Genomic DNA, 54,694 nt, shown 5'->3' on the forward strand with positions numbered 1-54,694 from the left:
CCACCGAGCCGCGGGCTGCGACCACGACGGTCAGCACGCCGACGACCATCATCGCGAACGGCAGGCGGGCGATGAAGGCGATGACGAAGTAGGACAGCCCGACCCTGCGGAACAGGCTGGGAACGGCGGGGACGGGCGAGGTGCGCGAAGAGGTCATTGCGGAACAGGTCTCTGGCGTCGCCGCACGAGGGGGACGCAGTCAGGTGCCGCCGCTTTCCGCCGGAAGAGCCGGCGGCCGGTAATGCACAACGGTGATCGGCCCAGTGTATCGGGAGCGCCATCGTTCGGCGCAGAGCGCATCTCCACGGAGCGCGCCGCTTCTCCTCCCGCCGCGGATGCGCTGGTTAGACTCGGTCGCATGCGCAACTACCTCTTCGCGAGCGGCCTGTTCAGCGCGATCACCGGTGGGATCGCGCTGCTGCGCGGCACCCGGGACGCGCCGATCACCTGGCGCGCCGTCCTGGCGTGGCTGAGCTGGGGAATCACGATCGCCCTCGCGGTCGGAGCCATCGTGGACTTCCGCCGCGACGAGCGCGGTGAGTCCGTGTCTTACGACTCCCCCGTTGCGCCGGTGCAGTACAAGCGCGCGAAGAAGGAGCTGAAGGCCGAGCTCAAGGCGCAGCGCAAGGCCGACAAGGCCTGACCCGGCGCATACTCGCGCCGGCTCGGACGAGCCGCTGCGTCAGACCAGATCGATCTGGTAGTGGATGAAGCCGCTGCGCTCGGCGACGCGGTCGTAGAGGCGCCGTGCCGTGGTGTTGCTCTCCGCGGTGAGCCAGTAGAGCTTGTCGCTTCCGGCGGCCCGCGCCGCCTCGGTCACGTGAGCGATCAGGGCGCGGCCGACTCCTCCGCCACGGACGGAGGGATCCACGAAGAGGTCCTCGAGGTACGTGTAGCCGGTCTTCGACCAGGTGGCCGGGTGCGCGAACCAGTGCACGATCCCGACCGCGCGGCCGTCGTCGTCGCGCGCGATCGCCCCGTGGATCTCGCCGGACGGATCCGTGATCCGGGCGAAGGTCGATGCGGTGACGTCATCGGCGAGCGCGGACTCGTAGAACGTCAGATACGCCTGCCAGAGCGGCAGCCAGTCGTCGCGGTCCGCCGCCGTCAGAGCCTGGATCGTGGTCATGCGCCGATCCTACGGGGCGGCGCTCCGGCCGCAGGACCGGGCGCCGCCGCGTCGTCTCAGCGCGTGAGGATGAGCGCCTCGCCCTGACCGCCGCCGCCGCACAGCGCCACCACCGCGGTGCCGGAGCCGCGGCGCACGAGCTCGTGCGCCATGTGCACGGCCAGCCGGTTGCCGCTCGCTCCGATCGGGTGTCCGATCGCGATGCCGCCGCCGTGCACGTTGACGATCGCCGGATCCAGGCCGAGCACAGCCTCGGAGCGGGCGACCACGGCCCCGAACGCCTCGTTGATCTCGACCAGATCCAGGTCTGCGGCGGTGATGCCCTGCTTCTGCAGCGCCTTCTGGATGGCGTTCGCCGGCTGCTCCTGGAGGGAGTTGTCGGGACCCGCGGTCTGTCCGCTGGCACCGACTGTGACGAGCACAGGCCATCCCTGGGCCTCGGCGTTGGCGCGCGTGGTGACGACGACCGCGGAGGCACCGTCGGAGATCTGCGAGGAGTTGCCCGCCGTGATGGACCCGCCCTCGGCGAACGCCGGCCGCAGCCCCGCGAGCGTCTCCACGGTCGTCTCGGGCCGGATGCCCTCGTCCGCCGTCAGCACCACCGGCTCACCGCGCCGCTGGGGCACGCTGACCGACACGATCTCGCCCTCGAACACGCCGCCGTCCCTGGCGGCGGCAGCGCGCTGGTGCGACCGGGCCGCGACCTCGTCCTGCGCCTCGCGGGTGAGCCCGAAGCGCGGGTTGTGCCGCTCGGTCGACGCCCCCATGCTCTCCTTGTCGTAGGCGTCGGTGAGGCCGTCGTACGCCATGTGGTCGAGCACCTCGACGGATCCGTAGGTCCAGCCGTCGCGGGAGCCCATCAGCAGGTGGGGCGCCCGCGTCATCGACTCCATGCCGGCGGCGACCACCGTGAGCGCGTCACCGGTGCGGATCATCCGCGCCGCGTCGATGATCGCCGTGAGCCCCGACAGGCATACCTTGTTCACGGAGTGCGCAGGCACGTCCCATCCGATGCCCGCCCCGATCGCGGCCTGCCGCGCGGCGTTCTGCCCCGATCCGGCGGCGAGCACCTGCCCGACGATGACTGCGTCGATCTCGGCCGGATCCACGCCGCCCTGCTCGAGCGCGCCGCGGATCGCGAACGACCCCAGCTGCGGCGCCGTGAACGGGGCCAGCTGACCCTTCAGACGCCCCTGCGGCGTGCGCGCCGCCGCGACGATGACGATGTCGGCTGCACTCATGGTCACTCCAGTCCTTCCGCGACCAGCAGCGTCGGCTGGGTCGCATCCTTCACATCCTGCACGCTCACGCCGGGCGCGAGCTCGACGAGCCGCAGTCCCTCGGGCGTGACGTCGATCACGGCCAGATCCGTGATGATCCGATGCACCACCGCGCGGCCGGTGAGCGGCAGCGAGCATTCGTCGACGATCTTCGCGGAGCCGTCGCGGGCGACGTGCTCCATCAGCACGATCACGCGCCCTGCGCCATGCACCAGGTCCATCGCGCCGCCGGGACCCTTGACCATCTTCCCGGGGATCATCCAGTTCGCCAGATCCCCCGTCGCGCTCACCTGCATCGCGCCGAGGATCGCGGCGTCGATCTTGCCGCCGCGGATCATCCCGAAGCTGAGCCCCGAGTCGAAGAACGCGGCTCCGGGCAGCGTGGTGACGGTCTCCTTGCCGGCGTTGATGAGGTCGGGGTCGACCGCGTCCTCCGCGGGATACGGGCCGACGCCGAGGATGCCGTTCTCGGACTGCAGCACGAGGGTCACGCCCTCGGGAACGTAGTTGGGCACGAGCGTAGGGAGCCCGATACCGAGGTTCACGTAGGAGCCGTCGGACAGCTCGCGGGCGGCGCGCGCCGCCATCTCGTCGCGGGTCAGAGCCATGTCAGGCCTCCCTTGTTCCGGCGGAGGCCGAGGGCCGCACGGTGCGCCGCTCGATCCGCTTCTCGATGTCGGATCCGACCTCGACGACGCGGTGCACGAACACGCCGGGCAGGTGGACGTGATCGGGGTCCAGCTCCCCCGGCTCGACGAGCCGCTCGACCTGCGCGATGCAGATGCGGCCCGCCATCGCGGCGAGCGGGTTGAAGTTGCGCGCGGCCTTGTTGAAGATCAGGTTGCCGTGCCGGTCTCCCAGGGCCGCGTGCACAAGCGCGAAGTCGGTGGTGATCGCCTCTTCGAGCACGAAGTCGCGCGGCTGCCCGTGCATCTCGAAGGTGCGCACGTCCTTGGCGGGCGACGCGATCGCGATCGACCCGTCGCCGGCGTAGCACCGCGGCAGACCGCCCTCCGCGACCTGGGTGCCGACACCGGTCTGCGTGTAGAAGGCGGCGATGCCGGAGCCCCCGGCGCGGAGCTTCTCCGCCAGAGTTCCCTGCGGCGTCAGCTCGAGCTCCAGCTCGCCGGACAGGAACTGGCGCTCGAACTCCTTGTTCTCCCCCACGTATGACGAGGTCATCTTGCGGATCCGCTGCGCGCCGAGCAGCAGACCCAGCCCCCAGTCGTCGACGCCGCAGTTGTTGCTCACCACGCTGAGCCCCGAAGTGCCCTGCACCAGCAGAGCCTGGATGAGCGCGCTCGGGTTGCCGGAGAGCCCGAACCCGCCGACGGCGAGCGAGGCCCCGTCCGGGATGTCGGCCACCGCGTCCGCCGCGGAGGCCCATTGCTTGTCGATCACTCGCCACTCCTTCGTGTGGGATACGACTTCCACTCTGCGCCGGTGCGCCGGGGCGTTCAAGCCCGCGCTTGCGATGTGGTCACCCACGTCAGTAGCGTCCACATCATGGAACAAGCGTCGCCCGCAAAGCGCTCGGTACCCGGCGCCCAGGCGATCGCGCGCGCCGCGGAGCTGCTCCGCCTCGTCACGGCCGCACCCGACGGCGCCGCGCTGCAGCGGCTCGCCGCGACCTCGGGACTCAGCCGCTCGACCGTGCATCGGCTGCTGTCGGCACTGCGCGCGGAGGGCCTCGTGGACCAGGATCCGCAGACCGCTCTCTGGATGCCCGGACCGGAGCTCTATCTCATGGGAACAGTGGCCGCGGCGCGCTACGACATCACCGAGCTCGCCCGCGACATCGTGCGCTCCCTGGCGGTGAAGACGGAGGAGAGCGCGTTCCTCTCGGTACGGAGAGCGGATGAGACCGTGTGCCTTCTGCGCGAGGAGGGCGCATTCCCCATCCGCTCCTTCGTGCTCAGCGAGGGGGTGCGCTTCCCGCTCGGCGTCGCCAGCGCCGGGCTCGCGATCCTGTCCTTCCTGCCCGACCACGATGTGGATGCCTATCTCGGGCGGCACCCCGAGCTCGGCGAGCGATGGGGACGCACGCACACCGAGACACCGCTGCGCCGTCGCCTGGCCGAGACCAAGGCGTGCGGGTACGCGGTGAACCCCGGGCTCATCGTCGAGGGCAGCTGGGGCATGGGGGCCGCGGTGTTCGACCGCGACGGTCGTCCGGAGTGGGCCCTGAGTCTCACCGGAGTCGAGTTCCGCTTCGGCCCCGATCGCCTGCCCGCGCTCGGACGGACGCTGCTCGCGCACGCGCATCAACTCTCCGCCCGGATCGCCGGCCGCGCCGCGCGCTGACCGCCGGGGCCACCGGCCGAGCGCGTCGACGCCCCGGCATGGTCGCTCCGTTCACTGGTCGCGTAATGCGGTTCTGATTGCGCCAGAACCGCAATCTGCGACCAGTGAGCGTGCGAACCCTTGCCATATGCATACCATTGGATATATACTTCAGGTATGAATCACGGCGAGATCCTGCAGTCGATCGTGTTCTCGACGCACACGCTCACCCGCATCGCCGCTCAGGAGGCCGGAAACGACGCTCCTGCCGCGCAGTGGCGGGCACTGAGCCTGCTCGACGGGCAGGACGGGCAACGCGTCGGAGAGCTCGCGAAGGCGAGCCGCACCACGCAGCCCGGGATGACCCGGATGCTCGGCCAGTTGGAGCACGAGGGGCTTGTACTGCGCTCCCCCGACCCCGAGGACTCCCGGGCGACGGTCGTGACGATCACGGCCGACGGGCGTCGCGCCCTTCAGGCATGGCGCGAAGAGTTGCAGCAGATCCTCGCGCCGCGATTCAGCGACCTCGACGACACGGACTGGCAGCACCTGGCCCGCGCCGCGGAGATCCTGCGCACGCATTCGCTTCTGGAAAGGACAGCACGTTGAGTACCACCGGTTCCTCGGTATCGATCTGGAGACAGCCCGCACAGGTGTGGGCGGTCGCCTTCGCCTGCGTCGTGGCGTTCATGGGCATCGGATTGGTCGACCCGATCCTCCCCGCCATCGCCAAGTCCCTCGAGGCGACGCCCGTTCAGACCGAGCTGCTGTTCACCAGCTACCTGCTCGTCACCGGTGTGGCGATGCTGTTCACGAGCTGGATCTCCAGCCGCATCGGGGCCAAGGCCACCCTGCTGATCGGCCTCGCGCTCATCGTGGCCTTCGCGCTGTTCTGCGCGCTGAGCGGCAGCGTCGACGCGATCATCGGCTTCCGCGCCGGCTGGGGCCTCGGCAACGCGCTGTTCATCTCCACGGCGCTCGCGACGATCGTCGGCGCCGCCAGCGGCGGCTCCAGCGCCGCGATCATCCTCTATGAGGCCGCCCTCGGTCTCGGCATCGCGATCGGACCGCTGCTCGGCGGGCTCCTCGGCGAGGTCGCCTGGCAGGGACCGTTCTTCGGCGTCGTGGCACTCATGGCCATCGGCTTCATCGCGGTGCTCACACTGCTGCGCGGACCGTTCGAGAAGCGCGAGCCGGTGCCGTTCTCCGCGCCGTTCAAGGCTCTCGGCCGTCCGGCCCTGAGCGTGCTGGCCGTCGCCGCCCTGTTCTACAACATCGGCTTCTTCGTGCTGCTGGCGTTCTCGCCGTTCCCCCTCGGGTTCAGCGCTATCGGCATCGGCCTGACCTTCTTCGGCTGGGGCATCGCGCTGGCGGTCACGAGCGTCTGGGTGGCGCCGATCCTGCTGCGCCGGATGCCGATCACCCGGATCATCCTGTTCGTGCTGCCGCTGCTGGCGATCGACCTGATCGTCGCCGGAGTCCTGGTGGCGACCCCGATCGCGCTGGTGATCTGCATCATCGTCGGCGGTCTGCTGCTCGGCATCATGAACACCGTGCTCACCGAGGCCGTCATGGAGGCGACGGATCTGCCGCGCTCGGTCGCATCATCGGCCTACTCCGCGGTGCGATTCATCGGCGGCGCCGTCGCTCCTCCCCTCGCCGCGCTCCTGTCCCACCTGTGGGGTGACACCGTGCCCTACCTGTTCGCGGGGGTCTCCGTGCTCATCGCCGCACTGGTGGTGCTCTTCGGGCGCCGTGCGCTCGCGCACATCGACCGTGGCTCGCACGATGCCGCAGAGGATGCGGAGGCGATCCTCATCGGCGACGCCGCCTGAGGATCCGCACCCGACCCGAACGGGTGCCGCGAACGGCCCGTCCCGCACAACGCTGCGCGGGACGGGCTTCGTCGTCGGTGCCGGGCTCTACGCTGGAACCATGCTGATCGGTGTCATCCGCCCTGTCGAATCCAAGACCCACACCGTGCAGGCCGAGGAGCTGGACGAGATCCAGGATCTGCTCGCCGCCGAGACCCCGAAGGGATGGCAGCTCGCCTCGGCCCCCGTCGCGATGGCCAAGAAGGACACCGTGCTGACCGCGGAGGGGACCATCGTGCGCCGTGACGGCGTGCAGGAGATCGAGGCAGACGACATGCCGGCGCTCGAGGCGAAGGTGCCGAGCGGCTATCAACTGCTCTCGGTGCGGGTCGTCTGAGCGCCGGAGCCGATCGTGACCGACCTCGAGGCGATCGCGGCCGACCTGTACGCGGGTCCGCCCGGCGACTTCGTGTCCGCGCGGAACGCCCGCGCGAAGGAGGCGGAGGACGCAGCCGTCGCCGATCGGATCCGGGCCCTGCGAAAGCCGAGCGTCGCCGCGTGGGTCGTGAACGTCTTCGCCCGCGAACGAGCGCAGCAGCTCGACCAGTCCCTCCGGCTGGCCGACGAGCTGCGGGAGGCGCAGGCTGACATCGACGCGGTGACGCTCGCCGAGCTCACCCGCCAACGCCGTGCGCTGACCGAACAGCTCGCCGCCGAAGCCGCCGCCCTGGCGACAGCGCGCGGCGAACGCATCACCACGGCAACCCGCGACGCCGTCCGCCAGACGATCACGGCTGCATTCTTCGATCCCGCCGCCGCCGCGGCCGTCGCATCCGGCCGGCTCGTGCACGAGCTCGAGCCGTCGGCCGAGTTCCCCCTCGACTTCGACACGATCCTGGGCGGCGGCGCACCGTCCGGCCGCCCTACCCCGCCCGAGCCCGTGGACGAGGTCAAAGCCCGGCGGGAGCTGCGGAAGGCCCAGGCCGCATTGCACGATGCCGAGCAGGCTCATGTGCGCGCCACGCGGGAGCTCGGCGCGGCCGACCGCGATGTGCGGGACGCCTCGGGGCGTGCGGCGCAGCTGGACACGCGGATCGCCGACCTCGAGGCCGACCTGGTCCGCGCGCACGCCGCCGCGGTAGCCGCGCGCACCGAGGCCACCGCTGCTGCAGACCGCCGGACTCAGGCCGACGACCGTGCGACGGCGACCGAGAAGGCTGTCGAGGCCGCACAGCGCGCCGTCGATGCGCTGAACGCCGAAGCCTGAGCCGGCCCGGCCTGAGGCGCCTCACCGACGCTTAGCGGCCCAAGGGGCGACTCGTCAACCCCACCCCTTCACCGCCGGATCTGTGGGACTCTAGAGGAGTTCCCCACATGCGATCACTCGGATCGCGCCTCTTGGCACGGGTTTCCGTGGCGACGAACAGGCGAAACGGGTGACCCCTCATGGGCGTACTTTTCTACGGCAGTGCCGAGCACGCGATCGAGATCGACGACGTCGCTCTCGCACACCTCAAGGTCGTGATCGCGACCAAGCTCCGACGGAACGAGAGCTTCACGCTGTCGTGGATGCACGACAGCGGCCAGCCCCTCGGCCGGTCCACGATCTGGCTGCATCCGTCCATCGAGCTGCGGTTCGCGTTCGAAGAACCGACTCCCCCGCCGCTCGATCCGGCGAGGATCCAGGCATACGCGAACTCCGCGAACACGTCCGGCGGCATCCTCGTCCCGGAAGAACACATTCTCGGATCGAGCCGCGGTGTCGTACTCACGGCCTGAGCTCGCCGGCAACCCGCAGGAGTGATCAGCCTGCTCCGTCCCGGTGCGGGCCTCGAGCTCCCTGGAGCGCAGAAAAGCCCCGGTAGATGGCGAGATCTAATCGGGGCTTATCCGTGCACCCCCTCGGACTTGAACCGAGAACCCACTGATTAAGAGTCAGTTGCTCTGCCGATTGAGCTAGAGGTGCGTATCTGGCCGGTTCCCCGGCCGAGGAATCACATTACCAGCGGATCCGACGGAAGCGAAATCGGGGCCGGGTCCGCGTGCATCCCTGGCGTGTCGTCCGCCCGGAGTGCGCTCTGGGCCGCGTTCGCCCAGGGTTCCTCCGCTCGCCGCCGGTATCCTGAAGACGTGTCTGAGACCCGCGCCGAAGCCGATTTCCAGAGCGACCTCGACCTCGCTCTCCGCCTTGCCGATGCCGCCGACGCGCAGTCGCTGCCGCGCTTCGACGCCGCAGATCTGAACGTGTCGCTCAAGGCCGATCGCTCCCACGTCACGGATGCGGATCTGGCGACGGAGCGCGCGATCCGGGAGATCCTGCAGGCCGAGCGCCCGGAGGACGGGATCCTCGGTGAGGAGTACGGCACCTCGGGCGACACGCACCGGCAGTGGATCGTCGACCCGATCGACGGCACCGCGAACTTCCTTCGCGGCGTGCCCCTGTGGGGAACGATGATCAGCCTCGCCGTCGACGGTGTGGCCCGGGTCGGTGTCGTCAGCATGCCGGCGCTCGGCCGACGCTGGTGGGCCGCCCCCGGCCTGGGCGCCTGGGCTTCGACCGATGCGGAGCCGCGCCGGATCCGGGTGTCGGAGGTCGCGGACCTGGATGACGCGAGTGTGAGCTTCCAGAGCATCTCCCAGTGGGACGAGGCCGGGCATCTCGACACGCTCATCGCCCTGAGCCGGCGCGTGTGGCGCGACCGCGCCTACGGCGACGTGTTCTCGTACATGATGCTCGCCGAGGGCCGCATCGACATGGTCGCGGAGTTCGGCGTCAAGGAGTACGACATCGCGGCGGCTTTCGCGATCGTCGCCGAGGCGGGCGGCACGGCCACGGCGTTCGACGGCGCGCCCACGCTCTCCGGGCGCTCGGCGCTCGCCACGAACGGCGTCTTGCACCCGGCGTTCCTGGAGCAGTTGTGCACGTCGGTGGCGCAGCCCGACCCGGCGGGACTGCAGAGCCCGGCCGCTCCCTGATGCGCCTCCTCGCACGCGTGGTGCTGCCGCTGGGGCTCGCTGTCGGCGTGCTCACGGCAGCCACCGCGTGCGGCGGCGGCGCCTCCCCCGGCGTCACGGCCAAGCCCACGCCGGACGCGACCAGCACCGTCCCCGAACCGGCGGCGCAGCCGTCGACGGATGCGCCGGCGACCCCTCCCGCCGCGCTGAGCTGCGAGACCCTGATCCCGTCCGACACCGTCGCCGCCCTGCACAAGCAGGGGTGGGCCGCGATGAAGCGCGACTTCGCCTTCGGGCCGGATGCGCTGCCCGGCGGCATCGAGTGCCTGTGGTCGGATCCGGCCACCGCCTCCGACCACGGTCTGCTGTACGGGTGGGCGCCGATCTCCTCCGCCGAGGCGAAAGCCCGCCAGGAGCAGCTCATCGCATCGGGCTGGACCCGTGAGGACAGCGACCGGGGTGTGTACATCACGGCCGATCCGCGCGCCTCGCTCAGCAAGGACGAAGACGGTTACGGCATGACCTACCTCTTCGGCCCGGGCTGGGTGACCGTATCCGATACGAAGCAGGGCCTGGTCCTGATCGAACCCCGGGGATGATCGCGAGTTGCCCGCCACCCCGCGGCCTTCTACTGTCGAGAGCGTGATGGCAGATGCGCTCCAGTCCGCGTGGTCCGACGTCGCGAGCCAGGATCCGGTGCGCATCGCCCAGGCCCTCGACGCCTTCCGCGGACTGCTCCCCCAAGCGCTGATGACCGAAGGCGAAGGCGGCGATGCGCACCGCAGCGCGCTGCGCGGACTGGCCTACGGCCTGGACGAACTCGGCCGCGAGGACGACGCCCGAGAGCTGTACCGCACGCTCGCAGAGGTCTGCGAGACCGCTCTCGCGGATCAGGCGATTCTGAAGGAGCACCGCCAGCAGCTCTTCGACGACCGCCTCTACGCCCGCGCCGCCGAGCAGATGGTCGGGCAGACGTCGGCCTCCGCCGCCGTCGTGGCGGCGCTGGACGCCCTCATCGCCGAGGGCGAGCATGAGCTCGGCGGCGCGCACGGCCGCGTGCTGTGGCTGCTGGACCGGCGCGCCCAGCTGCTCACCCGGATGAACCCGGCGGAGGGTCTGCATGCCTACGACCTGCTCATCGCCCGCGCCGCGGCCGCGGACGAGCAGAGCGAGAACCACTTGACGGCGCTCGCAGCGAAGGCCACGGAGCTCTCCCGGCTGGACGAGGACGAGCAGTCCGCCCTGCTCTGGGGACAGGTGCTGGACGGGCGCCGTGCGTTGCTGGGAATGGACGCGCCTGCCACGCTCGACGCCTGGTGGTGGCGCGCGAGGACCCGCTACTGGTCGGGCGACGCGTCCGGAGCCGATGCCGACCTCTCGCTGCTGATCCCGGCGCTGCAGCGGCAACGCGGTGAGGACGACGCGCTCACCCTGGACGCGATGAAGTTCCGCACCACCACACTGCGAGTGCTCGCCCACGACGGAGCGATCGCCGAGGATCCGCTGCCACTGGTGCGCCGGATCGCCGTGCTGGAGACCGCGCGCTTCGGCCCGGGCGCCGACCAGGTGCTCACCTCCCGGATGATGGCGGTCGAGGTGCAACTCGATCGCGCGGACAGCCCAGGAGGGTGGCCCGGGCTGATCGCGGAGGCCCGTGAGATCGTCGACGACACGGCGGATCGCCCGCCGGGCTCCTCGCTCGCGCTGCGCTCGCGCGACCTCCTCGCCCGCGTGCTGCGCGACGCCCGCGAGCAGGAGCCGTCGCCTGCGCTCATCGAGACCGCGCTCGCCACGGCCGTCGCCCGATGCGCGCATCTCGACCGTGCTGTCGAGGGGCTGCCGCGCGCCCGCGTCGCGGCGGAAGCCGATCCGGGGTCAGACACGGATCCGACGGCCGACGCGGATCCGGATCCGTCCCTCGCCACGCCGCAGCAGCTCGCGAATGACATCGCACACGCATGGACCGATCTGTCCCGATGGCACGAACCGCACTCCCCCGAAGCCCTGGACGCGCTTCGGGCAGGCGCCGACCGACTCCGCGGGTTCGGCGCTGCCGGGCGCCGGAGCGAGATCGACGTGCGGGACGACCTCGGCTCAGCCCTCCGCGATGCCGGCCGTGGATCCGACGCTCTCGCCGAGTTCGAGCGGTCGCTGGAACTGGAGCTGAGTCTCGCCGCGGAGGCGTCGACCGCCGAGGACCGGCACACCGCCGCGACCAGGCTCGCGCAGTCCCGGTACGCGCTCGGCGCCACGCTGCGCGGTATCGGACGCAACGCGGAGGGCGAGGCGCTGCTCGCCGACGCCATCGAGATCGCGCAGCACGATGGCGCGGCCCCGCGGATCATCTCCGAGCTCCGGGACACCCGAGCGCTCGCCCTGCAGGATCTGGGACGCAGCGACGAGGCCGCCGCCGAGATGCGTGCGCTCTACGAGGCCTCGGGGGATGTCGGCCACGCGATCGACCTCGCCGCGGTGTATCTGCGCAGCGACCGCGCCGCCGAGGCGGAGGCGCTGCTGCGGCCCGTCCTGGCCGAGTTGGAGGCGGAGGGATCCGCCGAGACCGCCCAGGCCTCCCGCGTCATCGGCAATCTCGCCCTCGCCGCGTGCCAGCTCGGCCGCGATGCCGAAGCCGCGGCGACCTACGACCGGCTGTACGGGCTGCAGTCGCGCATCCTCGGCACGGAACACCGCGACACTCTCATCACTCTGCACAACCGTGCGCAGGAGGAACGGCACCTCGGCCGCTTCGGCGAGGCGGTCCGTCGCTTCGAATCGGTCCTCGCACGGCGCACGGCCGCTCTCGGCGCCCGCGATCCGCACACTCTCAGCACGCTCTCCGCCCTCGCCGGCACGGTCGCCGATGCCGGCGACCTGCCCCGCGCCAGGGAGCTGACCGAGCGCGTCGTCGCAGAGACGCGAGAGGTCCTCGGCGAGACGGATCCGCAGACGCTGCACCGCATCCGCGATCTGGACGGGATCCTCGCCCGTCTCGGTGATGCGCAGGAGGACAGGGATGCCCTCGCCGCTCAGGTCAGGGCCGGGTTCGCCTCCGCAGGTGGCGCCTCGGACGATGACGGCGCGTCGCCCGGGCTCGCGGCGCTGCGCTACGCCGACCACCTCGCCCGGCAGAGTCGCTACGGCGATGCCCTCGTCGAATACAGCCGCGCCCGCGACGCGCTGAGCGCGAGCGCCGGCATCGACTGGCTGCGGGCCGAACGCGGCGCCGCCGAGTGCTCGAAGCGGCTCGGCGCATACCGTGAGGCCGCCGACGCCTACGCGCGCATCGTGCCGCAGCTCGAGCGGCTGCTGCCCGGCGACCGGTGGGCCCTGGCAGACGCACTGAACGACCGCAGCCTCGCTCTGTCGCATCTGGGACACGTCGACGAGATGGCCGACGTGCAGCGGCGGGCGATCCAGGTCGCCGACGGCGCCGGCTCCGACCCCGGTCGGGCTGTGCAGCTGCGCATCTGGCTCGGTCGACGCCTGGCCGAGGCCCAGCGCTTCCCGGAAGCGCTCGCGGCGTACGACGATGCCGCCGAGACCGGCACCCGAACGGTCGGCGCGGAGCACGCGATCACGCTCGACGCCACCGACGATCGTGCCGAGACGCTGATCTCGCTCGGACGGCATCGCGAGGCGCTGCGGATCTACCGCACCAACATCCCCGCCATGGAGCGCGTGCTCGGCGCCGACTCCGCGGCTGTGCGACGCGCTCGCGGCAAGCAGAAGGCGTCCGCCCAGCAGACCTCGAAGACCCGCTCGGCGATCGTCGGCGGAGTGATCGTGGCCGCGATCCTCGTCTACGTCATCGTGTCGCGGATGACCTGAGTGACAGGCTACTGAGCGCCGGCGCCCTCTACGATCGGCTGCATGACCGTTGTGATCGTCGAGTACGCCGCCCTCCCTCCGCGCTCGTGGAAGAACGGCCGCGGTGTCACCCGGATCCTGTTCGACGACGCCGACGCCACGGACGCATGGACCTGGCGGATCAGTATCGCCGAAATCACCGGCACGCAGCCGTACAGCGCCTACCCCGGAGTGCACCGAGGGCAGGTCGCACTCGGTCCCGGTGCCGTCGACCTGGTGATCAACGGCCGGAACACGGTGCTGGCGGTCGATGAGGTGATCGAGTTCGACGGCGAGGACGAGGTCACCGCGACACCGCGCGAGGCCGGATTCCTCGACCTGAACGTCATGACCCTCCGGGACACCTGGGATTCGACCGTGCAGGTCACCGACGCCCCGACGTTGAGTGCCGGGCCCGGAGGTCCGACGGCGCTGATCGCCCTCGACGACAGCAGCACGCTCGATGACCGACCGCTCGCGCGCCTCGACGCCGCCCTGCTCGGGCCAGGCACGACCTGCGCGCTGCGCGGCCGTTTCGTGGCGGCGCGACTGCGCCGGAACTGAGGCGCGCGCGAAGAAGCCCCTGCGGTCCGTGGCGAAGACACGGGTCCCAGAGGCTTCTCGCAGTGACAGCGGCTTGGTTCTGACGAGCGGAGCTCGTGGTGGAGCTGGGGGGAATCGAACCCCCGTCCAACGCTGAGTCTCCACGCCTTCTCCGGGCGCAGTCTGTGCAGACGTTCTGCTCGGCTCCGACCTTTGTCACAGACACCTAAGTCGACAAGCCCAGCCTGGGAAGAGTCCCACGTGACGTCCAGACGCCGTCACGCAGCAAGATTCCTAGATGACGCCAGGATCCGTATCGGAATCACATACGGCCTGACGGACTATCGGGCTCGCTTACGCAGCGAGGGCGAAGTCAGTGCGCTTTGCATTGGCACTTATTGTTTTGCAGGGAGCGTTCACGAGATAACCCTGCATCCTCGGCCCGCTTCTCGTGGATTCACAGGCGCTGTCGAAACCGATCAGCCCCGTGGTCCTTCTTGCGAAGGAGCCGCTGTCACTCTGTGGAATTACCATCGGGCACGTGAAGCACCCGAGCATCACAGGCTACAACGATTGAGACGCTCGCGCCATTCCGAGCGTCGCGCAAGGCGGCACCCCGAGCCCCTTCCCGGGGTACCGCCACTGATCAGCGACGACAGCGTCGCGCGATCAGTGCCCGCCGCTGCCGTTGCACGCCACCCCCGGTGACGGCACGAACTCCTTCAGGCCGGCTTTCACGAACGACCCGTAGGACTGCACGCCGTGATACCTGTCGACGCCGCCAGGGCTCTGATTGCCCCGCACCGCGATGGCGTCGTCGTCGAAGCCCGGAGGGTTGTTCTCCACCGAGTCCATCCTGTCGAGCCCTGAGTAGGCGCATTCGGACGCGGCGTGGGACGGTCCGGATGTCGGATCTCCGTTCCCGTTGGTCTCGCCTGCATATGCCGCGCTGGATCCCGCTGCAACGAGCCCCAGCGCGATCGCACAGGCGATCGCCAGTCGTTTCATCTGGTCTTCCTCCTTCACGCAGTTCTCTTCGCCGTGGCGCGGAACTGCGCCGCGGTGGCCGAAGTCTACGCGCGCACCGAGGTGGCGTGAAGGGCGGGCGGGCATCACACCCGCCACGGGGGGGGCGTCGTCGTGGTGGTCTCTCCAAGACGGCGAGATGGGGCCGTGCCGTAGAGTCGCGGCATGAGCGAGGTCGTCATCACCGTCCGCGGCGAGCACGAGGTGCGGATCGCGCCCGAGCGCGCCATCGTCACCCTGTCCGTCGCACTGGACGGGCCCGACCGCGAGGCGGTCGTCTCCCGGACTCTGGCACTGGCCGACCCGGTCCGTGCGAGCATCGTCGCGCGCGAGGGATCCGGCGCCGTCGAGTCGTGGTCGAGCCGCCGGCTCGCCGTGCGCTCGGAGCGCCCCTGGAGCAATGACGGCACGCGGCTCGCGCTCGTGCACCACGCCTCGGTCGACTTCGCGGCCACCTTCACCGACTTCGCCGAGCTCTCCACCTGGGTGGCCGAGGTGTCCGGCTGGGACGGCGTCTCCGTGTCCGGAACCTCCTGGATCCTCACTCCTGAGACGCGAGCACGCGTCGAGCAGGAGGTCGCCGCCGAGGCAGTGCGAACGGCGGTCACGCGGGCCGGCGCCTATGCGATCGCGCTGGGCCTGACGAGGGTCGAGCCGATCGAGATCGCGGATGCCGGCCTGATCACCGACCACACCGCCGCGGACATGGCCCCGAAGGCGATGCGCGCGTTCGCCGCTCCCCCGTCGGGCGCCGGGCTCGAGCTACAGGGCGACGACCTCACCGTCTCCGCGACCGTCGAGGCGCGGTTCGTCGCGGCCTGAGCGGCGACGGACCGCGCCTCGCGGGCGGTCTCGGACTCAGGCCCGCCTGCGACGTGCGACGATCACGGTGATCGCCCCGGCCAGCAGCAGCACGAGCGCCGCACCGAGCGCGGGGAACGGATCCGCTCCGGTCGCCGGCAGCGCCCCCGCCCCTGTGCCGCCCGGGACCGTCGTCGGCGCGGGCGCCGGCGTGATGCTCGGGGACGGCGTGGGGGTCGGTGTGACCGCCACCGGCGTCAAGACGAAGTCCTGGCCCTCGATGAGCTCCCCGGCATCCGTGAGCGTGACGGAGCGGCTGACCGGCGTGGCGCCGGTGTACCCGTCGGGCACGGTGACCGCGATCGTATAGTCCCCCGGCAGAAGGTCGCCGAGGACGTAACCGCCGTCGCCGTCCGTCGTGACCGTGACGGCACCGTCGGGCCCGGTCACCGTGACGGTGGCGTTCGCGATCGCACCGCCGTCCTGCGCGGTGACCGCACCCGCGACGGATCCGAGACGGGCGAGTGCGAAGTCGACGTCGGTGACGTCCAGCGCCCCGACCGTCTCCGCGCGGGACGCGTCGCCCGAGACGGCATAGCCCTGGGGCGCCTGAACGGCGACCGTGTAGTCGCCGGAGGGAAGCCGTGGGAAGGAGTAGGTGCCATCGGCGGCGGTCACGGTCTGCGCCGTGCCGCCCGGACCGTCCGCCGTGACGACCACTCCGCCGACTCCGTGACCTGCTGCGGTCACGGTGCCCGACAGCGTCGGCAGCTCCTGCAGGACGAAGTCCTTCCCGGTGATCGGCGTCTCGTCGTTGCCCGGCACGGTGAACGGGCTCGGCGAGGAGATCACCGAATAGCCGTCGGGTGCGGTGATGGTGACCGCGTGGATCCCCACGGGGACGTCGTCGAGCAGATAGGTGCCGTCGGCGGCTGTGACGACCGTGCGTCCGCCGTCGAGCGTCACCGTCGCACCGGCGACCGGATTGCCGTGCTGGTCGCGCGCGGTTCCCGACACCGGAACCGGAACGATGTCACGCACCGAGAAGTCGGCCGTCCCGTCAGCGTTCGAGACGTCGACCGTACGGGAGGGGTCGTCGGAGATCTTGCCCGTCGGCGGCGTGATCTGCACGCGATAGCCGTCGGTGGCCAGCACATCGGGGAACGAATAGGTGCCATCGGTCGAGGTCGTGGCCTCACCCAGAACGGACCCGTCGGATCCGATCAGACGCACGACGGTGCCGTCCGAGGGCCCACCGGCGCTCGTGTCTGTCACGGTGCCCGAGATCGTGCGCGTGATGGCCGCGAACCACGTCTGGTAGACCGGGAACCCGGCGCGGCGGGTGAACGCGAACGTCAGGGAGGCGATCGGCGCGTTCGGTTCGAACCAGGCGGACGCCCCGCTCGTGTCCGTGGCGGTCGGGTTGCCGGTGAGCGTCGTCGTGGCGGGGTCCCAGCTCGGCACGTCCGCGGCATCGCCCGTGCAGGACGGCTTGCCGGCGAGGCCGGGGGCGCAGTAGTTGAACCCGCCGCGGAAACCGAGCTGTGCGCCGGTGAGCGTCTGCCCGTCAGGACCGAGAGCCGTGATCCGCACCTTGTCGGCGTCGATGTCGCCCAGCACGAACGTCCAGTTGACGGTCGGCGTCGGTCGAGTGAAGGTGTAGGTGGTCTCGGAGGGAGACGTGGCGTTGTCGGCGCGCGGGCGCAGGTTCAGGTACTGCTGGTCGCGGCTGCTGCCGTACTTCGCCCCGACGTCGGTCGATGCGGCCAGCCAGACGCTGGCACCGGAGATCACACCGACGGATCCGCCGCGCGAATCGCTGGTGTAGTCGGCCTGCAGCTGCGGCGAGGCGATCTGCACGTGCCCCGAGTACGCGCCGCTGGCCCCCTGCATATCACCCCAGTCGGCCCAGGGCGTGCCGGTCGCGGCGGAGGCGGGCGCGCCGAAGGCGAGGGCGGTGAGCGCTGTCAGAGCGGCGGCGGCGAACGCGACGGTACGTCTCATACCGATATGTTGGCAGAGATCCGCGCCCGCCGCCGCCCAAGGCGCCCTCCGACGAGAAGACCTCGATCGCCCGGAAGCGCTCGCGGCCGCCGCCCTCAGACCGCGAACGGCGCGAGTTCCGCCGCGAGCCGCTCGTTGACGTGCGCATGGATGCGGGTCCCCGCCTCCTCGTGCGCGACGTCGATCAGCAGGCCGGTCTCGTGCACCGCCGCGACGAGATCGCCGCGGTCGTACGGCACGACGGCACGGATCTCGACGGCCGGCTTCGGCAGCACCTCGTCGATCGCGGCGCGCAGCTCGGCGATGCCCTCGCCGCTGCGGGACGACACGAAGTGGGCCCCGGGGACGAGCCCGCGCAGCACCATCCGCTCATCGTCGCTCAGCAGATCGGCCTTGTTGAACACGATGATCTCGGGGATGCTGCGCGCTCCCACGTCGCCCATCACGTCGCGCACCGTCTTGATCTGCCCGGCCGGATCCGGGTGGGATCCATCGACGACGTGAACGATGACGTCCGCGTCGGCGACCTCTTCGAGGGTCGAGCGGAACGCCTCCACGAGCTGGTGCGGCAGGTTGCGCACGAAGCCGACGGTGTCGGTGAGCGTGTAGACGCGGCCGTCCGTCGTCTCCGAGCGGCGCACGGTGGCGTCCAGCGTCGCGAACAGGGCGTTCTCGACGAGCACGCCCGCGCTGGTGAGAGCGTTGAGCAGGCTGGACTTGCCGGCGTTCGTGTACCCCGCGATCGCCACGGAGGGGATCGTGTGGCGCTTGCGCTCAGCGCGCTTGGCCTCGCGGGCGGGCTTGAAGTCACGGATCTGCTTGCGCAGCATGGCCATGCGGGTGCGGATGCGACGGCGGTCGAGTTCGATCTTCGTCTCACCGGGTCCGCGCGAGCCCATGCCCGCACCGCCGGCGCCGACCTGGCCACCGGCCTGACGGCTCATCGACTCGCCCCAGCCGCGCAGCCGGGGCAGGAGGTACTCGAGCTGCGCGAGTTCGACCTGCGCGCGCCCTTCGCGGCTCTTGGCGTGCTGGCTGAAGATATCGAGGATCACGGTGGTGCGGTCGATGACCTTCACCTTGACGACGTCCTCGAGGGCACGCCGCTGGGAGGACGCGAGCTCCGTGTCGGCGATCACCGTGTCGGCGCCGACCGCGGCCACGATGTCCTTGAGCTCCTGGGCCTTGCCGCGACCCAGGTAGGTGGCGGGATCCGGGTGCGGCCGACGCTGCAGCAGGCCGTCCAGCACGACGGCACCGGCAGTCTCGGCGAGCGCGGCGAGCTCGCGCAGGGAGTTCTCGGCGTCCTCCTGCGCGCCCTGCGGATACACGCCGACCAGCACCACGTTCTCCAGTCGGAGCTGGCGGTACTCGACCTCGGTGACGTCCTCGAGTTCGGTGCTCAGGCCTGCCACGCGCCGCAGCGCGTGCCGGTCCTCCACCTCCCACTGCTCGCCGTCGGCGGAGGTGTAGCCGGCGGTGGCCGTGTCCTGCAGCGCCTGTGCGGATCCGAAGACGTGCGATTCCGCCCGTCGCTCCGCTGCTGCCAGGACGCGCTCGACCGCGTCGCCGTGCTCGTCTTGTGTCGTGGACTGCGTCATCCGCACCTTTCTCGTGCCCGCCGATTCAGACGGGCGCCTTAACTTTAGCTGTGAGTGTCCGCTACGCTCGCTCCATGGGCTCGGACCACTACTTCACTGCGGCCCCCGCCAGCCCCGAGAACCTCCGCAGGATCAGGGTGACCCTCGCGGGCAAGGAGATCGAACTCACCACCGCGGCCGGAGTCTTCAGCCCCGATCACGTGGACGTCGGTACCTCCGTGCTCCTCGCGAACACTCCGCCTCCGCCTCCCGGCGGGCATCTGCTCGATCTCGGGTGCGGCTGGGGTCCGATCTCGTTGTCGCTCGCTCTCGCCGCGCCGCACGCGACCGTGTGGGCCGTGGACGTGAACGAGCGGGCGCTCGACCTGGTCCGTCGCAACGCGGCGGAACTCGGCCTCGATAATGTCAACGCCGTCACACCCGACGATGTTCCCGCCGACGTGAGCTTCCGCACCATCCGCTCCAACCCGCCCATCCGGGTCGGCAAGAGCGAGTTGCACGATCTGCTGGAGCGGTGGGTTCCGCGTCTGGACGAGCGCGCCGACGGCTGGTTCGTGGTGAGCCGCAACCTCGGAGCGGATTCGCTGCAGCGCTGGCTGGCGACCACGTTCGCCGACGGCTACAGCGTCTACCGCGCGACGACTGGCCGCGGCTTCCGCGTGCTGAAGGTGCGCCGGCACGGCACGCCGCGCACCGAAGCCATCGAGCTGCCCTAGCCCAGGCACAGGCCGCTGGGCCTGTCGAAGCGTCCGGCCCATGGATCCGGGCCCTTCGACGGGCTCAGGGACGGATACGCGGTCCCTGACGGCGAACTCGATCAGACGAGTTCGATCTCGCCGGAGAAGGCGAGCTGGGCGGGTCCGGACAGGAACGCGTGCTCGCCCCCCGCTCCCGGTGCCATCGTCACCCGGAGCGTTCCGCCCGGGACTTCCACGAGCCACTCGTCGGGAGCGCCCGCGCCGGCCCAGTGCCGCACCGCGAGAGCGGTCGCCACCACGCCGGTTCCGCAGCTGAGGGTCTCCCCCACGCCGCGTTCGAACACGCGCATGCGCACCCGGCCGATGCCGTCCTGCACCAGCGGTTCCGCCGGCACGACGAATTCGACGTTCGCGCCGTGCTCGGGCATCGGAGCGAGCTCCGGGCCGTGCGTGAGCTCGAGGCCGTCCAGCTCCGCGTCGGAGGCGATCGCCACGACCACGTGCGGGTTGCCGACGTCGATGCCGAGGCCCGGACGCGGAACGCTCAAGCCCGTCGCACGCGCCAGCGGATCATGGCCGGAGAGCCGCCACCCGCCGATATCGACCCGGTAGCCCTCCGCGCTGCGCGTGACCTCGCGTACACCGGCGCGCGTGCCGATGGGAAGCGCTTCGCCCTCGACGAGCTCCGCGAGGCCGGTGCGGAGAAGGTAGTGGGCGAACACCCTGACTCCGTTGCCGCACATCTCGGCGATGGACCCATCGGCGTTGCGGTAGTCCATGAACCACTCCGCGGCCGGGTCCTCCGCGAGCGCCGCCGTCCCCTCGGGAAGGGCGGCGGAGCGCACCACGCGCAGCAGGCCGTCCGCGCCGATGCCGAAGTGGCGGTCGCACAGGGCGGCGACCTGGTCGGCCCCGAACTCCAGCGCACCGTCGGGGTCGGCGATGATGACGAAATCGTTGCCCGTGCCGTGCCCCTTGGTGAATGCGACCATGCCTCGATTCTAGGGGCGGCGCTTCTGCGGCCGCTGCGCGGACGGCACCCTCCCCGCGGCGGTTCCGCCGCTCGGAGGCGCGGTTCCGCCCGCTCTGCCGGGAGCAGATCCGCTTCCGGCAGATCTGCTGGCGCCGCCCTCGCACGTCGCCGCACGCTGAGGTCATGACCGATGACATGCCCCGCAACCTCTTCGACGCCGACACGCGGCGGATGCTGTTCGCGCGCCGGGTGCTCGTACTCGACGGCGCGCTCGACGACGACAACGGCGTGCTGCTGATGACCCAATTGCTCGCCCTGGCCGCCGAGGATCCGGACGCCGACATCACGCTCTGGATCCACTCCCCCGGCGGCTCCGTGCCCGCGATGCTCGCGATCCGCGACCTCATGCGCACCGTGCCGTGCGACGTCGCCACGATCGCCTTCGGGCTCGCCTGCAGCGCCGGTCAGTTCCTGCTCTCGGCCGGGACGAAGGGCAAGCGCCGTGCGCTGCCGCACAGCCGGATCCTGCTGCATCAGGGATCTGCGGGCATCGGCGGAACCGCCGTCGATGTCGCGCTGCAGGCGGCGGATCTGCGGCACACGCGCGACACCGTGCTCGGTCTCGTCGCCGACGACACCGGGCAGAGCATCGAGCGCGTCTTCGAGGACTCGCTGCACGACCGCTGGTACAGCGCCGAGGAGGCGCTCGCCTACGGATTCATCGACGAGATCACCACGGACTTCGCCGCAGTACTTCCTCGTCCCACTCGCCGGAGCATCGGCCTGACCGCAGAAGGAGCCTGACATGGCCTCGTTCCTCGTCCCCAACGTCATCGCGACCTCGTCCCGCGGCGATCGCGTCCTGGACGTCTACTCGCATCTGCTCGCCGAGCGGGTGATCTATCTCGGGACACCGCTGGATGCCGACGTCGCCAACGTTCTCGTGGCACAGCTGCTGCATCTCGACGCCACGGGCAGCGACAGGGACATCCAGCTCTACATCAACTGCGAGGGCGGCGATCCCAGCGCCATGCTCGCCGTCTACGACACCATGCGCTTCATCCGCTCGGACGTGGCGACGTTCTGCATCGGGCAGGCCGTCTCGGTCGGTGCGGTCCTGCTGGCGGCCGGTGCCGCGGGCAAGCGCGCCGCGCTCCCGCACGCCAGGGTGATCCTGCATCAGCCCGCCGCGCAGGGCCGCGGCACGATCCCCGACCTCATCCTGCAGGCCGACGAGGTCGTGCGCGTGCGCGACAGCCTGGAGCAGATCCTCGTCGCGCACTCGGGGCAGAGCGCCGAGCGACTGCGCACCGACACGGATCGGGACCTCGTGCTCACCGCGGATGCCGCTCGGGAGTACGGACTCGTGGATCAGGTCGTGACGCAGGCTCCCCCGAGCGCGCTCCCCGCCGGAGCGGGAGACGCTCAGGCGGCCAGCGCGTAGGCGGCGCGCGCGGGCTGAGCGGGCTGCCGGATCGGCGCCGCCGAGCCGATCGTGATCCGCTCGGCGACGCCGAGGGTGAGATCGAGGAGGGTGAGATCGAGAGCACCGGACACCGCGGCGAGCATCTCGCTGGATGCCTCCTTGCGTCCGCGCTCCATCTCCGACAGGTACTGCGGCGAGACGCCCGCACGCTGCGCCGTCTCGGCGAGCGTCTCGCCGCGATCCGTGCGGGCGTCGCGCAGCAGCTCCCCCACAACGCTCCGCCAGAGCCGCTCGGGTTCGCCGCCCGGGCTGGTGCGCGGCCCGTGCGCGGTGGTGCGATCAGTGCGGAACGGGTCAGTGGTCGCGGTCATGGCGCCATGCTAGGCACGGCTCCTGCGCGGACGCGACCGGATCCGCTCTGAGCAGAATCCCGCTCGATCGCCCGCCGGAAGATGGGTGAGTTCCCCGATTCCGGATGCGCCGTCGAGCGATGGAATCAAAGAGCGGAACAGCTCCGCGCCCTCAAGGAAGGAAACGCTCATGGCGCTCTTCATGGATGTTCACACGCTCGACGGCCCGGTGGCGATGGCCGACGTCGCCGCAGCGCATGCCGCGGATCTGGCCACGCAGGATCAGCATGGCGTGCACTACCTGCGGTACTGGGTCGATGAGTCCGCGGGCAAGATCTTCTGCCTCGTCGACGCCCCCGATGCGGAGGCCGCGAACACGGTGCACCGCGAGGCTCACGGTCTCGTCGCCGACGAAATCCATCTCGTCAACGAGGGTGTCTGAGCGGTTGAATGGAGACGTGCTCGTCGAACGGGATGCCCTCCTGGCCGAGCTCGTCACCGATCTCGACGACGCGCTCGCGGGAACCGGCCGTGTCATCTTCCTGGGCGGCGAGGCCGGAGTCGGCAAGACCGCATTGGTGCGGTCGCTCGCCCGGTTGGCGCGCCCGCGCTGCCGTGTGCGGATCGGCGGTGCGGACAACGTCACGACACCGGGCGCGCTCGGTGCCTTCCAGGACGCGATACCGGAGATCGCCGCATCCGTCACCGCCGGCGGGGACCGGATCCGACTGTTCCGCGAACTCAGGGATCTGATCGCGGCGGCCCCCGCCCTGCTCGTGCTCGAGGATCTGCATTGGGCGGATGAGGCGACCTTGGACGCGGTCCGGTATCTCGCTCGCCGCATCGAGACGTCTCCCGTCCTCGTGGTGGCGACCTATCGGCACGACGAGATCACCGCCCGTCACCCGCTCACCGCGCTGCTCGGCGATCTCGCCACAACCGCCGAGGTGCGCCGGCTGCTCGTACCGCCGCTGACCGTCGACGGCGTGGCACGACTCATCTCGGAGTCCGGCGACGCGGTGGATCCGACCGCCCTCCACCTGCGCACCGGAGGGAACGCGTTCTTCGTGACCGAGAGCCTGGCGATCGGAGGCGTTGCGCTTCCCGCCACGGTCAGCGACGCGATCCTCGCCCGCGTCTCCCGGCTGACTCCTGCCGCCCAGGACGTGGCAGCGGCCGCGGCGATCCTGGGGGCGGGCGCCGATGCCGAGCTGCTCGCGCGCATCAGCGGGCAAGCGCTGGACGCCGTCGACGAGTGCACGGATGCGGGCGTACTCATCGAGGTCGGCGGATCCCTGGGGTTCCGTCACGAACTCGCACGCGAGGCGGTCGAGCAGAGCCTGTCGGCCGTGCGCCGTCGGCAGCTGCACGGACGAGCGCTGCGTGCCCTGGCCGAACGGACCCCCGAGGACCACCGCACCCTCGCACACCACGCGGCGGGCTGCGGCGACGAGGCCGCCGCGATGGCGCATGCCGTCGCCGCCGCGGAGAAGGCTGCACGCGGCAGCGCGCACCGGGAGGCGGCGGAGCATTACCGCCTCGCCGTGCGGCACTGCATCAGCGCCACCGAACGGGCGGAACTGTTCGTCGCGCTTTCCTACGAGTGCTATCTGACCGACCAGCTGCCGGAGGCGCTCACCGCACGACAGCAGGCGCTCGAACTGCACGAGGTCATCGGCGACGCCCTGCGGCTCGGCGACGACGAGCGGTGGCTCTCACGCCTCTCCTGGTTCTCCGGGCACGGGAACGATGCGCAACGCTACGGCCTGCGAGCCGTCACCACCCTGGAGCAACTGGCACCGGGTGTGGAGCTGGCCTGGGCGTACAGCAACTACGCCCAGCTGCGCATGCTCGCCGAGGAACCCGAGGAGGTCGAGCACTGGGGGCGCAAGGCGCTCGAACTCGCTCGCGCTCTGGGCAGTCCTGACATCGAGAGTCACGCGCTCAACAACCTCGGCACCGCCGAACTCCAGTCCGGCCGGGTGGAGCAGGGTCAGCGGGATCTGACCCGCAGTCTCGACATCGCCCGAGCCGCCGACCTTCCCGAGCATGTGGCGAGGGCGTACACCAATCTCGGCTCCTCAGCGGTGCTGCAGAAGCGCCTCGCCGATGCGCATGTGTTCCTGAGTGCCGGGATCGCGTTCTGCGAGGACCGTGACCTCGACTCGTGGGCCGGATACATGACGGCATGCCTCAGCCTCGCGCTCGCCGACGAAGGCCGCTTCGACGAAGCGCTGGCCTCCGCCGATCCGCTGCTGGACCACGCCGGAACGGCGCCGGTCTCCCTCATGCCCGCAGCCGGAGCGGCCGCCCGGGTCCTTGCTCGACGCGGATCCGACGCGACGCCGAGGCTGGCGCTCGCGCAGCGTCTGGCGGCGGAGGCGGGCGAGCTGCAGCGCCTCGCACCCGCGGTGTGCGCCGCCGCCGAGCACGCCTGGCTCACGGGCGACGCAGGGGCCATCGGCGCGCTGACGGCATCGACGTGGGAGCTCGCTCTCGCCCACGACGAGGAATGGGCCACGGGCGAGCTCGGGTGGTGGCGCCTGCTCGGTGGGGCGCCCTTCGCCGCCGCCGGTCGCGTGGCGGAGCCGTTCGCGCTCATGCTGACCGGCGATCCGCGGGCGGTGCAGGCCTGGACGGACCGGGGCTGCCCCATCTGGGCCGCGTACGCGGCGATGCTCGATCCGGACGTCGCCGTCGTCGACCACGCTGTGCGCGCACTCGATCAGCTCGGCGCCGTTGCAGCGATCGAGGCGATCCTGCGCACCCGGCATGCACACGGGCTCGCGCTCCCGCGCCGTCCCCGCGCGCAGGCTCGCGGCAACCCCGCCCAGCTGACGGCGCGCGAACTCGAAGTGCTCGGTCTTCTCGGTGAGGGCCTGTCGACCCCGGAGATCGCCGAGCGCCTCATCCTGTCCCGGCGCACCGTGGAGCACCACATCGCCGCGGTGCTCCGCAAACTCGGCGAGCCCACCCGTGGGCGCGCGGTCGCCGCGGCGTCCCGGCGAGGACTGCTGCCGGTGTGACGGCCGCGAGCCGGATTCGGTCCGCGGCCCGATCAGATGTCGTGGATGAGGCGCTTACCCGTGTTGCCGACCTCGAAGCGCTCATAGCCGAGCGCGTCGTAGAAGCCGAGCACCTGCTCGTTGCCGGCCCGCACCATCAGCTGCACCTTGGGGCACCCCATGGCGAGCAGGAGCCGCTCGGCCTCGGCGACGAGCGCGCGCCCGATGCCGGCACCGCGCCGGTCCGAGACGCTGGCGAGGTAGTACAGCCAGCCGCGGTGCCCGTCGTAGCCCGCCATCACGGATCCGACGATCCGTCTGGTGTCATCCGGGCCCGTTCCAGCACCGTCCGCGACTGGTTCCTCGGCGACGAGGAAGAGTTCGGGCTGCACTGCGAGCTTGCGCTCGATGTCGGCGCGGGGGTCGTTCCACGGGCGGGTCAGCCCCGCGTCCTCCCAGAGGGCGACGACAGCATCGGTGTCGCGCCGGTCGAAGGTCCTGATCGTGAACCCAGTGGTCATGCTCGTTCCTCCACGATGGCCTGCACGTCGATCGGCGCGAGCGCGTCGACCCACTCCGCCTCGGCGTATCGCCGGAACCAGGACACCTGGCGCCGCGCGTACCGACGGGTCAGCGCCTGGGTCTCGGCGATCGCCTCGTCCTGCGTGAGCACGCCGGTCAGCTGGGCCAGCGCCTGCGCGTAGCCGATCGCACGCCGTGCCGTCGTGCCCTGCTCGAGTCCATCGCCTCGCAGGCGCTCCACCTCGTCCAGCATGCCCTGCTCCCACATCCGCTCCACACGGCGGTCCAGGCGCTCGACCAGCGACGCCCGCTCGACGCCCAGCGCCAGCACGCGCGTGCGCGGACGCCACAGCAGCGGCTGCTCGGGCAGCGCGGCGCCGTGGGTGCGCTCGCCCTGTGCGAGCACCTCGAGCGCCCGCACGATGCGGCGGCCGTTCTTCGGATCGACCCGTGCGGCGGTCGCCGGATCCTGCTGCTGCAGCCGCGCGAGCAGCGGGCCAGGACCGTGCTGGTCCAGTTCCGCCTCAAGACGCGCACGCAGCGCGTCGTCTCGCGGCGGGAAGCGGAAGTCGTACAGCACGCTGGAGACGTAGAGACCCGATCCGCCGACGAGGATCGCATCCGCGCCGCCGGAATGGATCTGTTCGATCGCGCTGCGCGCATGCGGTTGATACCAGGCCACCGCCGCGTCCTCGGTGACCTCGAGCACGTCGAAGAGGTGATGCGGGATCCCCCGCCGCTCGCTGACCGGGAGCTTTGCGGTGCCGATGTCCATACCGCGGTAGAGCTGCATCGCGTCGGCGTTGACGATCTCCGCGCGCCGTCCGCGCGCCTCCAGCGCGTGTGCGAGGTCCAGCGACAGGTCGCTCTTACCCGTGCCGGTCGCACCCACGATCGCCCACAGACGTGGAGCGCTGTCGGCGGACTCTTCGCCCGGCTCAGGGACCGACACTCCGCCCGGTGCGCTCACACTCCGGCGCGGAGCGTGGGCAGCCCCAGCGACACCGCGCGCGGCGCCCCGCCGCCGGCTGCGGGCGCGGCCGGCACCGCGCACGACTCCGACTGCGCGCGGTCCCAGGCATCGCCGCCGCGCGTGCGGCGGATCCGCAACGGCGCGCCGTCGACGGCATCCGCGAGCAGATGGAACGGTGCCGCGTGCGTGATCGTCACGGTCACGACGTCGCCCGGACGCGGGCGCTCCGAGCCCTCCGGCAGTTCGAAGTGCACCAGGCGGTTGTCCTGCGCACGGCCGGTGAGCCGGTGCGTCTCTGCATCCTTCTTGCCCTCGCCCACGGAGACCACGACCTCGACCTCGCGGCCGAGCTGCTTCTGGTTCTCCTCCAGCGAGATCCGCTCCTGCAGGGCGATCAGCCGCTCGTAGCGGGCCTGCACGACCTCCTTGGGGACCTGGTCCGCCATGGTCGCGGCGGGTGTGCCCTCGCGGATCGAGTACTGGAACGTGAACGCGCTCGCGAAGCGGGCCTGCTCGACCACGCGCATCGTGTCCTCGAAGTCCTCCTCGGTCTCGCCGGGGAAGCCGACGATGATGTCGGTCGTGATCGCCGCGTTCGGGATCTTGGCGCGCACGCGGTCGAGGATCCCGAGGAACTTCTCGCTGCGGTAGGAACGGCGCATCGCGCGCAGGATCCGGTCGCTGCCGGACTGCAACGGCATGTGCAGCTGCGGCATGACGCTCGGCGTCTCCGCCATCGCGTCGATCACGTCGTCGGTGAAGGCGGCCGGGTGCGGACTGGTGAAGCGGATCCGCTCCAGGCCCTCGATCTCGCCGGCGGCGCGCAGCAATTTGCCGAACGCCTCGCGGTCGCCGAACTCGACGCCGTAGGAGTTCACGTTCTGCCCGAGTAGGGTGACCTCGATCGCGCCGTCCTCGACGAGCAGGCGGATCTCGTTGAGGATGTCGCCGGGGCGGCGGTCCTTCTCCTTGCCACGCAGACTGGGCACGATGCAGAAGGTGCAGGTGTTGTTGCACCCCACCGAGATCGACACCCAGCCGCTGTGCGCCGAATCACGGCGGGTCGGCAGCGTGGACGGGAAGACCTCGAGCGCCTCGAGGATCTCGAGCTCGGCCTCGCCGTTGTGGCGAGCGCGCTCGAGCAGCCCCGGAAGGGACCCCATATTGTGGGTGCCGAAGACCACGTCGACCCAGGGCGCCTTGTCGAGCACGGCCTGCTTGTCCATCTGCGCCAGGCAGCCGCCGACGGCGATCTGCATGCCGGCGTGCTTGTCCTTGCGGCTCTTCAGATGCCCCAGCGTGCCATAGAGCTTGCCCGCGGCGTTGTCGCGCACCGCGCAGGTGTTGATGATGACGATGTCCGCCTCGTCGTCGACGGCGGCGCGGACGTAGCCGGCACTCTCCAGCGAGCCCGACAGACGCTCGGAGTCGTGCACGTTCATCTGGCATCCGAAGGTGCGCACCTCATAGGTGCGCCGCTGCCCGGCCTCATCGAGCGCCGCGGCGGAGGGCGCGATGAGCGTGGGCTCTGAGAGGGGAATGGTCATAGTGCCTGCCATTCTACTTTCGCCTGGCGGGAACGAGCCCCGCCGTTCGGCGCGGAGATTCCCGCGTCGACACCGTACCCGGGGCTCGGCCGCCGGGCTCAGCTCTCTTCGAACCGCACCCGCCCGACGCCCGAACCGCGCTGCGTCTCACGCCAGGCCGTGCGCGCCGCCGTCAATGCCACGCTCCCGCCGTACCCGCGACGGGACAGCTGCCCGACGAGCCGGCGGACGGCGGTCTCCTCGTCGTAGCGACGCAGCCCCGCCACCTTTGACCGCGCGTAGTCGAGCGCCCGCTCGGCGTCATCGTCGTCCAGGACGGACAGCGCCTCGTCGGCGATCTCCCTCGGAATGCCGCGCTGACTGAGCGTGCGAGCGATCGCCACGCGTCCCTGTCCCTTGCGCTCAGACCCCGAGGTCACGAGGAGCTCGGCCAGGGACGCGTCATCGAGATACCCGCGCTGCTCGAACTGCTCGACCAGGAGCTCGCGCTCGTCGGCCGGGACGCCGTTCTCTCGTAGCACGTCTCGCGCTTCCCTGCTGGAGAGCTGCTTGGAGCGGAGCTTGCGCACCAGCAGCTCACTCGCGTCGGGGATCGGATCGTTCGGGGTCGAAGCGTCCCCCGTGCTGTGCCGACCGACGGCACGCAATCCTCGTCGGTCGGGCGAGAACGCCGCGCGCTCGGACGCCCTCGCCTCTCCTGGAGCCAGAGCCGCGGCGGCCGGATGCCGGGAGCTGGGCCCCCGACGCTCCGCCGCGGATTCCTCCGCCCAGGTCGACCGCCACTCCGCCGCCGTGGGCGGAGTGGCGGGTGTCGAGCTCGCCGGGCGCGGGCGTGCTCCGTCGGCCCCCGCACCGCGCCCACCGAACAACGGGATCACGGGGGCGAGGCGCTCGTCCTCGGACGATGCCCCGCCCCTCTCATCGCTCACGGATCACCCCGGTCGCCGAGCTTCGCGGTCAGGCCGGACGCCGCTGCGCCAGCTCGTCGGACGCCGTCGGAGCAGCGGCCGCTGCACCACCGATGCCCAGCTTCTGCTTGATCTGCGTCTCGATCGTCTCGGCGATGTCGGGGTTCTTGAGCAGGAAGTTGCGAGCGTTCTCCTTGCCCTGGCCGAGCTGGTCGCCGTCGTAGGTGTACCAGGCGCCGGACTTCTTCACGATGCCGTGGTCCACGCCGAAGTCGATCAGGCTGCCCTCGCGGGAGATGCCGACGCCGTAGAGGATGTCGAACTCGGCCTGCTTGAACGGCGGGGCCATCTTGTTCTTCACGACCTTGACCCTGGTGCGGTTTCCGACCGCCTCGGTGCCGTCCTTCAGCGTCTCGATGCGGCGGATGTCGAGACGGACCGATGCGTAGAACTTCAGCGCCTTGCCGCCCGCGGTGGTCTCCGGCGAGCCGAAGAACACGCCGATCTTCTCGCGCAGCTGGTTGATGAAGATCATCGTGGTGTTGGTCTGGTTCAGGCCACCCGTGAGCTTGCGCAGCGCCTGGGACATCAGTCGCGCCTGCAGGCCGACGTGCGAGTCGCCCATCTCGCCCTCGATCTCCGCACGCGGCACGAGAGCGGCCACGGAGTCGATGACGATGAGATCGATGGCCCCCGAGCGCACCAGCATGTCCGCGATCTCGAGCGCCTGCTCACCGGTGTCGGGCTGGGAGACGAGCAGCGCGTCGATGTCGACGCCGAGCTTCTTGGCGTACTCGGGGTCGAGGGCGTGCTCCGCGTCCACGAAAGCGGCGATGCCGCCGGCACGCTGGGCGTTGGCGATCGCGTGCAGGGTCAGCGTGGTCTTACCCGAGGACTCCGGGCCGTAGATCTCGACGATGCGCCCCCTCGGCAGTCCGCCGACGCCGAGCGCGACGTCGAGCGCGATGGATCCGGTGGGGATGACCGCCACGGGAGCGCGCTCATCGCTGCCCAGCCGCATGACCGAGCCCTTTCCGAACTGCTTGTCGATCTGGGCGAGGGCGGTCTCGAGGGACTTCTCGCGGTCTGCGGGAGAGGGCATGGGGTGCTCCTTCGTGTCGTGAACTGCCGCCTGTAGGCTGTCGCGGCCGCCCCGGGTGGGGCGAGCTCTCCGACAAGGCGTATGACCTCGTGGCCATGTCCAACACGCTAGGAGGAGCCACCGACATTCAGTCGGAGTCCGCGGGAACCGTGCAGAACCTGCTCACGAGATCATCTGTGCAGGACGATACGCGCATCTCGAACATGTCTTCGACGACACGCCGAGGAGAACGAGGAATGGATCGAACACCACGTGGCCGGATCCGACCGGGGTCAGCGCCGCCGGGGCTCGAGCCGACCCGCGCCGTATCGGCGCGATTCAGGCACGTCCATCTCCGCGCACAGCGCCAGCCACACATCCCGCGGGGGGACACCGGCTTCCAGAGCCTGAGCGGCGGTACGACCGCCGACGGCCCTCAGCACGAGGTCCTCGACGAGGGCGCCGCCACGGGATCCGAACTCGGCATCGACCGCCCGGAGGAACTCGCTGCGTCGCATCCCGTCAGCGCAGCGACAGCTCGGACTCGACCGAGGCCACCAGTTCGTCGGGGACGACGTCGGGGATGACCTGCAGGCCCTCGAGCTCGGCGATCCTGTCGCCGACCTCGCGCATGATGGTGGAGATGGGCACGTCGAGCGCTTCGGCCACCGAGGCGAGGATCTCGCTGGAGGCCTCCTTCTGTCCGCGCTCGACCTCGCTGAGGTATCCGAGCGCGACGGACGCCTTGCCCGCGACCTGGCGGAGCGTGCGCCCCTTCTGCAGACGGAAGTCCCGCAGCACGTCACCGATCTCCTGTCGTACGAGAATCATCGGGACCTCCTCTCCCCCATCGCCCGGCCCCAAGCGCCGGATCGGATGGTCAGTCTAACCCGACCTGTCAGGTTCGACACTACTGTTTCGTTCTGTGCGTTGAATGTGAGCACACTCGACTCAACTTCGTCGAGAAGCACTCTATTCCCGGTCATCCCGACCGGGCGCGGCGGCATCGATTCCCGTCCCGATCACCACGTCGAGGAGCAGTTCCAGAGCCGCCTGCACCGCGGCCGCGCGGATCGCGGATCGATCTCCCCCGAAGCTGAACGCCCGGCTGGTCGCGCGCTCCGCCACACTCACCCCGACGTGCACCGTACCGACCGGCTTGCCGCCCTGCGGCGTGGGCCCGGCGACACCGGTCGTCGAGACGCCCACGTCCGCTGCGCGCCCATCCACCGCCAATGCGGTGCGGACGCCTGCCGCCATCTGCTGAGCCACCTCCGGATCCACGGGACCGTGTGCGGCGAGCAGGAGCGGATCCACTCCCAGCACGGAGGACTTGATCGGCGTGGCGTAGGCGACGACCGCGCCGTTGAGCGCGTCCGATGCTCCCGGGGTCGCCACGAGCGCCGCGGACAGAGCCCCGCCGGTGAGCGACTCGGCGACGGCCAGCGTCATCCCGCGCTCACGCAGCGCATCGAGCACGGCGGCCGCGGCGCGACCCGTCGCATCGGACATCAGGACACCGAGCCCCGGTCCGTGCGGGATCCGCGCACCTGCGCCACAACGTAGTCGATGCCGCTCAGGATCGTCAGGATGAGCGCGATCACCATCAGCACGGTGGTCGTGATCGACCACGCCGGCAGTCCGATCCAGACATGCAGCGGCAGCAGCGCCCAGGACAGCGCGACGGCCTGCACCGTCGTCTTGATCTTGCCCATCCATGCGGCGGCGACGACGTGCTCCTTGACGATCATGAAGCGGTGCACGGTGATGCCCCACTCCCGCACCAGGATGACGAGCACCAGCCACCACCACACCTCGCCGAGGATCGCGAGTCCGATGAAGCCCGCTCCGGTGAGCAGCTTGTCGGCGATCGGATCCCAGAGCTTGCCGAAATCGCTGACCAGGTCGTATCTGCGGGCGAGGTAGCCGTCCACCCAGTCGGTCGAGATCGCCAGGATGAACAGCCCCGCCGCGACCCACCTCAGCACGGGCTGCGTGATTCCATTCGTCCCGCCGAGCAGCAGGAGCACGAAGAAGACGACGGCGAGAGGGATGCGCGCGACGGTGATCGCGTTCGGCAGCTGCCGCGGGATCGCCATCAGTCGCGCCCCGTCAGACCCCAGGCGTCCTCATCGGTCTCCGCCTCGACCTCAGGAAGCCCGCGGTACTGCGCCTCGAGCGGATCCTCGCCGTAGCGGTCATCGGAGCCGTAGGACACCGCGGGCTCCGGAGCGGCGGGACGCGGCGGCACCCCAGCCGCAGGCATGGGCGCGGCGGCGGTCGGAGCCGCGTGCGCGGAGGGCGGATCCTCGCCGCGCAGCTTGGCCAGCACCCCGGGCAGCTGCTCGGTGGTGACCAGGACGTCACGGGCTTTGGACCCCTCGGAAGGGCCGACGATCTCACGGGATTCGAGCAGGTCCATGAGCCGCCCCGCCTTGGCGAAGCCGACGCGCAGCTTGCGCTGCAGCATCGACGTCGAGCCGAACTGCGAGGAGACGATGAGCTCGGCCGCGGCGAGGAGAAGTTCGAGGTCGTCGCCGATGTCCTCATCGACCTCCTTCTTCTTGCCCTCGACGGCCTCGGCCACGTCGGGCCGGTACTCCGGACGGGCCTGGCTCGTGACGTGCTTGACGACCGCGTCGATCTCGCTCTCGTCGACCCAGGCGCCCTGCAGACGGAAGGGCTTGGAGGAGCCCATCGGCGAGAACAGCGCGTCGCCCTGACCGATCAGCTTGTCGGCACCGGGGCTGTCCAGGATCACGCGGCTGTCGGTGACGCTGGTCACGGCGAACGCGAGGCGCGACGGCACGTTGGCCTTGATGAGGCCGGTGACGACGTCGACGCTCGGACGCTGGGTCGCGAGCACCAGGTGAATGCCGCTCGCGCGGGCGAGCTGGGTGATGCGGACGATCGAGTCCTCCACATCACGCGGTGCGACCATCATCAGATCCGCGAGCTCGTCGACCACGACCAGCAGGTACGGGTAAGGCTTGAGCACGCGCTCGCTGCCCGGGGGCACCACCACCTCGCCCGCGCGCACGGCACGGTTGAAGTCATCGATGTGGCGGAAGCCGAACGACGCGAGGTCGTCGTACCGCATGTCCATCTCCTTCACGACCCACTGCAGCGCCTCTGCGGCCTTCTTGGGGTTCGTGATGATGGGCGTGATGAGGTGCGGGACGCCGGCGTAGCTGGTGAGCTCCACACGCTTCGGATCGATCAGGACCATGCGCACGTCGGCCGGGCGGGCGCGCATGAGCAGGCTCGTGATCATCGAGTTGATGAAGCTCGACTTTCCGGATCCGGTGGATCCGGCCACGAGCAGATGCGGCATCTTGGCGAGGTTGGCGACGACGATGCTGCCGCCCACGTCCTTGCCGACGCCGATCGTCATCGGATGCGTGCTCTTCTGCGCGGCCGGCGACCGCAGCACGTCTCCGAGCGCCACCATCTCCTTGTCGGCGTTCGGGATCTCGATGCCGATCGCACTCTTGCCGGGGATGGGCGAGAGGATCCGCACGTCATTCGACGCGACCGCGTAGGCGAAGTTGTTGCTCAGCTGCAGGATCTTCTCGACCTTGACGCCGTGTCCTACCTCGATCTCGTACTGGGTCACTGTCGGACCGCGCGAGAAGCCGGTGACCTTCGCGTCCACGTTGAACTGGCTGAGCACGTTGGTGAGCTGCTCGATGACGCGATCCGTGGCCTCGGAGCGCAGCACCGGCGGCGGGCCCGCCTTGAGCGCGCCGGGCGAGGGCAGGATGTACGGGGCCACCGGAGCCTGCGGGCCGTCCTTGCCGGGACCATCGGTGCCGAAGCCATCGAATCCGGCCAGTTCCAGCTCGCCGGTGTCGCCGTCGTCGAGCAATGCGGTGCTCTGCTGCTCCGCCAGGGAGTCCGCGACGGCGCGCACGTCGGTCAGCACCTCGGTGGCCGCGTCGTAGGGATCGTCGTCCTTGATGACAGCCTGATCGTAGGCAGGCGTCGCCACGACGGTGGGGGTGTCGTCCTGCGCGGTGAGCAGCTCGGTGAGGTCCTGCGAGCCGAGCCCGCCATCGGGGTCCTCTTCGCGGCCCGTCTTGTTCCGCCGCCACCAGGGCAGCACGTCCGGGTCGTCGACCTTGTCCGCCTCGTCGACCGCCGCAGCGTCATCGGCGGGGGCGCTCTTCGAGGGGCGCTCGGCGTCGAACATCCACGCGTACAGGTCGCCCAGGCGCTGCCCGATGCGGTTCGGCGGCGTCTTCGTGAGGATCAGCACGCTGAGCGCCGCCAGCAGCGACAGCACGATGTACGCCGGGATCGAGGTCAGGTAGCTGAGCGGCTGGCCCAGCAGCCAGCCGAACAGACCTCCAGCGGCGCTGAGCGCGACCATGCCCTGTCTCGGCTGCGGCATGCCGCCGGCGACATGGCAGAACCCCGCCAGGGTGATCACGAACAGCCCGAAGCCGATCCCGATCCGTCCGTTGTCGTGCACGGAGGAGGGATGACGGAACAGCCAGCCGGCCAGGAGGAGCAGCAGCACCGGCATGATGAACGCGGCGCGGCCGATCAGGGCGCCCACGGAGTAGGCGCTGATATTGGTCGCGACCGTGTTGCCGATGAAGAACCACTCGTTCACGGCGCCGGCGACCGCGAGCAGCACGAGCAGGAACGGGAAGCCGTCGCGACGCTGGTCCTTCTCCAGCGTCTCCAGGCCGAAGGCGCGGAAGAGCCCGCCGACGCCGTGCGCGAGGCCCGTCCAGGCGCGCACCATCACGGGCGGCTTGTCGGGCTCGTCGACATACTTCCTCGGGGCGGGCGCGGCCTTGGGCTGACTGCGCGGCTTCGCCCCGGACGTGGAGCGACTGCGCGGCGAGGGCTTCTCCGCCGCGCTCTTGGTCGCATTCGAACTCCTGGGCATGCGTCCACGCTACGGCCGCAGACCGACATCGGCCCGCAATGACGCGGCTTTCCGCGGGATTGCGGCCTCATTCAGGCGCAGGATGCGGGTCGGTCACGCCTCGATGACGAGCGGCACGATCATCGGGCGACGACGCAGCTTCTGGTTGACCCAGCGGCCGATCGTGCGGCGCACGATCTGCGAGAGCGCGTGGCTGTCGCGCACGCCGTTGCCGGCCGCCTCCTTGAGCGCGGCGACGATCTTCGGCGCGACATCCTCGAACACCGAGTCGTCCTCCGCCACGCCGCGCGCGTGGATCTCCGGCCCCGAGATGATGCGCCCGGTGGTGGAGTCGACCACGACGATGACGGACACGAAGCCCTCCTCGCCGAGGATGCGCCGGTCCTTCAGATCCGCGTCGGTGATCTCGCCCACCGTGGAGCCGTCGACGTACACGAAACCGATGTCGAGCTGCCCCGCGACGCGCGCGACGCCGTCCTTCAGGTCGATCACGGTGCCGTTGGAGCCGACGATCGTGCGCTCCGCGTCGATGCCGGTGTCCTGCGCGAGCTTCGCGTTCGCGATCAGGTGCCGGTACTCGCCGTGCACGGGCAGCACGTTCTTCGGCTTGAGGATGTTGTAGCAGTAGATCAGCTCGCCCGCCGCCGCGTGGCCCGAGACGTGCACGCGGGCATTGGCCTTGTGCACGACGTTCGCGCCGAGCTTGGTCAGCCCGTCGATCACGCGATAGACGGCGTTCTCGTTCCCGGGGATGAGGCTCGAGGCGAGGATCACCGTGTCGCCGGGGCCCGGCTCGATCGCGTGGTCGAGGTTCGCCATGCGGCTGAGCACGGCCATCGGCTCGCCCTGGGATCCGGTCGACATGTAGACGATCTGATCGTCGGGAAGGTCGCGCGCCTTCTTGTAGTCGATGAGCACGCCGTCCGGCACCTTGAGGTAGCCCAACTGCTCCGCGATGGTCATGTTGCGGACCATCGAGCGCCCGAGGAACGCGACCCGGCGGCCGTTCGCGTGCGCGGCGTCGATGACCTGCTGCACGCGGTGCACGTGGCTGGAGAAGCTCGCGACGATGACGCGGCGCGGCGCCTTGCCGATCACCTGGTCGAGCACCGGCCCGATGGAGCGCTCGGTCGGCGTGAACCCGGGCACGTCGGCGTTGGTCGAGTCGACGAGGAACAGGTCCACACCCTCCTCGCCCAGGCGCGAGAACGCACGCAGGTCGGTGATGCGCCCGTCCAGAGGCAACTGGTCCATCTTGAAGTCGCCGGTGGCGAGCACCATGCCTGCGGGCGTGCGGATCGCCACCGCCAGGGCGTCGGGGATGGAGTGGTTGACCGCGACGAACTCGAGGTCGAACGGGCCGACCTTCTCGTGCTGGCCCTCCTTCACCGTGAGGGTGAAGGGCCGGATCCGGTGCTCCTTGAGCTTTGCCTCGACGAGCGCCAGGGTGAGTCCGGAGCCGATCAGCGGGATGTCGCCCTTGAGCCGCAGCAGATACGGCACGGCGCCGATGTGGTCCTCATGCCCGTGCGTGAGCACCACACCGACGATGTCGTCGAGGCGGTCCTTGATGGGCTCGAAGTCGGGCAGGATCAGGTCGACGCCGGGCTGGTGCTCTTCGGGAAACAGCACGCCGCAGTCGACGACGAGGAGCTTGCCGTCGTACTCGAAGACGGTCATGTTGCGGCCGATCTCCCCCAGCCCGCCCAGGGGCGTGACGCGGAGGGTGCCGGGGGCGAGAGCTTCGGGCTCGGCGAGGGGAATGGTCATGTGATGCCTCCTAGGCGGGGCGCGCTGCGCGCCCGATGTTCGTGATTCCCCTGCCGGGTCGGAGCGGATCCTCCCGCGCCTTTCGCGCGGATCCGTCCCGCTCCGGTCCGATGCCCATCGGTCATGACCTCATCGGGTCGTGCCGTGCACCTTGGGGAGGGCGCCGCCGGCGGCGGCATTGCGGTCGGGGCGGAAGTCGGAGAAGTCCGCACCCGGGATGTCCTTGACGAGAGCGAGCTCGTCCTCGATGAGGGCGGCCTCCCACTCCTCCGGCCCCACCAGGGGCAGGCGGACGCGGGGGCTCGTGATGCGGCCGAGGCCGTGCAGGATGTACTTCGCCGACACGGTGCCGGGCACGTGCGTCATGGCGGCCCGGACGAGCGGCTCCAGGCGCTTGTGCTCGGCAGTAGCCGCGGCGAGGTCGCCCCGGTTCACCGCGTCGACGATCGCCCGATACGGCGCCGAGGTGATGTTCGCCGTGACGCCGATGAGGCCGGTGGCACCGATCGAGAGGTGCGGGAGCACGTTCGAGTCGTCGCCGGAGAAGTACATGAGGTCGGTCTGGTTGAGCACGCGGCTGACCTCGGAGAAGTCGCCCTTGGCGTCCTTCACGGCGAGGATGTTGGGGTGCTTGGCGAGGCGCAGGATCGTCTCGTACTTGATCGGCACGCCGGTGCGGCCGGGGATGTCGTAGAGGATCACCGGGAGGTCGGTGGCGTCGGCGACCAGGCGGAAATGCGTGAGGATACCCGCCTGCGTGGGCTTGTTGTAGTACGGCGTGACGATCATGATGCCGTCGGCGCCGAGCTTCTCGCTGGCCTTGTACAGCTCGATCGCGTGCGCGGTCTCGTTGGATCCGCCACCCGTGATGATCTTGGCCCGGCCTCCGGATACGTCCTTGCCGACCTCGACGAGACGCAGCTTCTCGGCGTCGGTGAGCGTCGAGGTCTCTCCGGTCGTGCCGGTGACGACGATGCCGTCGGCACCGTCGCTGATGACGCGGTCGATGTGCTTCTCGGTCGAGGCCCAATCGACCTCGCCGTCGGCCGTCATCGGGGTGATGAGGGCGACGAGCACCTGTCCGAAGGGATTGCCCGTATGCGTCATGCGTCCAGCGTAATGGTTCGGGCGAGGCTCACGCTGTCGCGGAGACGCGGATGACGTCGCCCCTGGCCAGATCGACGCCGGGCTTGAGCAGCAGGCCGGCCATGGTCCCCTCCGGCGCCTCGGTCGCCTTCTTGCGGAACATCTCGATGCCCGTGATCGTACTGACGCCGACCTCGGCCGCGCCCCGGCGCACCGCCACCCGGTCGCCGACGCGCATCGTGCCCGTCGTGGTCTTGCCCGTGGCGACCTGGCCGCGTCCGGTGATCGTGAAGACGTCCTCGACGACGAACTCCGCGGCGCCCACGCCGCTCGTGGAGCGTTGCGCGGCCGAGGCGATGCCCGTGCCCGGCGCGATCCCGGCGGCGGCCAGACGCTCCGCCTCCTGAGCGTTGTACTGCCGGAGCATGTCGTTCGCGTCCAGCGGATCCTTCTTCTTCCCGAACCAGCCCATGACTTCGAGCCTACGGGGACGGCCGTTAGGCTCGCGCTCATGGCCTGGCACACGCGGGAATCGCGCATCGTCTACGACAACCGCTGGATCTCGGTGCGCGAGGATCAGGTCTCCGGCCCCGCCGGTGACGGGATCTACGGCGTGGTGGCCCTGAAGAACCCGGCGGTGTTCGTCGTGGCTCTCGACGAGGAGGAGCGGGTGTGCCTGGTCACGATCGACCGGTACACGACAGGGCGTTCGGTCGAGGTGCCGGCGGGAGGCACGGACGGGGAGGATCCGCTCGTCGCCGCACGACGCGAGCTGCGCGAGGAGACCGGGCTCGAGGCGCAGGAGTGGACGCCGATCGGCACGATGAACGCACTCAACGGCGTGACCGTGGCGCCCGAGCATGTGTTCCTCGCCCGGGACCTGCGCCAGGCCGTCGACAGTGCGCACACGCAGGCAGAGGAAGGCATCGACGACGTCGCGTGGGTGCCGTTCGCCGAGGCGCTGGCGATGATCACCGACGGGCGGATCACCGACGGCGAGACCGTCGCCGCGCTCGCCTATGCCGGCATCCGGCTGGGTCGGTTCGCCTGAGCCTGCCCCAGCTCACATCCGGCCGCGACGGGCGATGCGCGTGGTGAGCGAGCGCGGGACCAGCCTCGAGCCCGCGATCATCGCCTTGTAACGCAACGAAGGGATCACCACCGACCTGCCACGGGCCGCGGCACGAAGGCCCTGGCGCGCGACATAAGGCGCGTCCAGCCACATGAATGACGGCACGCCCTCCTCGCCGGCGGCGAGGCCCATCCGGGCATGGAAAGTGGTGTGCACGAATCCGGGGCAGAGCGCGGTCACGGTGACGCCGTCGCTGGCGTATTCGTCGTTCGCCCAGCGGCTGAACCCGATGATCCACGCCTTGCACGCGGAGTAGGTCGACCGCGAGATGAAGCCCGCGGACGAGGCGACGTTGATGATCCGCCCACCGCGACCGCGCATCACCCCGAGCGCGGCATGCATGAGCCGCATCGGAGCCTCGACCAGCACCCGGAGATGGCGCACCTCGTCGGCGACGTCGTTGTCGGCGAAGTGCAGCGGCAGCCCGAACCCGGCGTTGTTCACGAGCACGTCGATGGGGCGTCCGGCATCCGCGATCCGTCGCGCGACGCGGTCGACGTCCTGCTCCACCGCAAGGTCGGCGACGAGCACCTCGACCGTGACGCCGTGCCGTGCACCCAGCTCCGCGGCGAGCGCCTGCAGCGCGTCCTCCGAACGGGCGACCAGCACCAGGTCCGCACCGCGGTCCGCGAGCTGGCGGGCGAACTCCGCGCCGATTCCGGCGCTGGCGCCGGTGATGAGGGCGGTGGGCATGCGGATCCTCCTGTCGGGAGCGGGCGATGCGGTCAGCGCTGGTAGCCGAGGAAGCGGAAGCGGATCCCGGTCCTGCTGGTCTGCCACTCCCCCTCGGAGACCAGGCGGAAGCCCTTGCGCGAAGGGGCGAAAGCGTCTCCGGGCACGTCCAGATCGAGCTCGGTCACCTCCAGACGATCGGCCTCGCCGACCACCTCGCGGAAGATCTCGCCACCGCCGATCACCCAGGTCTCCTCGAGTCCGGCGAGCGCGTCGGCGATCGACGCCGCGCGGCGGGCGCCGTCGGCGGCCCAGTCGGCCTGCCGGGTGATCACGATGTTCTCGCGGCCGGGCAACGGGCGGAACCGCTCCGGCAACGACTCCCAGGTGCGGCGCCCCATGACGACAGGCGCACCCAGGGTGATCTCCTTGAAGTGCGCGAGGTCCTCAGGAACGTGCCACGGCATCGCGCCGCCGGCCCCGATCACTCCGCCATGCGCCTCGGCCCAGATCAGTCCGATTCGAGTCATACCGCGACCGCCGCGCGGATAGCGGGGTGGTGCTGATAGTCCTCGACCACGAAGTCCTCGTATGCGTAGTCGAAGATCGACTCCGGCTTCCGCGTGATCCGCAGGGTCGGGTACGGATACGGCTCGCGGGTGAGCTGCTCCTGCACCTGCGCGACGTGGTTGTCGTAGATGTGGCAGTCTCCACCGGTCCACACGAAGTCGCCCGGCTCGAGGCCGGTCTGCTGCGCGACCATGAGCGTGAGCAGCGCGTACGAGGCGATGTTGAAGGGCACCCCGAGGAACAGGTCGGCGCTGCGCTGGTAGAGCTGGCAGGACAGTTTCCCGTCCGCCACGTAGAACTGGAACAGCGCATGGCAGGGCGCGAGCGCCATGTCGGGGATGTCGGCCGGGTTCCACGCCGACACGATGATGCGGCGGGAGTCCGGGGAGTTCCGGATCTGGTCGATCACCTGCTGCAGCTGGTCGATGTGCCCGCCGTCCGGCGTCGGCCAGGAGCGCCACTGCACGCCGTAGACCGGACCGAGATCGCCGTCGGCGTCGGCCCACTCGTCCCAGATGGTGACGCCGTTCTCCTGCAGCCAGCGCACGTTCGAGTCGCCGCGGAGGAACCACAGCAGCTCGTACGCGATCGACTTGAAGTGCACGCGCTTGGTGGTGATGAGCGGGAAGCCCTGCGACAGGTCGAAGCGGATCTGCCGGCCGAACACGCTCGTCGTGCCCGTGCCGGTGCGATCGTCTTTGTGCGTGCCGCTGGCCAGCACGTCGCGGAGCAGGTCTTCGTACGGCGTGGGGATCGCGGCGCTCATGGTTTTCAGCGTACCGGCGGCGGCGGACAGCCGGGCCGTCCGACGGGCTCCGGGAGCCGGGGCGCTGACTTGAACCGTCATATCCGACCCCAGCGCCTTTCCCGGACGTAGCCTCGGACCATGTCCCTGCCGATCGCGCTCGTCGTGGTCGCCGCTCTGCTCGCGGCGACCGTGCTCGCCGGCGTTCTGCTGCGCGGGCGGGACGGCCGCGCGGTGACCGTGCGCGGCGACCGGCACGTGGATCCCGCCGATCTCATGCGCCCCCTGGGCGCGCACGCGACACTGGTGCAGTTCAGCACCGAGTTCTGCGCGCGCTGCCCGCAGGTGCGGCGCATGCTCGGATCCGTCGCCGCCGAACGCGAGGGCGTCGTGCACGCCGAGGTGGACCTCACCTCCCGCTCCGACCTCGCCACGCGCTACAAGGTGCTGTCCACCCCGACGACCTTCATCGTCGATCCGGAGGGCCGGATCCGATCCCGCTTCACCGGCGTGCCCACTCGGGCCGCCGTGCTCTCGGCGCTCGACGGCGCCGACGACCTCCAGGAGGCCTCCGCATGACCGCTCCCGCCGGCATCGACCCGCGCGGTCCGCGCTTCGCCGCGTGGATCACGTCCGCCCTGCTGCTCATCGCGACACTGCTCGGGCTCACCAGCCCGCCGTTCAACCTGCCCGCGTTCCTGCTCACGCTCGTGATCGCGTTCCTCTTCCTCTGGGGTGTGCTCTCACCGCGCACGCAGCCGTGGAGCGCGCTCTTCCGCAGCGTGGTGCGTCCCCGCCTGGCACCGCCGGCGGAGCTGGAGGATCCGCGTCCGCCTCGATTCGCCCAGGGCGTGGGCCTGTTCGTGGTCACGGTCGGCCTGATCCTGCACCTGCTCGGCGTGCCGTGGGCGCTGCCGATCGCCACCGCGATGGCGTTCGTCGCCGCCTTCCTGAACGCCGCGTTCGGACTGTGCCTCGGCTGCCAGCTCTATCTGCTGCTGCAGCGCGCCGGGATCCTGGGCCGCACGCCGAGACTTCCCTGAAAAGGGAGGTTCCGCTGCGGGCCGATCGATAGGCTGGCACCTCACCCACCCCGATCGGAGGATCCCCATGTCCGTCACCAGCGAAGCCGCAGCCACGTGGACCGGAAGTCTCATCGAGGGTGAGGGATCCGTCTCCTTCTCCTCCTCGCACCTGGGCACGTTCCCCATCAACTGGAAGGCGCGCTCGGAGGGCTCCGACACGACGACCACTCCCGAGGAGCTCATCGCCGCCGCGCACTCGTCCTGCTTCAGCATGGCGCTCTCCCACGCCCTGGCAGGCAACGGCACCCCCGCCGAGCGCGTGAACGCCACCGCGTCGGTGACCTTCAAGCCCGGCGTCGGCATCACCGGCAGCCACCTCAACGTGAACGCCTCGGTGCCCGGCCTCGACGCGGAGACCTTCCAGCGCCTCGCGCAGGAGGCCAAGGTCGGCTGCCCCGTCTCCGCGGCGCTTTCCGGCATCGAGATCACCCTCGAGGCGACCCTGGCCTGAGGCTCGCCGTCCCGCCGAGCGGCCGCGTCCCCCGGGGGATGCGGCCGTTCGCATATCGGGCCCCGGGCGTGCCGGAGCTACTTGGCCAGGCGGATCGCCGCGCGGATCGCGGCGCGGGCATCCTTGCGGTGCCCCGCCGCATCGTGCACCACGCCGAGCCGGTATTGTGCGCGCCAGTCCCCCGGCTCCTCGGCAGCCGCCGAGCCGTACTCTGCGAGCAGGCGGTCGGCGTCGTCGGGAAGGAGTCGTCCGTTCGAGCGCAGGTGCTCCGGCGCCTCGGGCATCCCGCCCTCGCCGTCCAGCGTGCGGCCGAGCCGATCGGCGGCAAGGCCGAACTGCAGCTCGCGCACCAGGGCCCAGGCCCCGATCAACGGCATGACGAGCAGAGCGACGCCCATGGTGATTCCGAGAGCCTGGCCGGACCCCAGCAGCACCACCGCACGCCAGCCGACGAGCGCGATGTACAGCACGAGAAGCGCGGCCATGACCACGACGCCGATCCGGGATCCCATCCCTCCATCCTAAGTCGACGGGCCGTCCCGGCCGACGGCTGCGGCCCTCGCCCTCCCGCGCGCGGTCCGCATCGGCGCGCGCCGCAGGACCGTGCCGGAAAGCCGACGACAGCGCCGCGACAGCGCTCCGAAAGCGCTGCCGCCGATGCTCGGAGCATGACGAATCCCACCACCGACTGGGCCCTCGAGGCCGACGGACTCGTGAAGGTGTTCGGAGCGAACCGCGCGGTCGACGGCGTCGACCTGCAGGTGCGCACCGGCGCCGTCTACGGTGTCCTCGGCCCCAACGGCGCCGGCAAGACGACCACCATCAACATGCTCGCGACGCTGCTGCGTCCGGACGGCGGCACCGGCCGCGTGTTCGGGCACGACGTCGTACGCGAGCCGCACATCGTGCGACAGCTCATCGGTGTGACCGGGCAGTTCGCCTCGGTCGACGAGACGCTGTCCGCCACCGAGAATCTCATGATCTTCGCCCGGCTGCTCGGGCTGAGCCGCACCGCCGCGAGGGCCAAGTCCGCCGATCTGCTCGAGCGCTTCGGTCTGACCGAGGCGGCGAAGCGACCGCTGAAGAACTTCTCGGGCGGCATGCGACGCCGACTCGACCTCGCCGCATCCCTCCTCGCGCAGCCGCCGCTGATCTTCCTCGATGAGCCCACCACCGGTCTCGATCCCCGCACGCGCGGACAGATGTGGGACACGATCCGCGAGCTCGTCAGCACCGGATCCACGGTGCTGCTCACCACCCAGTACCTCGACGAGGCCGATCAGCTCGCCGACCGGATCGCCGTGATCGACCGCGGGAAGGTCGTCGCCGAGGGCACCCCCGACGATCTCAAGGCCTCGGTCGGCACCTCGTCGCTGCAGCTGCGCGTCCGGGATGCTGCCGACACCGACGACGCCCTGCGCGCGATCGAGCAGACCCTCGGCGTCCGCGGCGTCCTCTCCCCTGAAGCGTCCCGGATCACCGCCCCGATGGCGGATCCCGACCGCATCGCCGATCTGCTCATCACGTTCCGCGAGGCCGGCATCGGCCTCACCGAGATGAGCGTCCAGAAGCCCACGCTCGACGAGGTGTTCCTCACGATCACCGGCCACACGGCCGACGAGGCGCCTGCCGCCGATCCCGTCTCCGCACCGTTCCAGGAGGTCCGCGCATGACCACCCTCGCCCCCACCGCCGGCCGTATCGTCCCCGCAGCCGAGCGCCGGCTGAGCCCGCGCGCGAGCCTGTCCCTGACCCTGCGCAACACCCTCACCATGGCCGCCCGCGGTCTGATCAAGATCCGGCGGACGCCGGAGCAGCTGTTCGACGTGACCGTGCAGCCGATCCTGTTCACCCTGATGTTCACGTACATCTTCGGCGGCGCGATCTCCGGCAACGTCTCGAACTACCTCCCGGTGATCATCCCCGGGATCCTCGTGCAGACCGTGATCACCACGTCGGTCGTGACGGGAGTCCAATTGCGCGAGGACATGGACAAGGGCGTGTTCGACCGGTTCCGCTCCCTGCCCATCGCGCGCATCGCGCCCCTCTCCGGAGCGCTGCTGGCGGACACGGTCCGCTACGGCATCGCCACGGTCCTGACGTTCGTGATGGGCTTCCTGATGGGCTACCGTCCTGCCGGCGGGGTCGGCGCCGTGATCGCGGCGGCCGTGCTCGTGATCGTGTGCGCCTGGGCGATCAGTTGGATCTTCGCCTTCGCCGGCGTCATCGCCCGCACCGCGTCGAGCGTCCAGGGGATCTCGATGATCATCCTGTTCCCGCTCACGTTCCTCTCCAACGCGTTCGTGCCGGTGGACACCATGCCGGGCTGGCTGCAGTGGTTCGTGAACATCAACCCGGTCTCCCACCTGGTCACCGCGGTGCGCAACCTCGCCGACAGCGGCACGGTGGGCGTCGATCTGTGGATGTCGCTGCTCGGCGCCGCCGTGATCGTGGCCGTGTTCGCCCCGCTCACCGTCAAGGCGTACATGCGCAAGGCCTGATCCCGGGTCCGGCACGACGGGGCGTCCTCCGAAGAGGACGTCCCGTCGTCGTGCTCAGCGCCCGCGCAGCAGGGCGAACGCCCGATCGACGCGGCCGGAGAGCGACAGCTCCGTGGCCGCATGGCGCGCGGCCACGACGGTGGCCGGCCCGCAGATCCGCGTCGCCTCGGCGAAATGCCCGTCCAGGCGCAGGGTCGGCAGATCCTGCCGCGCGCCGAGCGCCTCGGCGACGCCCAGCGCCTCGACCGCGCGATCGCGCAACGCCGGATCCTGCAGCGCCCACGCCGCCCATCCGACCAGCACGGTGCCGAGCACGGGGCTGTCGGTGAGCTCCGGACGCATCCGCCAGCCGGCGATCATCCGGCCGCGCATCCGGCGGACCCATCGCGCGAGGTCGGCGGGGTCGGCGCCCGGCACCCGGGAACGCGCGCTGACGTAGCCCGCGATCGCCATGAGAAACCACGGCGAGCGCCGCTGCGAGGGCGAGGAGAAGTGCGCGAGCCCCCGTGCGAAGGCGTCGAAGGCCTCGCTCTGCTCGCCCGCCTGCAGGTGGACCGCACCGAGCCCGTACCAGCCGATGGACGCCAGCTCGAGCCCGTCCTGGCTGAGCTCGCGGCTGGCCACGAGACTGCGGAACAGCGCATCCGATTCCTCGATCCGGCCGAGTGCCAGCAACGCCGCGCCGCGCACCCACTTCTGCTGCCGCAGCGCGTCGACCGCATCGAACTCCGCGAAGATCGCCGCCGCGCGGTCGAGCCACATCAGCGCCTCCGCCGGGCGTGCGGACTGACTCGCCAGTTGCGCGGCTGCATCCGCGGCGGTGGCCGCCGCCCAGCGCTCACCGCTGTCGTTCGCGAGACTACACGCCGCCTGCGCCGCGATCAGCGCCTCGTCGGGATCGCCCTGGTTCTCCGAGAAGTGCGCCAACAGCATCTCGGCCATCAGCCGGGTGCGGCGATCGTCGGATGACCGCATCGCCTTCAGCTGCTCCTCGACGTGCTGCTGATCCCGCGACGCGGTCATCACGACGACGAGCGCTCGCCACGCCGCGCTGATCGCACCACCCGCTCTGCGCTCCCAGAGGCGCAGCAGCGCGAGCGCGCGCAGGGCCCGCCGGTCATCCATCGCCAGGCTGCCGAGCGTGGCCATGACGAGCGCGATCACGACGATGTCGCAATCGAGCTCCTCGTCGTTCCGTCCTGCGCTCCACAGCCGTTGCGCGGCCTCGATCACCACGACCCGGAACGCGAAGACCTCGCTGAACGCCCCGCGCATGAACCAGCTGGGTCCGATGAGGGCGAACAGTCGCAGCGCCTCCTGTTCCCGATCCTCGCCGAACAGCCGGTGCAGCACGAACACGAGATTGTCATGCTCCTGGCCGATGTCGCCGTGCGCTTCGGCCGTGACGCCGCTGGGGAAGATCGCACCGGAGGTGAGCCGTTCACCCACGAACGCCGCCGCCCACCGTGTCACCGCGGTCCACGCGGCGTCCTCCTCGCCGGCATCGGCGAGCCGGGCGAGCCCGAACTCGCGCACGGTCTCCAGCATCCGGAAGCGCACCCGTGCACCGCTCTCGGTCACGACCAGCAGCGACTGCGCGGCGAGGCGGTCCAGCACGTCGTCGGCAGGTGCGCCGAGGATCGCGGTCGCGGTGTGCGCCGAGAAGCCGCCGGGCAGGAACGACAGCGTCGCGAGCGCCCGCTGCGCCTCGGCATCGAGCAGATCCCAACTCCAGCCGATCACGGCCTCGAGGGTGCGATGCCGCTCCGGAGCAGCGCGGTCTCCCGAAGTCAGCAGGGCGAACCGGTCCGCCAGGCGGTCCTCGATCTCGGCGAGCGACATGGTGCGCACTCGTGCGGCTGCGAGCTCGATCGCGAGCGGCAATCCGTCCAGATGCGCGCACAGCCGCGCCACGGCGTCGGCATCGAGCATGACGCCCGGTCGGACCGCCTCGGCCCGTTCGGCGAACAGCCGCACCGCCGGAGCGTCCGGATCCGCCGCGATCCCGAGCGGATCCAGGACGAGGATCCGCTCCGCACCGATCGCCAGCGGGGTGCGGCTCGTGGTCAGCACTCGCAGCGCAGGCACCGCCTGCAGCAGGTCCGCCGTCCATGCCGCGACGCCGTCGATGACCTGCTCGCAGTTGTCCAGCACGAGAAGGGCGGGCCGCTCGTTCAGGACGGCCACGATCCTGGCCCGCAGGTCGGGACGCACGTGGGTCTCGGACAGTCGAGCACCCGGCGCCGCCTCGCTGATGCCGAGGGCCGCGGCGATCGCGATCGGAACGCCGGCGTCGTCGCGGACGCCGGCGAGCGGGACCACAGCGACCACGTCGACGCGCGATCCGGCGGCGAGTGCGTGCGCGAGCCGCGTCTTGCCGAGCCCGCCAGGGCCGACGATCGTCACGGCGCGGGCGATGGCGAGCAGCGCGCCCGCCTGGCGCATCGCGTCCTCGCGGCCGATGAGCTCGTTGGGCGCGGCCTGTACGCCGATACGCACGCGTGGCCCACTGTCCTGGTCACGCAGCAGCTGCGCGTTGAGCTCGGTGACGGCGGGTCCCGGCGATGCACCCAGGTGCTCGGCCAGTGCGGCGCGCAGCCGGGCGAACACCGCAAGGGCCTCCGCCACACGATCGTCGGCCGCGAGCGCCGACATCAGCTCCGCCTGAGCCGTCTCGTCGAACGGACGTGCGGCCGCGAGCTCCGACAGGATCGCAACCGCCTCATGGGAGCGCCCCGCGCTCACGAGGGACGCCGCCAGGTCGCGCTGCAGCGCATCGCGCAGCTCGGCGGACTCGGCCGCGAGATCTTCCGCGATCGGCGCGTCGCCCAGGTCGACGCCCGGTTTGCCGCGCCACAGTCCGATCGCCTCTCCCAGCAGCCGGATGCGGTCGGGATCGCCGTCGCCGAGCGTCTCCGCCTCGGCACGCAACCGGCGTGCGGTGTGCAGGTCGGTGTCGTCGGTGCCGAGCGCATAGCCTCCCGGCGCACTCGCGATGGCGTCGGAGCCGGCCAGCGCCCTGGCCCGTGAGACGAGGGTCTGCAGCGCCGCCTTCGGATTCTGCGGCTGGTCGTCGCCCCAGACCTCGGCCGCCAGCGCAGGCACGGAGCGGGTGGTGCCGGTGCCGGCGAGCACGAGCGCCGCCAGCAGCGCGCGCATGGGCGTTCCGCCGGCGTCGCGATCCGCGATCCGCACCGGGCCGAGCACGCCGATGCGCGCGGTCATGCCCGCGGCCGGATCCCCAGATCGATCACGTTCTCCAGGCCGACGACCACACCGCGCAGGTCGCGCGCATAGGGCAGGGCGAGGCGGATCCCCGGCGCGTACGCCGCGGCGGACTGCACGGTGTCGTGCACGATCGACAGCGACTCGCCGGGGCCGGAGAGGATGACCTCCTGCTTCGCGATCACACCCGGGCGTCGCAGCGAGTGCACGGGCACGCTCGCCACCTGCTGCCCGCGGGCGCGCTGGTCGACGTGCGGCGCGTCCACAGGGCCCTGCTCGGCCCGTGCGGCCGCGATGAGCTCGGCGGTGCGCACGGCCGTGCCGCTGGGCGAGTCGATCTTGGTGTGCTGGTGCGCTTCGATGATCTCCACGGATCCGAAGAACGGCGCGGCGAGAGCGGCCAGGGCCGTGCCGAGCACGGATCCCATCGAGAAGTTGGGCACGAACAGCGCCCCGGTGCGGGCGTCATCGATGGCCGGACGGACCTGGGCGATGCGATCTGCGGACCATCCGGACGTCGCGACGAGGAGGTTGATGCCCCGATCCGTCGCGGCGCGCACGATCTCGACGCTGGAGGCCGGGGTGGTCGCGTCGACCACGAGGTCCGCGCCGTCGAGCTCGTCCATGGCGCTGTTCGACCCGAGCACCGCGCCGAGTTCGAACCCGTCGAGGTGCGAGATCACATCGCCGATGATGGTGCCGAGCTTGCCGGAGGCGCCCACCAGGGCCACGCGCGTCGTCATGTCCACAGTCTATTCAGCGCTTCCGACGCGGATCCCGCCGGTCGTCACGCGTCCGACGCGGATCCTCGGGGTCGTCATGGTTTCGGAGGCGGCAGGTCTCCGAGCCCCTCGACGCGTCCGGGGCGCCCGACCTGCGGCATCGATTACCGTCGGATCATGCCCACGTTCCGCATCGCCTCCCCCGAGGACGACGACGCCCACGCCGTGCTCGTCGACTACTTCACCCTGCGCGCGGCGGAGTTCCCCGGCGGCACCTACTCCCCCGCATTTCCGACGGCGGCGGCGTTCCAGGCCCCGGACGGCGTCTTCCTCCTGCTCGAAGACGAAGACGCGATCGTCGGCTGCGGCGGAATCCGCCGCGTCTCGATGCCCGAGGGCGAGACCGACGTGTTCGAGATCAAGCACGTGTTCCTGCGCCCGGAGACCCGGGGCCGCGGCTGGGGCCGGCTGCTGCTGGACGAGTTGGAGCACCGCGCCCGCGGATTCGGCGCCCGCGCGCTCGTGCTCGACACGCACCACACGCTCGAGGCGGCGGGGCACCTGTACCGCAACAGCGGCTTCGCCGAGATCCCGCGCTACAACGACAATCCGAACGCGACCCGGTGGTACCGCAAGGATCTGGAGCAGGCATGAGGCTGTGGTCGGTGCACCCGCGCCACTACGATCGGCAGGCGCTGACGGCGTGCTGGCGCGAAGGCCTGCTCGCCCAGGCGGTGATCGCGGATCCGACCCGCCGCGGCTATGCGCACCACCCGCAGCTCCAGCGTTTCCGGGAGACGAGGGATTCCCTCGCCGCGATCGGCGACTACCTCGCGGCGATCGTCGACGAAGCCGACGCCCGCGGATATCGGTTCGCGCGCGAGAAGATCCTCAAGACCGGTCCGGTCGAGCGCATCCCGGTCGCCCGTGGTCAGCTCGAGTACGAATGGGGGCATCTGCTCCGCAAGCTCGAGGGGCGCACCCCGGAGCTCTGGGAGCGGTGGCGCACGACCTCGCTGCCGGATCCGCATCCGCTGTTCGCGGTCGTCGAGGGCCCGATCGCGGACTGGGAGCGCGTCGGCTGAACGCCCTTCGGCTCCGACCACGGTCCCGGCGCTGCACGGCGGATCCGAGCAGCCTTCAGACCAGGAGCGGATCCGGCAGACCGGTGCGCAGCTCCATGGGGAGGTGGCTCAGGTCGTTGTGCGCGACCAGGCTCCACGGGCGGCCCTGCTTCTGCGAGATGACGGTGAGGCCGCAGTTGGCCTGGTTCAGCGTCATCCAGCGCCACTCCGGGGCTTCCAGCACTTCGCGCACGAACCAGCTGATGACGAAGTTGTGCGTGATGAGAACCTCGTGCACGTCTCCGGGCTTGCGCACCAGGAACTCGTTCACGGCGTCGCCCATCTGCGCCCGACCGGCTTCGATCTCCGCGTCGGTGATGGATCCGAAGAAAGGCTCGAAGACGGCCGGAGTCTCCTCCGTCATGCCGGTGGGCACGCAGTCGAACAGCAGCGCCGACGGCTCCGCTTCGACCGAGGGGATCCGCTCCGAGATCGCACGGGCCGTCTCGGCGGCGCGCAGCAGCGGAGAATGCCAGATCGCGTCCAGCGGGAGGCCGGACAGGCGGTCGGCGATGTGCTCGGCCTGACGACGTCCGCGCGGTGAGAGGGGTCCGTCGGCCAGACCGTGCTCGGCGTCCTGATGCTCGCCGTGCCGGACCAGATAGATGTAATGCGTCACAACCGCTCGCCTCGTCGCCGGCTCCGTGGCCGGGGTGCTTCCAGCCTATGTCACAGATCGGACACGGCCACCCACCAGGCCGGGTCAGCTCGCCGCGCGGGTGAGCTCGGCCAGCTGCGCACGGCCGAGGGCCACGCCCGCGCCCTGCATCAGCTCGTCGACCTGCTCGGTGGCGAAGGCATTCACGATGGGCGCCGTGATCGTGCGCTGGGCGAGCAGCCAGGCGATCGCAACGGCGGCGACCGGAACCTGCAGCTCCGAGGCGGCGATGTCGAGCGCCCGCAGCACCTTGATGCCGCGACGGTTGATGTTGCCGCGCAGCTGCATGCCGCGCACCCCCTGCAGCGACTGCTTGGTGCGGTGCCGACCGGAGAGGAACCCGTGCTCGAGGGCGTGCGACGGTGTGACGGCCAACCCTTGCGCCGCGGCGACGAGGCGGAGATCGCCTTCGAACCCCGCCCGGCGCATCAGGTTGTACGGCACGTCCAGCACTTCGATGCGCGGATAGCCCGCGGAGGACAGGATCCGTGCTTCGACGAGACGCTCGGCGGTGAAGCCGAAGGCGCCGAGCGCCCGCACCTTGCCGGCCTCGACGAGCCATTCGGCCGTGGCCAGCGTGTCTTCGAGGGCGCTGCCGTCGTCGATCGTGCCGTCGAGGTAGAGCACATCGATGCGCTCGACTCCGAGGCGGGTCAGCGACGCTTCCACAGCGCGCACCAGGTTCACCGGTCCGATGCCCGGGTTGTCGGGGTGACCGCCGACGCGCACGCTCAGGACGATGTCGTCGCGGTTGCTCCGCGTGGCGAGCCACCGGCCGATGATGTGCTCGCTGCGTCCTGCGGCGAAGCTGTCGGCCGTGTGCACGGCGTTGCCGCCGAACTCGGCGTAGCGATCGAGGATGTGCAGCGCGGTGTCGGCATCGGTGTTCCAGCCGAACTCGGCGCCGCCGAGGATGAGCGGGAAGGAACGGATGCCGGTCTCCGCGAGGGGAACGCGCAGGGAGGTTCCGATGCCGGGTCCGACCACCGGGATCGGCGCGGACGGGTGCGGCGTGACGACCGCGGGCGCGCTGGTGACCGCAGGTGCGGCGCTGCCGAGTGCGGACCCGTTTCCGGATCCGACGCTGAAGAGACGCATGCGATCACCCCCGTGTCTGCTGCGTTGATTTCTGAGACGCACCCCCCGGTGCGTCCCTTAGAGAGTAAAGGAGGCCTCGGACGCTTCCGTTCATTGAGACGGCCAGGAGGAGAACAATGCGTAACGGTTCGGTCACGAAAACCACGGAAGGCCCGTCGTGTCCTCCTTTCGGCGGACACGACGGGCCTTCCGGCGGAGGATCAGACCTCGGCGACCTCAGCAGCGGGCTCGGCCGCCTCTGCCGGAGCCTCGTCGATCACGGGCTCGAGCGAGAGCTTGCCGCGGTCGTCGATCTTCGTGATCTTCACGAGGATCTTCTGGCCGACGGAGAGCACGTCGTCGACGTTCTCCACGCGCTTGCCACCGGCGAGCTTGCGCACCTCGGTGACGTGCAGCAGGCCGTCCTTGCCCGGGAGCAGGGAGACGAACGCGCCGAAGGTCGCGATCTTCACGACCGTGCCCAGGAACTGCTCTCCGACCTCAGGGTTGGTGGGGTTGGCGATCGCGTTGACCTGCGCACGGGCCGCCTCGGCCGAGGGGCCGTCGGTCGCGCCGATGTAGACGGTGCCGTCCTCCTCGATGGAGATCTGCGCGCCGGTCTCGTCCTGGATCGCGTTGATCGTCTTGCCCTTCGGGCCGATCAGCTCGCCGATCTTGTCGACCGGGATCTGCACGCTGATCACGCGCGGCGCGGTCGGCGCCATCTCGTCGGGGCTGTCGATCGCGGCGTTCAGCACGTTGAGGATCGTGAGGCGCGCCTCCTTGGCCTGGGTCAGCGCGCCGGCGAGCACCTCGGAGGGGATGCCGTCGAGCTTCGTGTCCAGCTGGATCGCCGTGACGAACTCGCTCGTTCCGGCGACCTTGAAGTCCATGTCGCCCAGCGCGTCCTCGGCGCCGAGGATGTCGGTGAGCGCCGCGTAGCGGGTCTCACCGTCGACCTGGTCGGACACGAGGCCCATCGCGATGCCGGCGACCGGCGCGCGCAGCGGCACACCCGCGTTCAGCAGCGACAGCGTGGAGGCGCAGACGGAGCCCATCGAGGTGGATCCGTTGGAGCTGAGCGCCTCGGACACCTGACGGATCGCGTACGGGAACTCCTCGCGGGTCGGCAGCACCGGCACGAGCGCGCGCTCGGCGAGGAAGCCGTGCCCGATCTCGCGACGCTTCGGCGAACCCACGCGGCCGGTCTCACCGGTCGAGTAGGGCGGGAAGTTGTAGTGGTGCATGTAGCGCTTGCTCGTCGTCGGGGACAGCGAGTCGATCTGCTGCTCCATCTTGAGCATGTTCAGCGTGGTGACGCCCAGGATCTGGGTCTCGCCGCGCTGGAAGATCGCGGAGCCGTGCACGCGCGGGATGACCTGCACCTCGGCGTCGAGCGGACGGATGTCCGCCAGACCGCGACCGTCGATGCGCACGCCCTCGGTGAGGATGCGGCCGCGCACGATCTTCTTCGTGACCGACTTGTAGGCGGCGGAGAACTCGCTGAGCGCGACCTCGGGCTGCTCGCCCGCCTCGACGGCGGCGACGAGCTCGCCCTTGACACGGTCCTTGATCGCGTCGTCGGCGTTCTGGCGCTCCTGCTTGTCGGCGATCTGGTAGACGTCGACGAGCTCGGCGTAGGCGCGCTCGGCCACGAAGTCGTACGTGCCCTCGCTGTACGGCAGGAAGACCGGGTACACACCCGGCTCCTTCGACGCCGTGGCGGCAAGCTGGGCCTGTGCCTCGACGAGCTGCTTCAGGAACGGCTTGGCAGCTTCGAGGCCCTGCGCGACGATGTCCTCGCTGGGCTTGGTGGCGCCGGCCTTGATCAGGTTCCAGCTGCCCTCGGTGGCCTCGGCCTCGACCATCATGATCGCGACGTCTTCGGTGCCGTCACCCTTGGTGACGACGCGGCCGGCGACGACGAGATCGAAGACGGCCTGCTCGACCTGCTCGGCGTTCGGGAACGCGACCCACTGGTCGGCGTGCTCACCGTGGCCGGGGATGAACGCGAGGCGCACACCGGCGACCGGGCCGGAGAACGGCAGACCCGAGATCTGGGTCGACGCGGACGCGGCGTTGATCGCGAGCGCGTCGTAGTACTCGCCGGGCGCGATCGAGAGCACCGTGATGACGATCTGAACCTCGTTGCGCAGGCCGTCGACGAACGACGGACGCAGCGGACGGTCGATCAGACGGCAGACGAGGATCG

General features: G+C 70.5%; 56 protein-coding genes, 1 tRNA gene and 1 other RNA gene (1 of these 58 cut by a window edge). 25 read left to right on the forward strand and 33 right to left on the reverse strand.

The genetic code is table 11. The annotated features are described in order from the left end of the window. Positions 1-358 precede the first annotated feature (358 nt). On the forward strand, positions 359-643 hold the full coding sequence (locus AC1DMN_RS13850; RefSeq protein ID WP_440732074.1) for a hypothetical protein: 285 nt from the start codon (positions 359-361) through the stop codon (positions 641-643). Between the two features lie 39 nt (positions 644-682). On the opposite strand, the gene AC1DMN_RS13855 is transcribed toward AC1DMN_RS13850, so the two are convergent. From AC1DMN_RS13855 to AC1DMN_RS13870, 4 genes are read right to left on the reverse strand one after another with little or no spacing between them, the layout of a single operon-like run. Continuing rightward, the gene (locus AC1DMN_RS13855) at positions 683-1,129 is read right to left on the reverse strand and encodes a GNAT family N-acetyltransferase (protein ID WP_440732075.1); all 447 of its coding nucleotides are present in this window, start codon (positions 1,127-1,129) and stop codon (positions 683-685) included. Between the two features lie 56 nt (positions 1,130-1,185). Continuing rightward, positions 1,186-2,370, reverse strand: coding sequence for an acetyl-CoA C-acetyltransferase (locus AC1DMN_RS13860; protein ID WP_477230845.1), 1,185 nt, complete (start codon positions 2,368-2,370; stop codon positions 1,186-1,188). 2 nt (positions 2,371-2,372) lie between these two features. Continuing rightward, positions 2,373-3,017 carry a 3-oxoacid CoA-transferase subunit B gene (locus AC1DMN_RS13865; RefSeq protein ID WP_441976073.1) on the reverse strand — a complete coding sequence of 215 codons (645 nt, stop codon included), beginning with the start codon at positions 3,015-3,017 and terminating at the stop codon, positions 2,373-2,375. Between the two features lies 1 nt (position 3,018). Further along, the gene (locus tag AC1DMN_RS13870; protein WP_477230632.1) at positions 3,019-3,810 is read right to left on the reverse strand and encodes a CoA transferase subunit A; all 792 of its coding nucleotides are present in this window, start codon (positions 3,808-3,810) and stop codon (positions 3,019-3,021) included. Between the two features lie 105 nt (positions 3,811-3,915). On the opposite strand from AC1DMN_RS13870, the gene AC1DMN_RS13875 reads away from it, so the two are divergent. The 6 genes from AC1DMN_RS13875 to AC1DMN_RS13900 all read left to right on the forward strand — a co-directional run bounded on the left by AC1DMN_RS13875 (position 3,916) and on the right by AC1DMN_RS13900 (position 8,285). Beyond that, the gene (locus tag AC1DMN_RS13875) at positions 3,916-4,713 is read left to right on the forward strand and encodes an IclR family transcriptional regulator (protein WP_477230633.1); all 798 of its coding nucleotides are present in this window, start codon (positions 3,916-3,918) and stop codon (positions 4,711-4,713) included. Between the two features lie 156 nt (positions 4,714-4,869). Continuing rightward, a complete protein-coding gene (locus tag AC1DMN_RS13880) occupies positions 4,870-5,301 on the forward strand; it encodes a MarR family winged helix-turn-helix transcriptional regulator (RefSeq protein WP_477230634.1) in 432 nt (143 codons plus the stop codon). After that, positions 5,298-6,527, forward strand: coding sequence for an MFS transporter (locus AC1DMN_RS13885; RefSeq protein WP_440732080.1), 1,230 nt, complete (start codon positions 5,298-5,300; stop codon positions 6,525-6,527). Before AC1DMN_RS13880 ends, AC1DMN_RS13885 begins: the two co-directional genes overlap by 4 nt. A gap of 100 nt (positions 6,528-6,627) precedes the next feature. After that, positions 6,628-6,903 carry a hypothetical protein gene (locus AC1DMN_RS13890; protein WP_440732081.1) on the forward strand — a complete coding sequence of 92 codons (276 nt, stop codon included), beginning with the start codon at positions 6,628-6,630 and terminating at the stop codon, positions 6,901-6,903. A gap of 15 nt (positions 6,904-6,918) precedes the next feature. Then, positions 6,919-7,773 (forward strand): transposase, encoded by an 855-nt coding sequence (locus tag AC1DMN_RS13895; protein ID WP_477230635.1) that lies wholly within the window; start codon positions 6,919-6,921, stop codon positions 7,771-7,773. Between the two features lie 179 nt (positions 7,774-7,952). After that, positions 7,953-8,285, forward strand: coding sequence for a DUF7882 family protein (locus tag AC1DMN_RS13900; RefSeq protein ID WP_440732083.1), 333 nt, complete (start codon positions 7,953-7,955; stop codon positions 8,283-8,285). A 114-nt stretch (positions 8,286-8,399) separates the two neighbouring features. Here the strand turns inward: AC1DMN_RS13900 and AC1DMN_RS13905 are convergent. Next, positions 8,400-8,472: transfer RNA gene (locus tag AC1DMN_RS13905), tRNA-Lys, on the reverse strand. A gap of 164 nt (positions 8,473-8,636) precedes the next feature. Between AC1DMN_RS13905 and AC1DMN_RS13910 the strand changes: the two genes are divergently transcribed. The 4 genes from AC1DMN_RS13910 to AC1DMN_RS13925 are packed head-to-tail and all read left to right on the forward strand — an operon-like array spanning position 8,637 to position 13,871. Further along, the gene (locus tag AC1DMN_RS13910; protein WP_477230636.1) at positions 8,637-9,482 is read left to right on the forward strand and encodes an inositol monophosphatase family protein; all 846 of its coding nucleotides are present in this window, start codon (positions 8,637-8,639) and stop codon (positions 9,480-9,482) included. Then, on the forward strand, positions 9,482-10,060 hold the full coding sequence (locus AC1DMN_RS13915; RefSeq protein ID WP_477230637.1) for a hypothetical protein: 579 nt from the start codon (positions 9,482-9,484) through the stop codon (positions 10,058-10,060). The genes AC1DMN_RS13910 and AC1DMN_RS13915 overlap by 1 nt, the downstream gene beginning before the upstream one ends. A gap of 46 nt (positions 10,061-10,106) precedes the next feature. Further along, positions 10,107-13,289: a tetratricopeptide repeat protein gene (locus tag AC1DMN_RS13920; RefSeq protein WP_477230638.1), complete on the forward strand. Its 3,183-nt coding sequence runs from the start codon at positions 10,107-10,109 to the stop codon at positions 13,287-13,289. A gap of 42 nt (positions 13,290-13,331) precedes the next feature. Then, entirely contained in the window at positions 13,332-13,871 is a 540-nt protein-coding gene (locus tag AC1DMN_RS13925; protein ID WP_477230639.1) for a HutD/Ves family protein, read from the forward strand. 96 nt (positions 13,872-13,967) lie between these two features. Here the strand turns inward: AC1DMN_RS13925 and ssrA are convergent. Together ssrA and AC1DMN_RS13935 are read right to left on the reverse strand one after the other, a co-directional pair. Beyond that, positions 13,968-14,337, reverse strand: a transfer-messenger RNA (tmRNA) gene (gene ssrA / locus AC1DMN_RS13930). Between the two features lie 182 nt (positions 14,338-14,519). After that, positions 14,520-14,858 carry a hypothetical protein gene (locus AC1DMN_RS13935; protein ID WP_441976064.1) on the reverse strand — a complete coding sequence of 113 codons (339 nt, stop codon included), beginning with the start codon at positions 14,856-14,858 and terminating at the stop codon, positions 14,520-14,522. Between the two features lie 183 nt (positions 14,859-15,041). Here AC1DMN_RS13935 and AC1DMN_RS13940 point away from each other — a divergent pair, with 183 nt between their 5' ends. Then, positions 15,042-15,698: an SIMPL domain-containing protein gene (locus tag AC1DMN_RS13940; protein WP_477230640.1), complete on the forward strand. Its 657-nt coding sequence runs from the start codon at positions 15,042-15,044 to the stop codon at positions 15,696-15,698. A 36-nt stretch (positions 15,699-15,734) separates the two neighbouring features. Here AC1DMN_RS13940 and AC1DMN_RS13945 read toward each other — a convergent pair whose 3' ends face one another. Both AC1DMN_RS13945 and hflX read right to left on the reverse strand, forming a co-directional pair. Further along, the gene (locus tag AC1DMN_RS13945; protein ID WP_477230641.1) at positions 15,735-17,681 is read right to left on the reverse strand and encodes an MSCRAMM family protein; all 1,947 of its coding nucleotides are present in this window, start codon (positions 17,679-17,681) and stop codon (positions 15,735-15,737) included. A gap of 95 nt (positions 17,682-17,776) precedes the next feature. Next, the gene (gene hflX, locus AC1DMN_RS13950; protein WP_477230642.1) at positions 17,777-19,282 is read right to left on the reverse strand and encodes a GTPase HflX; all 1,506 of its coding nucleotides are present in this window, start codon (positions 19,280-19,282) and stop codon (positions 17,777-17,779) included. Between the two features lie 74 nt (positions 19,283-19,356). Here hflX and AC1DMN_RS13955 point away from each other — a divergent pair, with 74 nt between their 5' ends. Further along, the gene (locus tag AC1DMN_RS13955) at positions 19,357-19,998 is read left to right on the forward strand and encodes a class I SAM-dependent methyltransferase (protein ID WP_441976060.1); all 642 of its coding nucleotides are present in this window, start codon (positions 19,357-19,359) and stop codon (positions 19,996-19,998) included. Positions 19,999-20,099: 101 nt separating this feature from the next. Here the strand turns inward: AC1DMN_RS13955 and dapF are convergent, their stop codons facing one another. After that, positions 20,100-20,972: a diaminopimelate epimerase gene (gene dapF, locus AC1DMN_RS13960; protein WP_477230643.1), complete on the reverse strand. Its 873-nt coding sequence runs from the start codon at positions 20,970-20,972 to the stop codon at positions 20,100-20,102. Positions 20,973-21,136: 164 nt separating this feature from the next. Between dapF and AC1DMN_RS13965 the strand changes: the two genes are divergently transcribed. Both AC1DMN_RS13965 and AC1DMN_RS13970 read left to right on the forward strand, forming a co-directional pair. Continuing rightward, positions 21,137-21,757: a ClpP family protease gene (locus tag AC1DMN_RS13965; RefSeq protein ID WP_440732094.1), complete on the forward strand. Its 621-nt coding sequence runs from the start codon at positions 21,137-21,139 to the stop codon at positions 21,755-21,757. A gap of 1 nt (position 21,758) precedes the next feature. Then, positions 21,759-22,397 (forward strand): ClpP family protease, encoded by a 639-nt coding sequence (locus AC1DMN_RS13970; RefSeq protein WP_477230644.1) that lies wholly within the window; start codon positions 21,759-21,761, stop codon positions 22,395-22,397. On the opposite strand, the gene AC1DMN_RS13975 is transcribed toward AC1DMN_RS13970, so the two are convergent. Then, positions 22,379-22,750 carry a helix-turn-helix domain-containing protein gene (locus tag AC1DMN_RS13975; RefSeq protein ID WP_440732096.1) on the reverse strand — a complete coding sequence of 124 codons (372 nt, stop codon included), beginning with the start codon at positions 22,748-22,750 and terminating at the stop codon, positions 22,379-22,381. The genes AC1DMN_RS13970 and AC1DMN_RS13975 overlap by 19 nt on opposite strands. 169 nt (positions 22,751-22,919) lie before the next feature. On the opposite strand from AC1DMN_RS13975, the gene AC1DMN_RS13980 reads away from it, so the two are divergent. Both AC1DMN_RS13980 and AC1DMN_RS13985 read left to right on the forward strand, forming a co-directional pair. Next, on the forward strand, positions 22,920-23,171 hold the full coding sequence (locus AC1DMN_RS13980; protein ID WP_440732097.1) for a DUF4242 domain-containing protein: 252 nt from the start codon (positions 22,920-22,922) through the stop codon (positions 23,169-23,171). A gap of 16 nt (positions 23,172-23,187) precedes the next feature. Beyond that, positions 23,188-25,755 (forward strand): ATP-binding protein, encoded by a 2,568-nt coding sequence (locus AC1DMN_RS13985; RefSeq protein WP_477230645.1) that lies wholly within the window; start codon positions 23,188-23,190, stop codon positions 25,753-25,755. Between the two features lie 32 nt (positions 25,756-25,787). On the opposite strand, the gene AC1DMN_RS13990 is transcribed toward AC1DMN_RS13985, so the two are convergent. From AC1DMN_RS13990 to AC1DMN_RS14050, 13 genes are all read right to left on the reverse strand, one after another. Beyond that, positions 25,788-26,255 carry a GNAT family acetyltransferase gene (locus AC1DMN_RS13990; protein ID WP_477230646.1) on the reverse strand — a complete coding sequence of 156 codons (468 nt, stop codon included), beginning with the start codon at positions 26,253-26,255 and terminating at the stop codon, positions 25,788-25,790. Continuing rightward, a complete protein-coding gene (gene miaA / locus AC1DMN_RS13995) occupies positions 26,252-27,226 on the reverse strand; it encodes a tRNA (adenosine(37)-N6)-dimethylallyltransferase MiaA (RefSeq protein ID WP_477230647.1) in 975 nt (324 codons plus the stop codon). Before miaA ends, AC1DMN_RS13990 begins: the two co-directional genes overlap by 4 nt. After that, entirely contained in the window at positions 27,223-28,776 is a 1,554-nt protein-coding gene (gene miaB / locus AC1DMN_RS14000) for a tRNA (N6-isopentenyl adenosine(37)-C2)-methylthiotransferase MiaB (protein WP_477230648.1), read from the reverse strand. The genes miaA and miaB overlap by 4 nt, the downstream gene beginning before the upstream one ends. Before the next feature lie 98 nt (positions 28,777-28,874). Continuing rightward, complete coding sequence (locus AC1DMN_RS14005) at positions 28,875-29,705, reverse strand: regulatory protein RecX (RefSeq protein ID WP_477230649.1); 831 nt, start codon at positions 29,703-29,705, stop codon at positions 28,875-28,877. A gap of 28 nt (positions 29,706-29,733) precedes the next feature. Continuing rightward, the gene (gene recA / locus AC1DMN_RS14010; protein WP_440732104.1) at positions 29,734-30,786 is read right to left on the reverse strand and encodes a recombinase RecA; all 1,053 of its coding nucleotides are present in this window, start codon (positions 30,784-30,786) and stop codon (positions 29,734-29,736) included. 272 nt (positions 30,787-31,058) lie between these two features. Next, a complete protein-coding gene (locus AC1DMN_RS14015) occupies positions 31,059-31,283 on the reverse strand; it encodes a DUF3046 domain-containing protein (protein ID WP_440732105.1) in 225 nt (74 codons plus the stop codon). 4 nt (positions 31,284-31,287) lie between these two features. After that, positions 31,288-31,596 (reverse strand): helix-turn-helix domain-containing protein, encoded by a 309-nt coding sequence (locus tag AC1DMN_RS14020; protein ID WP_233309681.1) that lies wholly within the window; start codon positions 31,594-31,596, stop codon positions 31,288-31,290. A 141-nt stretch (positions 31,597-31,737) separates the two neighbouring features. Beyond that, on the reverse strand, positions 31,738-32,277 hold the full coding sequence (locus AC1DMN_RS14025; protein WP_477230650.1) for a CinA family protein: 540 nt from the start codon (positions 32,275-32,277) through the stop codon (positions 31,738-31,740). Next, complete coding sequence (gene pgsA / locus AC1DMN_RS14030) at positions 32,277-32,864, reverse strand: CDP-diacylglycerol--glycerol-3-phosphate 3-phosphatidyltransferase (protein ID WP_441976050.1); 588 nt, start codon at positions 32,862-32,864, stop codon at positions 32,277-32,279. The genes AC1DMN_RS14025 and pgsA overlap by 1 nt, the downstream gene beginning before the upstream one ends. Continuing rightward, positions 32,864-35,665: a DNA translocase FtsK gene (locus AC1DMN_RS14035; RefSeq protein WP_477230651.1), complete on the reverse strand. Its 2,802-nt coding sequence runs from the start codon at positions 35,663-35,665 to the stop codon at positions 32,864-32,866. Before AC1DMN_RS14035 ends, pgsA begins: the two co-directional genes overlap by 1 nt. A 93-nt stretch (positions 35,666-35,758) precedes the next feature. Next, a complete protein-coding gene (locus tag AC1DMN_RS14040) occupies positions 35,759-37,435 on the reverse strand; it encodes a ribonuclease J (RefSeq protein WP_441976048.1) in 1,677 nt (558 codons plus the stop codon). A 129-nt stretch (positions 37,436-37,564) separates the two neighbouring features. Further along, on the reverse strand, positions 37,565-38,542 hold the full coding sequence (gene dapA / locus AC1DMN_RS14045; RefSeq protein ID WP_440732110.1) for a 4-hydroxy-tetrahydrodipicolinate synthase: 978 nt from the start codon (positions 38,540-38,542) through the stop codon (positions 37,565-37,567). A 28-nt stretch (positions 38,543-38,570) separates the two neighbouring features. After that, positions 38,571-38,993: an EF-Tu/IF-2/RF-3 family GTPase gene (locus AC1DMN_RS14050; RefSeq protein WP_440732111.1), complete on the reverse strand. Its 423-nt coding sequence runs from the start codon at positions 38,991-38,993 to the stop codon at positions 38,571-38,573. A 39-nt stretch (positions 38,994-39,032) separates the two neighbouring features. On the opposite strand from AC1DMN_RS14050, the gene AC1DMN_RS14055 reads away from it, so the two are divergent. Next, positions 39,033-39,572 carry an NUDIX domain-containing protein gene (locus tag AC1DMN_RS14055; protein WP_441976047.1) on the forward strand — a complete coding sequence of 180 codons (540 nt, stop codon included), beginning with the start codon at positions 39,033-39,035 and terminating at the stop codon, positions 39,570-39,572. 12 nt (positions 39,573-39,584) lie between these two features. Here AC1DMN_RS14055 and AC1DMN_RS14060 read toward each other — a convergent pair whose 3' ends face one another. Genes AC1DMN_RS14060 through AC1DMN_RS14070 form a run of 3 tightly spaced genes read right to left on the reverse strand, consistent with a single transcriptional unit; the run spans position 39,585 to position 41,661 of the window. After that, positions 39,585-40,346, reverse strand: coding sequence for an SDR family NAD(P)-dependent oxidoreductase (locus tag AC1DMN_RS14060; RefSeq protein ID WP_477230652.1), 762 nt, complete (start codon positions 40,344-40,346; stop codon positions 39,585-39,587). 32 nt (positions 40,347-40,378) lie between these two features. Continuing rightward, a complete protein-coding gene (locus AC1DMN_RS14065; protein WP_440732114.1) occupies positions 40,379-40,855 on the reverse strand; it encodes a dihydrofolate reductase in 477 nt (158 codons plus the stop codon). Then, entirely contained in the window at positions 40,852-41,661 is an 810-nt protein-coding gene (locus AC1DMN_RS14070; RefSeq protein ID WP_440732115.1) for a thymidylate synthase, read from the reverse strand. The genes AC1DMN_RS14065 and AC1DMN_RS14070 overlap by 4 nt, the downstream gene beginning before the upstream one ends. 120 nt (positions 41,662-41,781) lie before the next feature. On the opposite strand from AC1DMN_RS14070, the gene AC1DMN_RS14075 reads away from it, so the two are divergent. From AC1DMN_RS14075 to AC1DMN_RS14085, 3 genes are all read left to right on the forward strand, one after another. Continuing rightward, complete coding sequence (locus tag AC1DMN_RS14075; RefSeq protein ID WP_441976044.1) at positions 41,782-42,219, forward strand: TlpA family protein disulfide reductase; 438 nt, start codon at positions 41,782-41,784, stop codon at positions 42,217-42,219. After that, positions 42,216-42,683, forward strand: coding sequence for a DUF4395 domain-containing protein (locus AC1DMN_RS14080; RefSeq protein WP_477230653.1), 468 nt, complete (start codon positions 42,216-42,218; stop codon positions 42,681-42,683). Before AC1DMN_RS14075 ends, AC1DMN_RS14080 begins: the two co-directional genes overlap by 4 nt. Positions 42,684-42,750: 67 nt before the next feature. Further along, positions 42,751-43,176, forward strand: a complete 426-nt coding sequence (locus AC1DMN_RS14085) for an OsmC family peroxiredoxin (protein WP_477230654.1) — start codon at positions 42,751-42,753, stop codon at positions 43,174-43,176. 77 nt (positions 43,177-43,253) lie between these two features. On the opposite strand, the gene AC1DMN_RS14090 is transcribed toward AC1DMN_RS14085, so the two are convergent. After that, on the reverse strand, positions 43,254-43,688 hold the full coding sequence (locus tag AC1DMN_RS14090; protein ID WP_440732119.1) for a hypothetical protein: 435 nt from the start codon (positions 43,686-43,688) through the stop codon (positions 43,254-43,256). Between the two features lie 156 nt (positions 43,689-43,844). Between AC1DMN_RS14090 and AC1DMN_RS14095 the strand changes: the two genes are divergently transcribed. Both AC1DMN_RS14095 and AC1DMN_RS14100 read left to right on the forward strand, forming a co-directional pair. Beyond that, a complete protein-coding gene (locus AC1DMN_RS14095; RefSeq protein ID WP_441976042.1) occupies positions 43,845-44,849 on the forward strand; it encodes an ATP-binding cassette domain-containing protein in 1,005 nt (334 codons plus the stop codon). Next, positions 44,846-45,676, forward strand: a complete 831-nt coding sequence (locus AC1DMN_RS14100; RefSeq protein ID WP_440732121.1) for an ABC transporter permease — start codon at positions 44,846-44,848, stop codon at positions 45,674-45,676. Before AC1DMN_RS14095 ends, AC1DMN_RS14100 begins: the two co-directional genes overlap by 4 nt. A gap of 54 nt (positions 45,677-45,730) precedes the next feature. On the opposite strand, the gene AC1DMN_RS14105 is transcribed toward AC1DMN_RS14100, so the two are convergent. After that, the gene (locus AC1DMN_RS14105; protein WP_477230655.1) at positions 45,731-48,901 is read right to left on the reverse strand and encodes an ATP-binding protein; all 3,171 of its coding nucleotides are present in this window, start codon (positions 48,899-48,901) and stop codon (positions 45,731-45,733) included. Further along, on the reverse strand, positions 48,898-49,644 hold the full coding sequence (gene dapB / locus AC1DMN_RS14110; RefSeq protein ID WP_477230656.1) for a 4-hydroxy-tetrahydrodipicolinate reductase: 747 nt from the start codon (positions 49,642-49,644) through the stop codon (positions 48,898-48,900). Before dapB ends, AC1DMN_RS14105 begins: the two co-directional genes overlap by 4 nt. A gap of 156 nt (positions 49,645-49,800) precedes the next feature. On the opposite strand from dapB, the gene AC1DMN_RS14115 reads away from it, so the two are divergent. Further along, positions 49,801-50,277 carry a GNAT family N-acetyltransferase gene (locus AC1DMN_RS14115; protein ID WP_441976038.1) on the forward strand — a complete coding sequence of 159 codons (477 nt, stop codon included), beginning with the start codon at positions 49,801-49,803 and terminating at the stop codon, positions 50,275-50,277. Then, a complete protein-coding gene (locus tag AC1DMN_RS14120) occupies positions 50,274-50,708 on the forward strand; it encodes a pyrimidine dimer DNA glycosylase/endonuclease V (RefSeq protein ID WP_440732125.1) in 435 nt (144 codons plus the stop codon). The genes AC1DMN_RS14115 and AC1DMN_RS14120 overlap by 4 nt, the downstream gene beginning before the upstream one ends. A 55-nt stretch (positions 50,709-50,763) precedes the next feature. Here the strand turns inward: AC1DMN_RS14120 and AC1DMN_RS14125 are convergent, their stop codons facing one another. From AC1DMN_RS14125 to AC1DMN_RS14135, 3 genes are all read right to left on the reverse strand, one after another. Continuing rightward, positions 50,764-51,366 (reverse strand): histidine phosphatase family protein, encoded by a 603-nt coding sequence (locus AC1DMN_RS14125; RefSeq protein ID WP_440732126.1) that lies wholly within the window; start codon positions 51,364-51,366, stop codon positions 50,764-50,766. A gap of 84 nt (positions 51,367-51,450) precedes the next feature. Then, the gene (locus AC1DMN_RS14130; RefSeq protein ID WP_477230657.1) at positions 51,451-52,503 is read right to left on the reverse strand and encodes an aldo/keto reductase; all 1,053 of its coding nucleotides are present in this window, start codon (positions 52,501-52,503) and stop codon (positions 51,451-51,453) included. A 200-nt stretch (positions 52,504-52,703) separates the two neighbouring features. Beyond that, positions 52,704-54,694 carry the 3' portion of a polyribonucleotide nucleotidyltransferase gene (locus tag AC1DMN_RS14135; protein ID WP_440732128.1) on the reverse strand. The gene runs 286 nt beyond the window's last position, so the window shows 1,991 of its 2,277 coding nt (coding positions 287-2,277); its start codon lies beyond the right edge, outside the window; it ends in the stop codon at positions 52,704-52,706.

It is taken from the genome of Microbacterium sp. 01T413_2 (genome assembly GCF_056398985.1).

Coding starts and splice junctions, on each gene's coding strand:
- AC1DMN_RS13850 (WP_440732074.1), top strand. CDS start 359: ATGCGCAACTACCTCTTCGCGAGCGGCCTGTTCAGCGCGATCACCGGT.
- AC1DMN_RS13855 (WP_440732075.1), bottom strand. CDS start 1,129: ATGACCACGATCCAGGCTCTGACGGCGGCGGACCGCGACGACTGGCTG.
- AC1DMN_RS13860 (WP_477230845.1), bottom strand. CDS start 2,370: ATGAGTGCAGCCGACATCGTCATCGTCGCGGCGGCGCGCACGCCGCAG.
- AC1DMN_RS13865 (WP_441976073.1), bottom strand. CDS start 3,017: ATGGCTCTGACCCGCGACGAGATGGCGGCGCGCGCCGCCCGCGAGCTG.
- AC1DMN_RS13875 (WP_477230633.1), top strand. CDS start 3,916: ATGGAACAAGCGTCGCCCGCAAAGCGCTCGGTACCCGGCGCCCAGGCG.
- AC1DMN_RS13880 (WP_477230634.1), top strand. CDS start 4,870: ATGAATCACGGCGAGATCCTGCAGTCGATCGTGTTCTCGACGCACACG.
- AC1DMN_RS13890 (WP_440732081.1), top strand. CDS start 6,628: ATGCTGATCGGTGTCATCCGCCCTGTCGAATCCAAGACCCACACCGTG.
- AC1DMN_RS13900 (WP_440732083.1), top strand. CDS start 7,953: ATGGGCGTACTTTTCTACGGCAGTGCCGAGCACGCGATCGAGATCGAC.
- AC1DMN_RS13915 (WP_477230637.1), top strand. CDS start 9,482: ATGCGCCTCCTCGCACGCGTGGTGCTGCCGCTGGGGCTCGCTGTCGGC.
- AC1DMN_RS13920 (WP_477230638.1), top strand. CDS start 10,107: ATGGCAGATGCGCTCCAGTCCGCGTGGTCCGACGTCGCGAGCCAGGAT.
- AC1DMN_RS13925 (WP_477230639.1), top strand. CDS start 13,332: ATGACCGTTGTGATCGTCGAGTACGCCGCCCTCCCTCCGCGCTCGTGG.
- AC1DMN_RS13935 (WP_441976064.1), bottom strand. CDS start 14,858: ATGAAACGACTGGCGATCGCCTGTGCGATCGCGCTGGGGCTCGTTGCA.
- AC1DMN_RS13940 (WP_477230640.1), top strand. CDS start 15,042: ATGAGCGAGGTCGTCATCACCGTCCGCGGCGAGCACGAGGTGCGGATC.
- AC1DMN_RS13945 (WP_477230641.1), bottom strand. CDS start 17,681: ATGAGACGTACCGTCGCGTTCGCCGCCGCCGCTCTGACAGCGCTCACC.
- hflX (WP_477230642.1), bottom strand. CDS start 19,282: ATGACGCAGTCCACGACACAAGACGAGCACGGCGACGCGGTCGAGCGC.
- AC1DMN_RS13955 (WP_441976060.1), top strand. CDS start 19,357: ATGGGCTCGGACCACTACTTCACTGCGGCCCCCGCCAGCCCCGAGAAC.
- dapF (WP_477230643.1), bottom strand. CDS start 20,972: ATGGTCGCATTCACCAAGGGGCACGGCACGGGCAACGATTTCGTCATC.
- AC1DMN_RS13965 (WP_440732094.1), top strand. CDS start 21,137: ATGACCGATGACATGCCCCGCAACCTCTTCGACGCCGACACGCGGCGG.
- AC1DMN_RS13970 (WP_477230644.1), top strand. CDS start 21,759: ATGGCCTCGTTCCTCGTCCCCAACGTCATCGCGACCTCGTCCCGCGGC.
- AC1DMN_RS13975 (WP_440732096.1), bottom strand. CDS start 22,750: ATGACCGCGACCACTGACCCGTTCCGCACTGATCGCACCACCGCGCAC.
- AC1DMN_RS13980 (WP_440732097.1), top strand. CDS start 22,920: ATGGCGCTCTTCATGGATGTTCACACGCTCGACGGCCCGGTGGCGATG.
- AC1DMN_RS13990 (WP_477230646.1), bottom strand. CDS start 26,255: ATGACCACTGGGTTCACGATCAGGACCTTCGACCGGCGCGACACCGAT.
- miaB (WP_477230648.1), bottom strand. CDS start 28,776: ATGACCATTCCCCTCTCAGAGCCCACGCTCATCGCGCCCTCCGCCGCG.
- recA (WP_440732104.1), bottom strand. CDS start 30,786: ATGCCCTCTCCCGCAGACCGCGAGAAGTCCCTCGAGACCGCCCTCGCC.
- AC1DMN_RS14015 (WP_440732105.1), bottom strand. CDS start 31,283: ATGCGACGCAGCGAGTTCCTCCGGGCGGTCGATGCCGAGTTCGGATCC.
- AC1DMN_RS14020 (WP_233309681.1), bottom strand. CDS start 31,596: ATGATTCTCGTACGACAGGAGATCGGTGACGTGCTGCGGGACTTCCGT.
- AC1DMN_RS14025 (WP_477230650.1), bottom strand. CDS start 32,277: ATGTCCGATGCGACGGGTCGCGCCGCGGCCGCCGTGCTCGATGCGCTG.
- pgsA (WP_441976050.1), bottom strand. CDS start 32,864: ATGGCGATCCCGCGGCAGCTGCCGAACGCGATCACCGTCGCGCGCATC.
- AC1DMN_RS14035 (WP_477230651.1), bottom strand. CDS start 35,665: ATGCCCAGGAGTTCGAATGCGACCAAGAGCGCGGCGGAGAAGCCCTCG.
- AC1DMN_RS14040 (WP_441976048.1), bottom strand. CDS start 37,435: ATGACCATTCCCCTCGCCGAGCCCGAAGCTCTCGCCCCCGGCACCCTC.
- dapA (WP_440732110.1), bottom strand. CDS start 38,542: ATGACGCATACGGGCAATCCCTTCGGACAGGTGCTCGTCGCCCTCATC.
- AC1DMN_RS14050 (WP_440732111.1), bottom strand. CDS start 38,993: ATGGGCTGGTTCGGGAAGAAGAAGGATCCGCTGGACGCGAACGACATG.
- AC1DMN_RS14055 (WP_441976047.1), top strand. CDS start 39,033: ATGGCCTGGCACACGCGGGAATCGCGCATCGTCTACGACAACCGCTGG.
- AC1DMN_RS14060 (WP_477230652.1), bottom strand. CDS start 40,346: ATGCCCACCGCCCTCATCACCGGCGCCAGCGCCGGAATCGGCGCGGAG.
- AC1DMN_RS14065 (WP_440732114.1), bottom strand. CDS start 40,855: ATGACTCGAATCGGACTGATCTGGGCCGAGGCGCATGGCGGAGTGATC.
- AC1DMN_RS14070 (WP_440732115.1), bottom strand. CDS start 41,661: ATGAGCGCCGCGATCCCCACGCCGTACGAAGACCTGCTCCGCGACGTG.
- AC1DMN_RS14075 (WP_441976044.1), top strand. CDS start 41,782: ATGTCCCTGCCGATCGCGCTCGTCGTGGTCGCCGCTCTGCTCGCGGCG.
- AC1DMN_RS14080 (WP_477230653.1), top strand. CDS start 42,216: ATGACCGCTCCCGCCGGCATCGACCCGCGCGGTCCGCGCTTCGCCGCG.
- AC1DMN_RS14085 (WP_477230654.1), top strand. CDS start 42,751: ATGTCCGTCACCAGCGAAGCCGCAGCCACGTGGACCGGAAGTCTCATC.
- AC1DMN_RS14090 (WP_440732119.1), bottom strand. CDS start 43,688: ATGGGATCCCGGATCGGCGTCGTGGTCATGGCCGCGCTTCTCGTGCTG.
- AC1DMN_RS14095 (WP_441976042.1), top strand. CDS start 43,845: ATGACGAATCCCACCACCGACTGGGCCCTCGAGGCCGACGGACTCGTG.
- AC1DMN_RS14100 (WP_440732121.1), top strand. CDS start 44,846: ATGACCACCCTCGCCCCCACCGCCGGCCGTATCGTCCCCGCAGCCGAG.
- AC1DMN_RS14105 (WP_477230655.1), bottom strand. CDS start 48,901: ATGACCGCGCGCATCGGCGTGCTCGGCCCGGTGCGGATCGCGGATCGC.
- dapB (WP_477230656.1), bottom strand. CDS start 49,644: ATGACGACGCGCGTGGCCCTGGTGGGCGCCTCCGGCAAGCTCGGCACC.
- AC1DMN_RS14115 (WP_441976038.1), top strand. CDS start 49,801: ATGCCCACGTTCCGCATCGCCTCCCCCGAGGACGACGACGCCCACGCC.
- AC1DMN_RS14120 (WP_440732125.1), top strand. CDS start 50,274: ATGAGGCTGTGGTCGGTGCACCCGCGCCACTACGATCGGCAGGCGCTG.
- AC1DMN_RS14130 (WP_477230657.1), bottom strand. CDS start 52,503: ATGCGTCTCTTCAGCGTCGGATCCGGAAACGGGTCCGCACTCGGCAGC.